This window comes from Bacillus sp. FSL R12-0074 (assembly GCF_038005725.1).
GTDB classification, from domain to species: domain Bacteria; phylum Bacillota; class Bacilli; order Bacillales; family Bacillaceae_G; genus Bacillus_A; species Bacillus_A mycoides.
Map to the genome: position 1 here is coordinate 1 of NZ_JBBOTR010000003.1, position 57,671 is coordinate 57,671.

The 57,671-nt window shown below is 34.3% G+C and carries 56 protein-coding genes and 3 pseudogenes (1 of these 59 running past the window's edge); 16 read left to right on the forward strand and 43 right to left on the reverse strand.

Annotated features, from left to right (window positions below; translation table 11 throughout):
* Both NSS97_RS28970 and NSS97_RS28975 read left to right on the forward strand, forming a co-directional pair.
* Positions 1–205: pseudogene (locus tag NSS97_RS28970) on the forward strand (FtsK/SpoIIIE domain-containing protein); the annotation flags it as partial.
* Entirely contained in the window at positions 144–761 is a 618-nt protein-coding gene (locus NSS97_RS28975; protein ID WP_131929551.1) for a replication-relaxation family protein, read from the forward strand. The pseudogene NSS97_RS28970 and the gene NSS97_RS28975, both read left to right, overlap by 62 nt.
* 85 nt (positions 762–846) lie before the next feature.
* Here NSS97_RS28975 and NSS97_RS28980 read toward each other — a convergent pair whose 3' ends face one another.
* Positions 847–1,074, reverse strand: coding sequence for a helix-turn-helix domain-containing protein (locus tag NSS97_RS28980; RefSeq protein WP_098223528.1), 228 nt, complete (start codon positions 1,072–1,074; stop codon positions 847–849).
* A gap of 465 nt (positions 1,075–1,539) precedes the next feature.
* Here NSS97_RS28980 and NSS97_RS28985 point away from each other — a divergent pair, with 465 nt between their 5' ends.
* From NSS97_RS28985 to NSS97_RS28995, 3 genes are read left to right on the forward strand one after another with little or no spacing between them, the layout of a single operon-like run.
* The gene (locus NSS97_RS28985) at positions 1,540–2,811 is read left to right on the forward strand and encodes a Y-family DNA polymerase (protein WP_131929552.1); all 1,272 of its coding nucleotides are present in this window, start codon (positions 1,540–1,542) and stop codon (positions 2,809–2,811) included.
* Positions 2,812–2,823: 12 nt separating this feature from the next.
* Entirely contained in the window at positions 2,824–3,153 is a 330-nt protein-coding gene (locus NSS97_RS28990; RefSeq protein ID WP_131929553.1) for a YolD-like family protein, read from the forward strand.
* Positions 3,154–3,185: 32 nt separating this feature from the next.
* Entirely contained in the window at positions 3,186–3,587 is a 402-nt protein-coding gene (locus NSS97_RS28995) for a hypothetical protein (protein ID WP_131929557.1), read from the forward strand.
* A 493-nt stretch (positions 3,588–4,080) separates the two neighbouring features.
* On the opposite strand, the gene cas3 is transcribed toward NSS97_RS28995, so the two are convergent.
* From cas3 to NSS97_RS29030, 7 genes are all read right to left on the reverse strand, one after another.
* A complete protein-coding gene (cas3, locus tag NSS97_RS29000; RefSeq protein ID WP_341115039.1) occupies positions 4,081–6,276 on the reverse strand; it encodes a CRISPR-associated helicase Cas3' in 2,196 nt (731 codons plus the stop codon).
* A gap of 31 nt (positions 6,277–6,307) precedes the next feature.
* Positions 6,308–6,979 (reverse strand): type I-B CRISPR-associated protein Cas5b, encoded by a 672-nt coding sequence (gene cas5b, locus NSS97_RS29005; RefSeq protein ID WP_131929562.1) that lies wholly within the window; start codon positions 6,977–6,979, stop codon positions 6,308–6,310.
* Positions 6,969–7,886 carry a type I-B CRISPR-associated protein Cas7/Cst2/DevR gene (gene cas7i, locus NSS97_RS29010; protein WP_131929560.1) on the reverse strand — a complete coding sequence of 306 codons (918 nt, stop codon included), beginning with the start codon at positions 7,884–7,886 and terminating at the stop codon, positions 6,969–6,971. The genes cas5b and cas7i overlap by 11 nt, the downstream gene beginning before the upstream one ends.
* Positions 7,886–9,592 carry a type I-B CRISPR-associated protein Cas8b1/Cst1 gene (gene cas8a1 / locus NSS97_RS29015; protein ID WP_341115042.1) on the reverse strand — a complete coding sequence of 569 codons (1,707 nt, stop codon included), beginning with the start codon at positions 9,590–9,592 and terminating at the stop codon, positions 7,886–7,888. The genes cas7i and cas8a1 overlap by 1 nt, the downstream gene beginning before the upstream one ends.
* Positions 9,589–10,308, reverse strand: coding sequence for a CRISPR-associated endoribonuclease Cas6 (cas6, locus tag NSS97_RS29020; RefSeq protein ID WP_131929513.1), 720 nt, complete (start codon positions 10,306–10,308; stop codon positions 9,589–9,591). The genes cas8a1 and cas6 overlap by 4 nt, the downstream gene beginning before the upstream one ends.
* A gap of 1,167 nt (positions 10,309–11,475) precedes the next feature.
* The gene (locus tag NSS97_RS29025; RefSeq protein WP_341115046.1) at positions 11,476–12,096 is read right to left on the reverse strand and encodes a recombinase family protein; all 621 of its coding nucleotides are present in this window, start codon (positions 12,094–12,096) and stop codon (positions 11,476–11,478) included.
* Between the two features lie 254 nt (positions 12,097–12,350).
* The gene (locus NSS97_RS29030) at positions 12,351–13,067 is read right to left on the reverse strand and encodes a hypothetical protein (protein ID WP_341115047.1); all 717 of its coding nucleotides are present in this window, start codon (positions 13,065–13,067) and stop codon (positions 12,351–12,353) included.
* A gap of 957 nt (positions 13,068–14,024) precedes the next feature.
* Here NSS97_RS29030 and NSS97_RS29035 point away from each other — a divergent pair.
* Positions 14,025–14,795 (forward strand): DUF4393 domain-containing protein, encoded by a 771-nt coding sequence (locus tag NSS97_RS29035; RefSeq protein WP_059038565.1) that lies wholly within the window; start codon positions 14,025–14,027, stop codon positions 14,793–14,795.
* Positions 14,796–14,878: 83 nt separating this feature from the next.
* Here NSS97_RS29035 and NSS97_RS29040 read toward each other — a convergent pair.
* A pseudogene (locus NSS97_RS29040) lies at positions 14,879–15,370 on the reverse strand (tyrosine-type recombinase/integrase); the annotation flags it as partial.
* 1,251 nt (positions 15,371–16,621) lie between these two features.
* Between NSS97_RS29040 and NSS97_RS29050 the strand changes: the two are divergent.
* The 7 genes and pseudogenes from NSS97_RS29050 (at position 16,622) to NSS97_RS29080 (ending at position 22,371) form a co-directional block, all read left to right on the forward strand.
* Positions 16,622–17,068, forward strand: a complete 447-nt coding sequence (locus NSS97_RS29050; protein ID WP_000817662.1) for a MarR family winged helix-turn-helix transcriptional regulator — start codon at positions 16,622–16,624, stop codon at positions 17,066–17,068.
* 32 nt (positions 17,069–17,100) lie between these two features.
* Positions 17,101–18,045: an acetyl-CoA carboxylase carboxyltransferase subunit alpha gene (locus NSS97_RS29055; RefSeq protein ID WP_016091897.1), complete on the forward strand. Its 945-nt coding sequence runs from the start codon at positions 17,101–17,103 to the stop codon at positions 18,043–18,045.
* 123 nt (positions 18,046–18,168) lie between these two features.
* Positions 18,169–18,287: pseudogene (locus NSS97_RS29060) on the forward strand (IS6 family transposase); the annotation flags it as partial.
* Positions 18,288–18,408: 121 nt separating this feature from the next.
* Positions 18,409–19,845 (forward strand): IS4 family transposase, encoded by a 1,437-nt coding sequence (locus NSS97_RS29065; protein ID WP_053446570.1) that lies wholly within the window; start codon positions 18,409–18,411, stop codon positions 19,843–19,845.
* Positions 19,846–20,020: 175 nt separating this feature from the next.
* Positions 20,021–20,671 carry a hypothetical protein gene (locus tag NSS97_RS29070; protein ID WP_131929519.1) on the forward strand — a complete coding sequence of 217 codons (651 nt, stop codon included), beginning with the start codon at positions 20,021–20,023 and terminating at the stop codon, positions 20,669–20,671.
* A gap of 377 nt (positions 20,672–21,048) precedes the next feature.
* Complete coding sequence (nrdI, locus tag NSS97_RS29075; protein ID WP_341115053.1) at positions 21,049–21,411, forward strand: class Ib ribonucleoside-diphosphate reductase assembly flavoprotein NrdI; 363 nt, start codon at positions 21,049–21,051, stop codon at positions 21,409–21,411.
* Positions 21,412–21,993: 582 nt separating this feature from the next.
* Positions 21,994–22,371: a hypothetical protein gene (locus NSS97_RS29080; RefSeq protein ID WP_116349241.1), complete on the forward strand. Its 378-nt coding sequence runs from the start codon at positions 21,994–21,996 to the stop codon at positions 22,369–22,371.
* A 441-nt stretch (positions 22,372–22,812) separates the two neighbouring features.
* Here the strand turns inward: NSS97_RS29080 and NSS97_RS29085 are convergent, their stop codons facing one another.
* Entirely contained in the window at positions 22,813–23,091 is a 279-nt protein-coding gene (locus NSS97_RS29085) for an AbrB/MazE/SpoVT family DNA-binding domain-containing protein (RefSeq protein WP_002090664.1), read from the reverse strand.
* A gap of 409 nt (positions 23,092–23,500) precedes the next feature.
* Here NSS97_RS29085 and NSS97_RS29090 point away from each other — a divergent pair, with 409 nt between their 5' ends.
* The gene (locus NSS97_RS29090) at positions 23,501–24,949 is read left to right on the forward strand and encodes a serine hydrolase domain-containing protein (RefSeq protein WP_078422374.1); all 1,449 of its coding nucleotides are present in this window, start codon (positions 23,501–23,503) and stop codon (positions 24,947–24,949) included.
* Positions 24,950–25,497: 548 nt separating this feature from the next.
* On the opposite strand, the gene NSS97_RS29095 is transcribed toward NSS97_RS29090, so the two are convergent.
* Positions 25,498–25,761, reverse strand: a complete 264-nt coding sequence (locus NSS97_RS29095; RefSeq protein ID WP_131929464.1) for a hypothetical protein — start codon at positions 25,759–25,761, stop codon at positions 25,498–25,500.
* A 26-nt stretch (positions 25,762–25,787) separates the two neighbouring features.
* The gene (locus NSS97_RS29100) at positions 25,788–25,976 is read right to left on the reverse strand and encodes a hypothetical protein (protein WP_000440217.1); all 189 of its coding nucleotides are present in this window, start codon (positions 25,974–25,976) and stop codon (positions 25,788–25,790) included.
* A 115-nt stretch (positions 25,977–26,091) separates the two neighbouring features.
* On the opposite strand from NSS97_RS29100, the gene NSS97_RS29105 reads away from it, so the two are divergent.
* Positions 26,092–26,244, forward strand: a complete 153-nt coding sequence (locus tag NSS97_RS29105) for a hypothetical protein (protein ID WP_000290205.1) — start codon at positions 26,092–26,094, stop codon at positions 26,242–26,244.
* Between the two features lie 213 nt (positions 26,245–26,457).
* Here the strand turns inward: NSS97_RS29105 and NSS97_RS29110 are convergent, their stop codons facing one another.
* The 30 genes from NSS97_RS29110 to NSS97_RS29255 form a co-directional block, all read right to left on the reverse strand.
* Complete coding sequence (locus NSS97_RS29110) at positions 26,458–27,120, reverse strand: restriction endonuclease (protein ID WP_341115056.1); 663 nt, start codon at positions 27,118–27,120, stop codon at positions 26,458–26,460.
* The gene (locus tag NSS97_RS29115) at positions 27,113–28,090 is read right to left on the reverse strand and encodes a DUF3991 domain-containing protein (protein WP_131929465.1); all 978 of its coding nucleotides are present in this window, start codon (positions 28,088–28,090) and stop codon (positions 27,113–27,115) included. The genes NSS97_RS29110 and NSS97_RS29115 overlap by 8 nt, the downstream gene beginning before the upstream one ends.
* 85 nt (positions 28,091–28,175) lie before the next feature.
* Positions 28,176–30,833, reverse strand: coding sequence for a DNA topoisomerase (locus NSS97_RS29120; protein WP_131929467.1), 2,658 nt, complete (start codon positions 30,831–30,833; stop codon positions 28,176–28,178).
* Between the two features lie 15 nt (positions 30,834–30,848).
* Positions 30,849–30,983, reverse strand: coding sequence for a hypothetical protein (locus NSS97_RS29125; RefSeq protein WP_002169635.1), 135 nt, complete (start codon positions 30,981–30,983; stop codon positions 30,849–30,851).
* 145 nt (positions 30,984–31,128) lie between these two features.
* Complete coding sequence (locus NSS97_RS29130) at positions 31,129–33,630, reverse strand: LPD25 domain-containing protein (protein ID WP_131929468.1); 2,502 nt, start codon at positions 33,628–33,630, stop codon at positions 31,129–31,131.
* Positions 33,623–33,898: a hypothetical protein gene (locus NSS97_RS29135; protein WP_131929470.1), complete on the reverse strand. Its 276-nt coding sequence runs from the start codon at positions 33,896–33,898 to the stop codon at positions 33,623–33,625. The genes NSS97_RS29130 and NSS97_RS29135 overlap by 8 nt, the downstream gene beginning before the upstream one ends.
* Before the next feature lie 42 nt (positions 33,899–33,940).
* Entirely contained in the window at positions 33,941–34,372 is a 432-nt protein-coding gene (locus NSS97_RS29140) for a hypothetical protein (RefSeq protein WP_098452876.1), read from the reverse strand.
* Positions 34,373–35,566, reverse strand: a complete 1,194-nt coding sequence (gene mobP2, locus NSS97_RS29145) for a MobP2 family relaxase (RefSeq protein WP_131929471.1) — start codon at positions 35,564–35,566, stop codon at positions 34,373–34,375.
* Positions 35,559–35,819: a hypothetical protein gene (locus tag NSS97_RS29150; protein ID WP_002094785.1), complete on the reverse strand. Its 261-nt coding sequence runs from the start codon at positions 35,817–35,819 to the stop codon at positions 35,559–35,561. Before NSS97_RS29150 ends, mobP2 begins: the two co-directional genes overlap by 8 nt.
* Positions 35,820–36,079: 260 nt before the next feature.
* A complete protein-coding gene (locus NSS97_RS29155; RefSeq protein WP_131929473.1) occupies positions 36,080–36,976 on the reverse strand; it encodes a hypothetical protein in 897 nt (298 codons plus the stop codon).
* 21 nt (positions 36,977–36,997) lie between these two features.
* On the reverse strand, positions 36,998–37,576 hold the full coding sequence (locus NSS97_RS29160) for a MerR family transcriptional regulator (protein WP_131247060.1): 579 nt from the start codon (positions 37,574–37,576) through the stop codon (positions 36,998–37,000).
* A 13-nt stretch (positions 37,577–37,589) separates the two neighbouring features.
* Positions 37,590–37,859 carry a hypothetical protein gene (locus NSS97_RS29165; RefSeq protein ID WP_131929475.1) on the reverse strand — a complete coding sequence of 90 codons (270 nt, stop codon included), beginning with the start codon at positions 37,857–37,859 and terminating at the stop codon, positions 37,590–37,592.
* Positions 37,860–37,888: 29 nt separating this feature from the next.
* Positions 37,889–39,016, reverse strand: a complete 1,128-nt coding sequence (locus NSS97_RS29170) for a bifunctional lytic transglycosylase/C40 family peptidase (RefSeq protein WP_016128051.1) — start codon at positions 39,014–39,016, stop codon at positions 37,889–37,891.
* 4 nt (positions 39,017–39,020) lie between these two features.
* Positions 39,021–40,958 (reverse strand): VirB4 family type IV secretion system protein, encoded by a 1,938-nt coding sequence (locus tag NSS97_RS29175; RefSeq protein WP_341115071.1) that lies wholly within the window; start codon positions 40,956–40,958, stop codon positions 39,021–39,023.
* Positions 40,959–40,973: 15 nt separating this feature from the next.
* Positions 40,974–41,786 (reverse strand): hypothetical protein, encoded by an 813-nt coding sequence (locus NSS97_RS29180; RefSeq protein WP_016128053.1) that lies wholly within the window; start codon positions 41,784–41,786, stop codon positions 40,974–40,976.
* Between the two features lie 14 nt (positions 41,787–41,800).
* On the reverse strand, positions 41,801–42,088 hold the full coding sequence (locus NSS97_RS29185; protein WP_002130425.1) for a DUF5592 family protein: 288 nt from the start codon (positions 42,086–42,088) through the stop codon (positions 41,801–41,803).
* 47 nt (positions 42,089–42,135) lie between these two features.
* Entirely contained in the window at positions 42,136–44,754 is a 2,619-nt protein-coding gene (locus NSS97_RS29190) for a pLS20_p028 family conjugation system transmembrane protein (protein ID WP_341115074.1), read from the reverse strand.
* Positions 44,755–44,777: 23 nt separating this feature from the next.
* Positions 44,778–44,987: a hypothetical protein gene (locus tag NSS97_RS29195; protein ID WP_000338017.1), complete on the reverse strand. Its 210-nt coding sequence runs from the start codon at positions 44,985–44,987 to the stop codon at positions 44,778–44,780.
* Positions 44,988–45,044: 57 nt separating this feature from the next.
* Positions 45,045–47,627, reverse strand: coding sequence for a VirD4-like conjugal transfer protein, CD1115 family (locus NSS97_RS29200; protein ID WP_341115076.1), 2,583 nt, complete (start codon positions 47,625–47,627; stop codon positions 45,045–45,047).
* A gap of 37 nt (positions 47,628–47,664) precedes the next feature.
* Entirely contained in the window at positions 47,665–48,174 is a 510-nt protein-coding gene (locus tag NSS97_RS29205) for an ATP-binding protein (protein ID WP_131929591.1), read from the reverse strand.
* A 117-nt stretch (positions 48,175–48,291) separates the two neighbouring features.
* Positions 48,292–49,395 (reverse strand): hypothetical protein, encoded by a 1,104-nt coding sequence (locus tag NSS97_RS29210; protein WP_341115079.1) that lies wholly within the window; start codon positions 49,393–49,395, stop codon positions 48,292–48,294.
* A gap of 15 nt (positions 49,396–49,410) precedes the next feature.
* Positions 49,411–50,496, reverse strand: a complete 1,086-nt coding sequence (locus NSS97_RS29215; protein ID WP_341115081.1) for a hypothetical protein — start codon at positions 50,494–50,496, stop codon at positions 49,411–49,413.
* Between the two features lie 103 nt (positions 50,497–50,599).
* On the reverse strand, positions 50,600–50,908 hold the full coding sequence (locus NSS97_RS29220) for a hypothetical protein (protein WP_131929631.1): 309 nt from the start codon (positions 50,906–50,908) through the stop codon (positions 50,600–50,602).
* A 31-nt stretch (positions 50,909–50,939) separates the two neighbouring features.
* Positions 50,940–51,164 carry a hypothetical protein gene (locus NSS97_RS29225; protein WP_131929634.1) on the reverse strand — a complete coding sequence of 75 codons (225 nt, stop codon included), beginning with the start codon at positions 51,162–51,164 and terminating at the stop codon, positions 50,940–50,942.
* A 29-nt stretch (positions 51,165–51,193) separates the two neighbouring features.
* Positions 51,194–51,637, reverse strand: a complete 444-nt coding sequence (locus NSS97_RS29230) for a hypothetical protein (protein WP_341115086.1) — start codon at positions 51,635–51,637, stop codon at positions 51,194–51,196.
* A gap of 565 nt (positions 51,638–52,202) precedes the next feature.
* The gene (locus NSS97_RS29235) at positions 52,203–52,451 is read right to left on the reverse strand and encodes a hypothetical protein (protein ID WP_002090828.1); all 249 of its coding nucleotides are present in this window, start codon (positions 52,449–52,451) and stop codon (positions 52,203–52,205) included.
* Between the two features lie 103 nt (positions 52,452–52,554).
* Complete coding sequence (locus NSS97_RS29240; RefSeq protein WP_341115088.1) at positions 52,555–53,130, reverse strand: TraM recognition domain-containing protein; 576 nt, start codon at positions 53,128–53,130, stop codon at positions 52,555–52,557.
* A 40-nt stretch (positions 53,131–53,170) separates the two neighbouring features.
* Complete coding sequence (locus tag NSS97_RS29245) at positions 53,171–53,629, reverse strand: TRAG family protein (RefSeq protein WP_215582590.1); 459 nt, start codon at positions 53,627–53,629, stop codon at positions 53,171–53,173.
* A 172-nt stretch (positions 53,630–53,801) separates the two neighbouring features.
* On the reverse strand, positions 53,802–56,051 hold the full coding sequence (locus NSS97_RS29250; protein WP_131929492.1) for a SpaA isopeptide-forming pilin-related protein: 2,250 nt from the start codon (positions 56,049–56,051) through the stop codon (positions 53,802–53,804).
* 161 nt (positions 56,052–56,212) lie between these two features.
* Entirely contained in the window at positions 56,213–56,422 is a 210-nt protein-coding gene (locus NSS97_RS29255; protein WP_131929494.1) for a helix-turn-helix domain-containing protein, read from the reverse strand.
* 146 nt (positions 56,423–56,568) lie between these two features.
* On the opposite strand from NSS97_RS29255, the gene NSS97_RS29260 reads away from it, so the two are divergent.
* Positions 56,569–56,958 (forward strand): helix-turn-helix domain-containing protein, encoded by a 390-nt coding sequence (locus NSS97_RS29260; RefSeq protein WP_131929496.1) that lies wholly within the window; start codon positions 56,569–56,571, stop codon positions 56,956–56,958.
* Positions 56,959–57,345: 387 nt separating this feature from the next.
* Here the strand turns inward: NSS97_RS29260 and NSS97_RS29265 are convergent, their stop codons facing one another.
* Positions 57,346–57,671 carry the end of an AimR family lysis-lysogeny pheromone receptor gene (locus tag NSS97_RS29265; RefSeq protein WP_131929502.1) on the reverse strand. 805 nt of this gene lie beyond the right edge of the window, so only the last 326 of its 1,131 coding nucleotides appear in the window; the start codon falls outside the window, past its right edge; its stop codon occupies positions 57,346–57,348.

Genomic DNA, 57,671 nt, shown 5'->3' on the forward strand with positions numbered 1-57,671 from the left:
GGATGAATCAGGTCTGGAAGATCTGCCTTCTCTTCCAGGAAGGGCATTATTTAAGACTGATCGTACAGAAGAAATCCAGGTACCTTTTTTAAAGGATAAAGATATGTGGGAGTTACTAAAGCAATACAAGGTGGTGAAGCAAAATGAGGCACCAGAAACTCAAACAGAGAGCGAGACAAATCGAGATTTTATCGAGTTTAAATAAGTTGGAATTTGCGTCCAGGAGGCAATTGCAAGCAATACATGCGCTAGGTAGTATTCGAAATGCAAATCGTATTTTGAAGGATCTACGGCAATATTGCCATGTGACCTCTCATAACCGAGAGTATGTTTACTATCTTAATAAAAAAGGTTGTGCCTTGTTAGGATTAGAGCCGGATGAACGAAAAAAGAAGCATCAACTTGAACATATTCTTTTACGCAACGAGGCTTGGATGTGGTTAGATTTTCCGGATTGGAAGACAGAACAAGTTATAAAATTTAGATATCAAAATGAAGAAAAAATAATTGTACCAGATGCATATTATGTAGTGGATCAGATACCGCATTTTGTTGAGATTGATAGGCTGCAACACATGAAGAATAATGAAGAAAAAATACAGTATTATAGTTTAATTGCAAAGTTATATAAAAAACAAAGGAATATCGTACCAAACATTTTATTTTTTACAATATCAGACTATCGTGAACAGAGGTTAGAGAGTTATGGAATAAAATATAATGTATATGTACGTACATTTCTCTTAAAGGAAGTTTTGTAGTTCATTCTTTGCAACTGAATTACAAAAAATATAGATTTTTGGCAACTAAATTGTTAAAAAGGACTACATAGTTTAGTAGCCCTTATTAAGTCCAGAAATCTGTATGATTGATATTTTTACCTGTTAACTTCCGTAATGTATTAATAAGCTTGTTTTGATTTTTAAATGAAGGATGAAAGGCATTACCTTTACAAAGGCGACTTAATGTACTTTTACTTACACCACTAACTTTTGAAACTTCTTCTTGCGTTAGATCATGGCGATCTAAAAATTTGCCTAGCTTACTCCTGGGCTTTATAACAAACCATTCCAATTTCTTCACCTCTAGATAGGATTTTGTAGTAATAGTTTGTCCAAAAGTCCCATTGTTAAAACAGTTTCACTTTTAAGGAATGTATAGAAATATGTAAGCATAAGATATAGAAACTAATAAATTAAAAATATATGTAATAATTTCGGGGAATCTAGCATTCATAGTAATAGCTACAAGTTGCTGATACACTATCCTAATGGCAACTTGTTGCAAAGGGTATTCCTATAAAATTAAAAGCCTAAAACCATTGATACACAAGGGTTTAGGCTTTTAAAAATTTATAGAGTAATGAAAATAAGTTTAATAAACTAAGAGATAGTATATTGTTCAATGGTCGAATATTGAAGAAATATATATAATTTCACGTACCATAATGATAATAAAAAATATTTTCTAAATGGTTGTATAAACCAAAACAATAGGTTTATAATAAGAACAAACGTTCTGTTTTTGGAGGATGAAACGATGTTTGATTACTCAAAATGCATGAATCGAATGATTTTCTGCATAGACCTTTGTTCATTTTTTGCCAGTTGTGCATGTGTTATGAGAGGCCTAGATCCATTGAAAGTAAAATTAGCTGTCGTTGGGGATGTGAATAGAAATGGATCTATTGTGTTGGCTGCGACTCCTGAACTTAAAAAATTAGGTATTTCCACAGCAACCAGATTATACGAAGTACCAAAAGATCCGAACATTATTATTGTGAATGCAACAATGAGAAGATTTGTTGAAATTTCAAATCAAATCACAGAAATTTATACAAAGTATGTAGCATTAGAGGATCTACACGTTTACTCAATCGACGAATGCTTTTTAGACATGCAACAAACAGCGCACCTTTTCGGACGTGATCCAATTGTAATTGCTAAACGAATTCAAAAAGAGATATATGATACAACTGGTATAACTGCATCCATTGGGATAGCACCTAACTTATTTCTCTCAAAGGTTGCTCTAGATGTGGAAAGTAAACATTCGAATTCCAGGATTGCAATGTGGTCATACGAAGATGTTTCGAAGAAATTATGGAATATTAAACCCCTTAAAAAAGTATGGGGAATTGGAAAGGCTACGGAAGAAGCGTTGCACAACATGGGGCTATTCTCCTTGAAGGATGTTGTTAGAACGCCTAAAGAACATCTAATCAAGCGATTTGGCAAAGTAAAAGGTGAAGAGTTATATCGTTTTTCATACGGTATTGATGAGAGCCGTATTGCTAATAAATACATTCCGAAAAGCACTTCTATTACAAAAGGACAAATATTATTAGAAGACTGTTTTAGCCCCAAAAAATTAAAAATGCTTCTTCTAGAACAAATAGAAGAAACCTGTTTTCGCTTACGATCTATAGATAAATGTTGTCGTACGGTTGAGCTTTCTATAGGCTATAGCAAATACATCGGTGGAGGTTTTAAACGAGCGATTACATTAGATCAGCCAACATGTTTAACAGAAGAGGTGTATGAGGCCTCATTGCAACTATTAAGGAGGTTTCATTCTGGTCATCCGGTGCGACAAATACACATTACATTAAAAAACTTGACCAGGGATGATGCAATTCAAATGTCATTGTTCGAAGATACTTCCCAAAAAGATACTAAAAGGAAATTAGCAAAAACAATGGATAGTATAAGGCATAAACATGGTAAAAATTCAATTATGAGAGGTATTAGCTATATTCCAGGGGCTACACAACGTGATAGAAATAATAAAATTGGTGGACATAAAGAATAAGGAGGAATATACATCATGGACAGAGGTATGATGCGCTGGGTACCGTTCTCAGCAATAAAAGAACAGTTTGAAGGATTAAATGAATTGTATGAAAAACAAAATGAAGTACCGATGCCTATTTTAGATGAGCAACAATTAGATGAGATAAATGAAATCGTTTGTGAGGCAATGGCTGAAAATAAGCAAATAAGCATTTCATACAAAAAACAAAACAAAGCATATTCCGAAGTGGGTTATATTCATTACTACGATATGATTTGTAATGAATTAATAATTAGGAACCAACATGATAAAGTATTATATATAAAAATTAATCATGTAACAGATATCAAATATACATAGCGCTTAAAAAATTATGGGGTGGGGGAATTATGATGAAAAGTCAAAAAGAGCTTATCTATCATTTTAGAGAGTTTTGGGATTTTGAGTATATTTGTTTGGAGAAAAAAGGCTTGGGGTTCCCAGAATTAGAAGAAGTAATGTTGAAATATTACATGCATCAATCTGATGAGAATTTGGAATTTAAAGAGTGTTGGATACATCGTGAATTTGTGGATGGAGAAGAATTAAGAACAGTTCAAATTATATATGAAGATAGTAAAATTAATAGGGTTGTTCGTTTATGGGGATCTAAGAGAAATAAAGATGGAAAAGTTCTTGCAATAACAATGGACTTTTTAAATATAGAAACCAAAGAACTTGAATGTGAAATTGATCTAATGAAAGATAAAAAATTTGAAGGTAGCAACCATAGAAATAGAGCCCTTTTTAATTAGGACTCTATTTCTATGGTTCCATTACAAACTTTTATATCCCACATAGTTCGAATAAAACCCTGAAGTTTGATAAAAAACAAAAGATGTTAATGCTGTTTATATCCCACTACGTTTAAATAAAACGGGAGCATTTAATACAAAGTATCCAAAAGTAATGAAGTTTATATCCCACTACGTTTAAATAAAACCATCTAATATGTTCATAAGCCGGTATATCTCGTCTTAGTTTATATCCCACTACGTTTAAATAAAACTTAATTTTGAACAAACGTACAAAGAAGTAGATGTAGCGTTTATATCCCACTACGTTTAGATAAAACCCTATCTATATACGGATGATACACCTTATGATAGCAACATTTTAACAGGTGTATCAATCAGTATTTTGCAGCGAATCATCGATCATGTTTTTGTCTTCTCTTATAAAGTGCTGAAAGACCTTGTCATATCAAGGTTTTCTACATGTTTTATAAAAACGAGGTTCACTGCAAAATTACGGAAGTACAATTCCTGTTCCTGTTATCTTCTCTTTATCAAAATCGTACTTGCAATTTAAAGTGTGAATGTATTGAAGTCCGGGAATATCAATTTCCTTTATTTCGATTCCATATCGTTGAACCTGTTTTCTAGAAATAGAGGTTGTAAGCTTTTCGATTTGCATTCGTAATACTTTTCGCTGTTTCGAATCTTTTTCCTGTTTAAATGTAGTAAATAGCTCATGATTCTCTACATATATAGACCAGGGAATAACTTGATAATTATCAATATCACGCAGCAACCTTTGTGCTTCTGTATTTCCCATATCGTTTAGTGGAAGTGTATCCAATACCTTTAAAGCTTGGTAGAATTCATCTAAGTATTTTTTGCTTAGATTTTCTGTTTTATATAATGTTTCGACAAGCTCCATTTTTGTTTTCTCACGTAGTTTTTGTCCGTTAAAGGATTCTAATAGTTTTAAGCCGTTATGAACAATATCCTCATCGTAAACGAACCCTATCCCTTGTGCTTCTGTATAAACAAAGACATTAGGTTCTGTACCTTGATAGGCTCTTCCACGATAACAACGACCTAAACGCTGAAATAAGCTATCTAATGTAGAGATTTCAGTAAATAGCAAATCAAAATCAATATCTAATGAAGCTTCTACAAGCTGGGTGGCGACCCAAATCCCACTTTGTTCTTCACGGTTTTTATCATTTGGTGCGAATTTCTTAATTTCCTCTTCTAAAACGGCACGATCCTGTTGAATAAATTGCGTGTGCAACAACCTTACATTTTCATTATTAAACAACCCGTATATACGTTTTGCTTCTTTTACGGTATTAGCTATAATCAATACACGTTTATTTCGTCCAGCTTCACGAATATGCTCTAAATCCTCATCGATCTTTGTTTTGCGTATAGATATGCGGTGACGAATTAAGTCATTATAGAATTCCTCTTTTACAAAATCACTTACCATGATTTTGCCTCGTTTCTCCATTGTTTCCATAAAAACAGTAGGAAGCGTAGCGGTCATAATCATAAATTTCCCGCCTATCTGGTGAATCATTTCCAATGCTTTGAGTAAAACAGCTAAGATTTTCGGAGAATAACCTTGTATTTCATCTAAAACTATCTTAGAGTACGCCATTGTTGCCAGGTATTTCTCATATCCTCGAAATAAGAATGGAAACTTCAAAATTTGATCAATTGTGCTAAATGTTAACTTTTTACTCAATAAACGAGACTGTTCATAGATAAGCTCATTGGTTTCATAATCATTGTTTAATGTCTGTAAAAAATCCACGCTACCACTGTGTAGCAACCCAGCAATTGCTTGTTCCTCTTCATCTACATATCTCATTCCATTTGTTATACGCTCATACAAGGCATTTAAACTTACACGGATTGGGAGTGTAATAAAACCTTTAGCTTCATCAATCCAAAATAAAGAAGCTTCTGTTTTTCCCATACCAGTTTGTGCAACAGCCACAATATTCTTGTTTCGATTCTCATAAGAAAAGAGTTGTAGATTGCGTGGTTTATGGCCATTCTTTTTTAGGAATTCATCGACATAAGTCCCAACTCCTTTGTCCGCATGATATTCCACAAGTTCTCCTGCGGAAGCCGCATGATCTACACGATTTAAAAGTCCCTTTACAAGTACAAGAAGAGGATATTCTTTATCTTTTTTCTTAATTGGTTTCCAACCTATAGTTGTAGTATCAAGATCTTTATTAACAGAACAGCAAAATTCTTGCTCCAAACGGTCTATTTTCCCTTTTAAATCTGGTAAAACTGCATTTAGTATTTGGGCATCAAACATTACGTTTCGTACATGATGATGTGCAATTGCCTCTTTCACAACCCGTTCTGTACTTTTGGAATAATGTAATTCTAAAAATGGAACACAAAGTAAGGAAATAAAGGCATGAGGAACATTAGGATATTTTTTTTCAATTTCTTGCTTTGTTAAAAAGGATAACCCCATATTAAGTTTAATAAATTGTTGAAATCCCTCATAAATCTTTCCCGCATCGTGGTATTGGGCAGCTACTTGTGAAAGTTGCCAAATCTCTTCTGAAAACAGAGATCCATACGAGTGTTTTAGTAAAGATAAATTTTCTAATACCTGTCCTGTGTGTTCTTGTAATGTTTCAAATTCTCCTGTTTGCTGATCCCACTTTGCGTAAATCAGATCTTCCATGTTTCTCCTCCTGAAACAAATCCATGCCTACTCATAAGGCATGGAAAAATACAATATGTCCATCTTCATCTTCCATATACTGAGGTGAATTTAACCCTTCTCCTTTACGGAAGAACTGTGTTTGAACTGTCTCCCAAGTACGAATTTCTTGTTTCACTTGATATACCGTATTCAAACGATATGAAATTCCTTTATAATTCATATAATCAAGGCGATCAACAATGCAATGACGTGGTATATAAATATCATTTTTGAGTGTAATGATTTCTTTTGTTTGTCTTTCGTTCAACGTTACCAATTTCACGCCTTCAATGACCGCTAAATCTTCACGTCGACCAAGGCTTGGTGCTTCATTGATGTTTTCTAATGCTGTTTGTAATTGTTCCAATACACTTTGTTCGGCACGTACATGGAAAATAAGGGAGATTTCTTTCAACATATGAACATGCATGGGCATTGTTGTAACTTCTTTTGACTTGTAAAAATGATGTATTTGCAAATCAAACAGCTTTCCCTCGTGAGTACCTTGGATGCTGATTTCCATTGGAATTAATTCATTTGCACCTAATACATAGTGAAGGAACCCCTTCACCGTACTATACGGTGGAAGAGGATAGGTTTCCTTAGCTTTTTGTGCCATAGGTTTCTTGTAACAGGCAGTTTGTTGGTACAACTTTACTCGTAACACCGTATTAGCCGACATAATAATTCTCCACTTGTTGTAATAGATAATCTAGCATACCTTGAATTGTATGTGTTGAGTCGCTTGAAACAAGATTTCGTAGCTCCCCTTCATTCACGAAAACACCAGATAACAGACCAACATGCGTTTGTTCTTGTACAGTCCGTCCCATACTGCGACGTTCTAAAATTTCTTGTAGCATAATAGAATTTAAACGGTATTCACGTTTTGTCAGAACTAATTGTGTACGCCCTAAGAAATATGGTTGATTAATAGCATACAGACCTCCAATTACAAACAAAGGAGATAAATCTTCTTGTCGCCCGCGGATATTACGATTTAAGGAAAATACAATTTCTAAGAATTCTTTGATACGTCTTGCCTTTTCTTCACGTGGTAATTCAATTTCTCCATCTACACCAATTTTATCTAAATCAATAGTAATGGTATAAGAATATAAACTTGTATGCCGCTCAGATGTTGCGATATTTGGGTTTTCTTTGATACGTGAAGCATGTCCTAAATTTGTTAAAAATTCTAAGTCCCCTCGGTACGGTTCAAGAGAAACAGCATGAGATAATCGAATGCTAGCTGGGCGTTTGTTCCCCATGTCCCCTTTTACTGTCTTCATGTAACCAAATAAATCCATTTCTTCTGACTCTTGAATGGTAGCACTAGGAGAATATTGAACTACGCTTTTGCTTTTTCCTTCCCCTTCTCCTTTGTCACGGCCAACTGTATCTAAGTTCCAACCATAACGCTCGGCTCCTAAACGAACCATATCGTATCGAACAGCTTGCCGTGAAGCAAATGTATGAACATCTCCATTTCCACGATTAAATTTCTTTAATTCGGAGACGTTACCGATTCCTTCACCATAATTTAATGAATCTCCTTGAAACACGATCGTTAATGTTAATCCAGCCATTAGTTTGTTTCCTCCCCTTCTTTTTTATAGGGTTTGTCATTTAATCCGGATAGTAAAGCACTTGCAATACCTTCAAACTCATTACTATGTTCCCTTGTAGCATCCACATACATAGAAGTGTTCTTTTCCACTAATAAAAAGGTGCGGAATAATGTTTCAAAGAATTGTTGACGGTTATTTGTAGTTAAGGCATTTAACAGACGGTAAGTAATGCCTGGAATCTTATTTTCCATTCTACGTTCAGTAAGCCTTCTACGTACTTCGCGTCCATCCATTAGCGCATAATGGATTCTCTTTTGCATAGATTCATATTGTGCTTCTCGTGTTCCGTTAGACATGCCATAACACTCCTTTATTCTATTTAAATGAAACATAGCCAAAGTGGCCGCATACGTATCATAACTGGAATAATTGTTATCTACGTTTTTCCTCAATTGAATAGTGATATCACGAAAAAAATGCTCTCCATTTAATAATTTACGTAGGATTACGTTCCGAAACTGTGGATATTTAATATGATCGATCTCTTTTCCTCCACGCTCTTGAAGGTATTGAATGGCATGTTCTGATAAAAAATTCTGTGTAAGAGTCGTCTTTTTCCCACTATTTTGGAATTCAACTATTAACATATTTTTAGAAATCCAATTTGCTTTATCTTTGGCTTCTTTTAATGTGTTGTATAAAAACACTTCAAAAGGATTGTCTTGCTTTTTATTGGTGACAAATAAATCATTTATTTCCGCTAGTGTATCAAAATCCTCATCAGTTTGAATAAAGGAATAAACTACTGTATCTTTGTCTATATGATCCCTATAGAGCCCAAAAACAGAACAAAACATGATTAATCGATAAAGATTAGATATAGGAAACATTTTTTGATTATTCCATGTGTAATTCGTTGCATTTGCTAAACTGACTGCATTCGGAAGAAATACCGTTTCCGTGTAATCTGTAAGAGCAAATTGCCCCTCGATAACAGGACAATACAGTAATTCATCCTTCTTCAGTTTCGTGATTGTTTGTTTCGCTAACTTTTTAATATCTTCATCATCAGATTGCTGTATCATTTTGTTTAAGTCTTCTATTGCTTCGTTAGTGCTGTTAGAAGAACGAAGAACAGAAAGAACCTCTTGTTCTAGTAAAATAGGTTGAACGAAGTCTCTTGCAAGAAATTCTTCATGCTCTGAACGATTCAGGGTACTGCGTGATCTTTGTAAGAAACTTGTTTGACCATGCAATTCTCCTAAACGAAACCGAATCATATTTAATGTTAGTACTTCATTTACTTGTTCTTGCTTTAACAACTTCAAGTAACCTTTTGTGATTGTCTTTAATTCTTCAATAGTTGATACATCATTTTTGCTGCTAAACAGTTCCTTTAAAGCTCTAGCTTCAATTGGCAAACGCTTATTCAACTTATTTTCTGTACCTTTAATCTCAGTAAAGATAGAGTCTTTAGAACGTTTAAAATTGGATATAGCGGATGTTAGATAATTATTCATCTTATTTTCTTTTTCATTTGCAACAGAAAACATATCAAAAGCATAATTGAAAAACCATTTCGGAAAATCGTGAATCAATATTGGATCAAAATCTATATATGTCTCTTCGTTTTCAAATAAATCTGTTTCAGCATGCTCTAAAATACGATAAAACCCCAAAATACCAGTGTTCGTAGCCCAATCTTCTAAATATAATCGAATCATTGGTACTCCACGGACACGCAGCCGTACCCTTGTGACTTTTTGAAGGATGTACCAATTTGACGAAGGATTTCTAAGTCCTTTTGGTCTCCTTTTAACAAGAATGTACCTTTATAAGCTTCAAAGTGCTGGTGATTAGGGGTATTATCAAATTTTTCTTTTACAACTTGTTTTGTTAAATTCATAGGTATAAATTGCAAAGGTCTTTTCAAGCCTTCTCCATGATAATTAAGTAAATTCATATCACAAATATAATTGAAATTCTCTTCATAACCTTCTTCTGTTGGAGCAAGAGGTTTCCCAGCTCGGTCTTTAATAAAAATAGGGGAAAGGGTGCGGAATACTACCGTATCGCTTTTCACTTTGACTTCCGGTAGTATAGATATGTTCTTCTTCTGTAGTTTGTATCCTTTGTACTGAAATTCTTTAATTTCGTTTAAACCATCTACTAAGTAAGAAATGAATTCAGGATCAGGTGAACTAATAATCCAGTCCAATCCGTTCTGAAGGAGGAATTCATCATTTTTTAAAATATAGTCTTTAAGATAAACAGAAAACGTAAAATTCTTGCTTTTTTTATTCGGTTTATTCTCAAAGATATATAGGTTCTCTGCATATACTGCATTTGATGTTTTTAGAGCTTCTTTGATAAAGCTCACAAACATAAATCGATACGAGAGAGGAATTACTTTACAAGTAAAGCTTACTTTCAATCTCATCATCTTCCTCCTTGATCTTCAATATAAAACCATTATAAGTTATCAGAAAATTAAGGTTCAATAAATACGTAGAAATAAATGGGGAAAATCTTTTTGTGCAAATAACGATTTTTTCTTGATCCCATATAGTAAAGATAAAAATCATATGGTACTTCCGTAATTTTGCAGTGGACCTCTTTTTCATAAAAAACACAGAAAACCTTGATATGACAAGGTCTTTCAGCAAGTTTTAAGAGAAGACAAAAACATGATCGATGATTCGCTGCAAAATGCTGGTTGATACACCTGTTAAAATGTTGCTATCATAAGGTGTATCATCCGTATATAGATAGGGTTTTATCTAAACGTAGTGGGATATAAAGTAGTAAAACCTCCCTAGTTTCTCTGGTAAAACCTACGTTTTATCTAAACGTAGTGGGATATAAAGTAAGTATTGCTAGGCCTGCCAGCTGGAACTGTCCCTGTTTTATCTAAACGTAGTGGGATATAAAGTACCATAAGACTGTGAAAGTGGTTGTTGCGTTCATTTGTTTTATCTGAACTATATGGGATATAAATCCTAGATCTGGATGGTATTTCTTTGCTAGTTTCTTGTTTTATCTAAGCCATGTGGGATATAAAGAAATATGCTCCAATTGGAGCGGCAAACGATCCATAGTTTTATCTGAACTAAGTGGGATATAAACGAAGGTGTGTCACCGTATCTAGATGAAATTATTGAGTTTTATCAAAACGTGGTGGGATATAAATAAATGTGGTTGCAACTCCTCTGGTGTCAGCGTCTTCGTTTTATCTGGACTATATGGGATATAAAGACAAGAAAGACAATGCAGAAAATATTAAAGGTACCTGTTTTATCTGAACTAAGTGGGATATAAAGGATACAATGTAAGGTGTAAAGCCATTGTTCAAGTTGAGTTTCATCTGAACTATGCGGGATTTAAAGGACACGAAGCCAAGTCACTATGACATTAACAATCTAGTTTTATTTGAACGATATGGGATATAAAGAAACCTGCACCAATTAAGATAACTAATTTTTGTAATGTTTTATCTGAACTAAGTGGGATATAAAGAAACAAGAGCAAAAACCACAACAAGAGTAAAACAAAAGGAGCTTGTAGCAATCACTACAAGTTCCTTTTAAGATAATGTTAATAAGACAAATTATCCCATTATTTTTTCTTCATACTGTTTAGCAAGCTTATAAAAAGAAGAACGTTTGATACCATACTTTTTCATGGCTCCTACTGCTGTAATTGAACCGGATTTCCATTCCTTGTAAGCATCCGTGAATTCTTCTGTTATTTCAACAGGTGGACGTCCTAAACGTTTACCCTGTTTCCTGGCAAGAGCAATTCCCTCAGCTTGACGTTGTTTAATATCAATGCGCTCTTTTTCTGCAAAGGCAGATAATATTGTCAGTGTTGCTTTTTGAATTGCGCTCTGAATGACATCATTTGTACTTTCTCCAGTGTAATTGACGTTAATATAGGGTTCCTTTATAAATTGTAAATTTACTCTATGTTTTTCATAGTACCTAAATTCTTCTAATGTATCATTCATATTTCTCCCAAGTCTTGTTAATGAATCAAATACAATGGTATCTCCCGTACGAACAAGACGCTTTAACATTTGATAATTCTCTCGCTCCATATTTTTTCCAGATTGTTTATCAATGAAAATATCTCGATCTTCTATTCCTAAATCTTTCATATTCTGAATTTGTCGTTCTTCGTTTTGATCTTTACTCGAAACTCGGACATATCCAAATTTTTTATGTTTCATAAGCTACACCTCTCTGTTAATTATACCAATAATGTCTGTAAAGGTGTATGTAATAAACAGATGTCTGTAAAATAGAAAATAAGTATTTATAGACGTGATTATTTATTGGTTTCTATGTATCTGTAAAGGTATACTTTTATAGACATATCAAGTGTTCTTTACGTCTTTGAACACGTAGTAATGAAAAATGAACCAAAAGGTGTACCTTTACGACTAAAAAAAGAACCCAATCTGGGTCCTTTTTTATTTGTATATTATCTTTCAATAGGAAAATATTCTTGTAAATTCTTCAAATGTAAAAGTTGATTGTATTTTTCCTCACTTTGTTTTCTCCAATGTTTCCGCTCATTTTCAATAATATTTTTAACCTTCCACCACGGTGTAGAGGGATCTAGTTTGTGATTTACCTGTTTATCTACATCCAGACTAGAAATACGATTAAAATTAAAATATCTGTTGTTATGCCAAATGTGTTCTTTCTGCAATTTAAACATTGGAGCTAATTCAAGGCTATTCATATTTGCAAGAGGTTCATGATATTGAGTAAATAATAGATATTTAACTGCTGGAAAATACTCATAATCAGAATCATGGGTTAGTATTTTGTTATTTGACCGATATTTTTGTTCCTTTATGGATACATAGTATTCAAAATTTGATACATTTTCTATTTTCTCTAAAAAAATATTTTCCGTAATTTCAATAGGTTGATCTCCTATAGAACATTCGTTTTTAAATATATGAAAATGACAATCTCCATGTAAATTAGCACTAATTGCATTAATATTAGTGGGATGAACTAAATCAATTAATATATTACCCTTTCCTTTTCCTTCTTTAATTGTTCGAAATACAAAGATATGTCCACGCAAAAGATCATTCTGATAATCAATCCCCACAAAATCATACCTATAGTTTTGTTCTAATTTCAAAAAGTCATCATATTTTAGTCCCATTGTTAATTCGTACATTTTTCCTCCTATATATCATTTAAAGATAAAATATTGAACAATCACTTTAAATAATTTTATTTTCATATTTAATTTTACAACAGTTTTTTGGAACATCTCAAACCTATAATAATGCATTTTAACTACCGGTAAATAAAAATGTCCAAAAACTTTACTTTTTGGGACTTATAAAGTGTAATTCCAAATATATTTGTCAATCTATATAATACATACCGTATTTTTCTATCAGTCTAATGATTCATTCTATAGTCTAAAAATTTTTATTAATGAAACCTATTAAAATTCAAAAATATAAAAATTTTAGTTAGCAAACTAGCGATAAATACTTTCTTATTGTTTCTATCCTAATTACAATAAGAAAAGAAAAAAGAACTTGTAGGAATCCTACAAGTTCTTTTTAGTTTCAGGTGAATATACGGGACAAACAAACTATCATCATAGAAACTACAGGGGTAATGCTATGACAAGTTTATTATATAACAAATATTAACATCCATAAATTTTAATTTTGAAAATTATGTGAATTAAGAAAACAGAATGGTATATCATTTTCTCTACCTAAAAAATCCATTTAGTTGTTTAGTATAAAAAACTTTAAATTAATATCTACACCATAATAAATTAGTGAAATTATAAGTATAGGTAAATAGAGAAGAATTTGTAGGATTCTTACAGAAAGACATATGCTTATATTCAATATTAATTTATACATACTAGCTATACACATAGTTACGTGCAATTATAAAACATAATGATAGCACCTGTTAACCCTCTCTATTTTCGTTCGTTGTGTTCGTTTGTTTTGTTAGACTTCAACATCGCAACTACACTGGACAGACAAAAGAAAAACCAACCAATAAACAAAGTAGTTAACCATGGATTCTCATAAATCACTTCCATTTTTATCCGCAACCTCTATTTTTTTCGTTATAATGTAATAAAAGGAGATGAATTAATATGGAGATTAATATTATTCCGAAATTTCTTGACGAAGCCGTAACACCATTAGCACAAAGGACAGGTAACACTCTTTCTTCAATTTGGACTATCGCGTTCGGGGGCATAGATATTTATGCAGAAAAAACTCAGTTAAAGCGGGTTCATGCACTAAATCAATTTAAAGAAGAACTAGAACAAGCTGTATCATCTATTCCAGAGAAAAACATAGTTGAACCACCTTTACATATTGTAGGTCCAAGTTTAGAAGCATCTAAGTATTATTTTGAAAATGATGTGTTAAGGAAGATGTTTGCCAATCTTATAGCATCTTCTATTAATGTAAAAACAATTGCAAAAGCTCACCCATCATTTGTAGAGATTATTAAACAACTATCACCATTAGATGCGACAAATTTAAAATTATTTAAAGAAACCGCTAGATATCCAATTGTTCAATATGTTTATCGCGCTACCACAGGAACTGCTCCATGTAAAACAAATGTATTTCTAGAAAATCCAGATTCTATAGATATCAATTTAAACGCAACATCTATGTCAAATTTATCCCGATTAGGTTTAGTTTCAATATCTTATGAAACCGGCTTAAATGATGATGAGCTCTATAAAAAATATCTCGAGCACCCATATCGCGATAGTAAGAAAAAAATGCTAGAACTGATTAATTTAGCAGTTGGAGATGTTCCAATAAAAATTGACGATATTAATATTATCAAAGGAATTGTTGATATTACGCCTCTTGGAGAAAACTTCATAGAAATTTGTGTCTAATCAATTTGTAAATCTCCTTTAACAGGGGATTTTTTTATCACACATTCCCCACACCTCTTACCAATAAATGCAACTAATTAAAATTAGATTCGGAATGTATCAAGTACATTATCTTTTTCTTCTTTATTAATACCGATGTACCTTAATGTAATTTGTGGTGTACTATGATTCAATATTTCTTGTAACATAGCAATATCCTTTGTTTGCTTGTAAAACCAATATCCAAATGTTTTACGCATGGTATGGGTACCTAAAGATTCGACTCCGGCAAAATTCCCGGCTTTTTGTAACTGTCGATAGGCTTGAATTTTACTAATGGGTTTATCACCTTTTCGAGAAGGAAATAACCAGGTACTTTTTAGATTTTTAGCGTATGGAAATACTTCCTCAAAAATAGAAGTAATATTTATGATACGTTCCTTTTTTGTTTTTCCTTCTTTAACTTTAAATTCTTTCCTCTTTTTTCTCTTTAATTTTAAAATCTCATTCATTTCCATTTTAAGTAAGTCACTCACACGTAATCCAGTATTAATCCCAAGTAGGAATAAAATGTAATCACGGTTTGAACAATGACGTTAAAGGGGTTCAGCCGAGATACATGTAATTTTGGGTCATAGGCTGTATTTTATTTCCATTATCTGATTATCGTGTAACAAAAAGGTATTTTAATAATAATGTTTACGGATTATTATTGATACAGTATTTTGTTACAGCTAGTTCAACGGTTAGGATATTTCGTATTTCCAAATACAAAACGTAACAAAAACGAACGTTTATGTTACAAATATCACCGATAAACAACGTTTGGTAAAAAATGTATTACTATGACCTAGTTTTACACGTATCTCGGCTGAACCCCTTAAAGAGACCATTTCATATCTTCGAGCTGTTCTATGCTCCGAATTGGTTGTACATCAATTAAATGTTGCTTTTTATCCATTTAATTTTCAATCCCTTTATTTTCAATGATTTGAATGTATACTTTTTTGTCTGTTTTTTTAATATCAATGAAATTAGATAAAAGTCAATGTTTAAGGGGAAACGAATGTAAACTTTTGGATAAAAGTTTACATTGGAATTTCGAATCATTTATAACTAAATTGGTAATAAATTTCTCAATATAGATATACTTGTTAATTATGGTTATAATATTCAAATTAACAAAAAATAAATTATAATAACAATATGATAGTTATCCTTTTGTTTACTCCTTGTGCTAAAGATAAGATTGTGTTCCCGATCTTATCTTTTTTCTTTGTAGATTTTTGATAGAAAAAAAGAATCCTTATAATAAGGATTCTGCAACAGGAAATAACAAAATATATATATTAAAAAGAATTACTTATATTATAGTTTATATAGTAATAGTATAATATCGAGAAATATTTACATAAGCCCAGTATGTATTACGTAGCAATTGTAGAAATGGCTTGTTTATAGACTAACTGTTGCTTACCATAAAATGTGCCCCAATTGTGTCTAAACGTACAATTTTTTTTTTTGATATGGTGACCCCATGCCCATCAACTTAAGAATTTAGAATTCCCCCAAAAATTATGAGTTTTTTGTTACAAGTTATCACAAAATTTCGTTTTTGGGGTAGTTTTATTTTCTTAGCTTGATTGCGATGAGCGGTACCCCATAAAGGCCCCTGATACATAATTGATGTTCTGCCATTTGTAGAAAACAATCCACTTATACCATTTTAACAAGAAGAAATATCTCGTCCATGTTGTAATATTGGCTTACGTTAAGCTTGTGAAAAAATCATATTCATGTATAATACAATTGATGTATGATACATTAGTTGTAGGAGGGTGACCTTTTTGAAAAGAGAAGATGCCTTAAAACTAAGAACAGATATTAAGAAAATGATTATAATAACTGGGGTTTTTGAATCTCAAAATTTGCCCAATGGACCATTTGAAAAACCTTTACCAACTTCTCAAATGATGGCGTTAGAGGAACTAGAGGTGGAAAAATTAACTGTTTGGCAACTATCCAATAAACTTAGATTAGAGACTTCAACTGTAAGTAGATTGGTAGATAAGTTAGTAAAAAAGGGGCTTATTTATCGTGAAGTAAATGAAAAAAATAGAAGAGAACTTTTTCTGCACCTCACAGAAAAAGGTCACATAACTGTTAATTGCTTAAGAGAGCAATCCATTACATTTTATCAAAGTATTCTCAATAATTTATCAGAATCAGAACAAAAAATAGTTGTGGATGGTTTTGAATTATTTATTGATTCTATTTCTAAGCCTTTTGATTAGAGTGAGGTAAATCATAACATTTGGAGGATAAAATGAGTTTGGATTTTGAACGTCCTATTATTGAATTAAAAGAGAAATTTGATGAATTAAAGAAAATTATGAAAGAAAATAATGTAGATTTATCGTCAGAAATTCATGTATTAGAAAAACGTTTAAATAAAATGCAAGATAAAATTTATTCTAATATTACACCTTTTCAACGAGTTCAAATTGCAAGGCTACGTAACCGGCCCACGACATTGGACTATATACCTTTATTGTTTACAAACTTTCTCGAACTTCATGGTGATCGATTATATGGTGATGATAAAGCAATGATAGGTGGTATTGCAAAATTTAAAGGGATGCCCGTTACGGTTATTGGTCATCAAAGAGGTAGAAATACAAAGGAAAGTATAGAAAGAAATTTTGGAATGGCACATCCAGAAGGTTATAGAAAAGCGCTAAGACTTATGAAACAAGCTGATAAATTTAATCGCCCTATTATTACATTTATTGATACAATAGGCGCCTATCCAGGGAAAGGGTCTGAAGAACGTGGAATTTCTGAAGCGATAGCTCGAAATCTATTTGAAATGGCTACACTTAAAGTGCCAATTGTTTGTATTGTAATTGGAGAGGCATCAAGTGGTGGAGCTCTTGGCATTAGTGTCGGTAACCATATCCATATGTTAGAGTATTCATGGTACTCGGTAATTTCGCCAGAAGGAGCAGCATCTATCCTATGGAAGGACGCTAAGTATGCTCCAGAAGCTGCTGAACATATGAAAATTTCAGCAAAAGATTTAAAACATTTAGGAATTATTGATGAAATCATTCCTGAAATTAAAGGTGGAGCACAAAATGATATAAAATCACAGGCAAAAATGATTGAATCTGTAATCGAATCATCTCTAAAAAAATTGATACTATTATCCTCGGAAGAGCTTATACAACAGCGATATGAAAAGTATAGACAAATAGAGAATTATAAATGAAAGTATTTAAAGTCCGTATTACATTTCGGAGGATTCTCGCAAAAAAATTCTAAATATTTTGTAAGTAACCTCTTAAACTGGGATATGCTGATACTATTACTCTACAAAAGATGTGTGATCGGTATGGAAAAGGAAAATTTGTTCAAATGGAAGCATTATCAGCAAGATATTATTTTGTTAACTGTACGTTGGTACGGTACAACTTAATTTTTCGTGATTTAGTAGAAATGATGAGGAACCAGGATTATCCTACCATTATGCTAGAAATATATATGTTATATTTTCTTTTCCACTACCTTTGCACCAGAACCAAAAAATACGCTATTCTTTCTGTAGAATCATAGGAAAGGATGGCGTTTTTGTATGTATCTATCAATTTCTGACGAATTACAATTATTCGCTGAAGAATTATATGAACATCTTACCCCTTCATTTTTGGAAAATCTCGCTAGAGAGCTAGGTTTTGTAAAACGAAAACGTAAATTTTCAGGGTATGATTTAGCTACTATATGTGTCTGGATTAGTCAACGAGTAGCGAGTGATTCATTAGTCCGATTGTGTAGTCAGCTACATGCATCAACAGGAACTCTTATGAGTCCTGAAGGACTAAATAAGCGCTTTAATAAAAAGGCAGTGTTCTTTTTGAAACATATTTTCTCCACATTATTAAAAAATAAAGTTTGTGGAAAGTCAGCAATTCCAAGTGCTTCACTTACCTATTTTCAGCGAATTCGTATTTTAGATGCAACCATTTTTCACGTACCAAAACACTTGGCCAATGTATATCCTGGATCAGGTGGTTGCGCACAAACAGCGGGTATAAAAATCCAGTTAGAATATGATTTACATAGTGGTCAGTTTTTAAATTTCCAAGTGGAACCAGGGAAAAATAATGATAAAACCTTTGGAACAGAGTGTTTATCAACATTACGCCCTGGTGACCTATGTATTCGGGATTTAGGCTATTATTCACTGGATGATTTAGATCAAATGGATCAACGTGGTGTGTACTATATATCGCGACTCAAATTAAACAATAGGGTATATGTCAAAAATGAATTTCCTGAATACTTTCGAAACGGAACAATAAAAAAACAATCTCAGTACATCAAAGTTGATTTAGAGCACATCATGGATACCTTAAAACCAGGACAGTCCTATGAAATAAAAGAAGCTTATATTGGAAAGGATAAAAAACTATTCACTCGGGTGATTATGTATCGATTAACAGAAAAACAACTTCGTGAGCGTATGAAAAAACAAGTGTACACAGAAAGTAAAAAAGGGATTACATATTCGGAAAAAAGCAAACGATTAGCTGGCATGAACCTATATGTTACCAATACACCTTGGGAGATTGCTCCGATGGAACAAATCCATAATTTTTACTCTCTCCGCTGGCAAATTGAAATCATTTTTAAAACTTGGAAATCCTTATTTCAAATTCATCATTGGCAACATATTAAACAAGAGCGATTAGAATGCCATGTTTATGGAAAACTCATTGCCATTTTTCTATGTTCTTCTACTATGTTTAAGATGCGACAATTAATTTTACAAAAGAAGAAACAAGAATTAAGTGAATATAAAGCAATTGGAATGATTCAAGACCACTTATCGAGTTTGTATCAAGCCATACAACAAAACATCCAAGAAATAACAAAGATCCTAATCAGCCTGTTCCACCTCCTACAGAAGAACGGAAGAAAATCTCATCGATATGAGAAGAAGACTGTTTTTGATATTATGGGTGTTGTTTATGAGTATAATGGGTTGAAAAAACAAAAGAAAGTTGCATAATTTAAAAAAGGAAACCCGTTAGGGTTTATTTGGTATGCATATTATTAAGAGTATGCTTCTATTTTAGGAATGCTTTACCTCCACAAAATGAAAGTACACTTTGTTTTCATTTTTAAGTTGATGGGCATGTATGGTGACCCCATATAGAATAATTGAGCGAGGGAGAGGGATTGATATGCTAAAAGAAATGAAAAAATCCATTATGAAAATATTATTTAAAGAAGAATTATATGAATTACATAATAAATATCAAGCACAAGTAGATGATTTTAAAAGAAGAATAAAAGCAGACGCGAGGTTGGAAATACAAGATTTAGAAAAGATATATAAAATACCGCATAGGATATTTGATTTTTATGAGAATGCTGAAATTATAGGTATTAAAAGAAATAAGGAAAAAGAGGAATTGTTTGTTTTTAAGAAACGAGAAGGGGCATTTGTATATATTAGGATGTGTGGTGAATCTTATTTAGCAATTAATTCTTTTCCAAAGATTAATGCTAAGATTTTAGAAAAAAGCCATACTAGAGGGTATTGTCTGTTTATAGAAGATATACTAATAACAAAAGAAAATGTTGGCAATGGTTCAATTGCAATGGAATATTTAATAAAAGTAGCAAAAGAAATAGGTGTTCCGTGTATAAAGGGGAGTATATCTCCAGTAGATATAGGGCATTTTGACAGATTAGAGCACTTTTATAAAAAATTTGGTTTTAAAGTGAACTTCAATGAAAAACGAACAGGTGGTAACATAATGCTAGAATTGGATAATTCTGATAACAGGGAAATTACTTTATTTAAAATGAAAAGCCCTATAGAGGAATAGGGCTTTTCGGGTCTGTGTACTAGGGGTACCGCCACATGCCCATTATCGTTTAATATCTGTTCTTTTTTGCGTGATGCTGGAGAAATATATTACTCCAGCATTTACTGTTTTATGACAAAAAATATTGTTAACTTTTTTAAAAATAAGGTTAAATTCGTTGACAACTTTTTTGAAAAGCACTTTATTGACATGAGTTTTAGAATGTTGTTTCATAGTCTTTGTATTGAAAAAAATCGACGGTCATGTCGAAAAGTAAAAGTTAAAAAAAGAAAGAATTTATACATATATCTTGTGTCTTATTTTGAAACGTAATACAATATATAGAGAAATCAAGAAACGACATACAGAGAATATAGATCGGAGAGGGAGGGTCGGAAATGTTAGTTGCATATGATTCTATGACAGGAAACGTGAAGCGTTTCATTCACAAATTAAATATGCCGGCCGTTCAAATTGATGAAGCTCTAGTATTAGATGAAGACTTTATTCTTATTACGTATACAACAGGTTTTGGAAATGTACCGGAACGTGTTTTAGACTTTTTAGAACGCAATAATGAAAAATTAAAAGGCGTATCTGCAAGTGGCAATCGTAATTGGGGAGACATGTTTGGTGCAAGTGCTGACAAAATTTCTACTAAATATGAAGTGCCTATTGTATCAAAATTTGAGTTATCAGGAACAAGTAACGATGTAGAATATTTTAGGAAAAAGGTGGTAAGTTTGACTAAAATGATATAAAAAGAGTTATAGTTTACATGAAATTGGGCTATGTATTAACGATCTTAATAAAATAAGTTAATAGAGAAGTTTTTATTTATGGCTTTTCTGCCGCTTTTAATTATCGGTTAAACAGCTACAGAATAAAATAAATCCATAGCCAAATCAATAATCTAAATTGAATAATTCCAACAAAAAATGTTTAGAATATAATCACCGGTCAGACTGACAATATTTTCTTATGTAAAATATAAGTGAGGTAAAAACAAAGGGAAGACTAATACAATATGAAAACAATAAGTGGTCTTTTTCGAAGGTTATCGTATAAAGAATTACATTAATAATAGAATAATCGTTTAATTAAGGAATAATGACAAAATTTCCAACTGAAAATTTACAAAAATATTGAGAATATTTCCGAAATATGGTATATCTATAAAGACAGCGATTTGTACATATGAATAAATTTCCATTCAAAGGCAAAAAAAATAAAGCCGAATGTGCTGGCTTTTTTGTGTTACCAAAATTCACGGATTGCCGTCCGTTTTATATAGATGCAAGTGGTCAAAGTTTAAAAAAATTCATTTAGAAAGGGTTTTGCAAATGATTATTACAAAAATTTCATTGTTTTTTGCATCAATTACCGAATTTGATGTGTTAAAAGCTTTATTCTCTACGCTTCTGGGTTTAACACTTACGAGTATGTATTCAGTTTATAATGCATTGTGTCCAGTATGGAACACTGGGTGTGAGATTACAGCACCAATATTTTGGGGTCAAGCCCGTTTTCAATTGTTTGGTGTAATCGGTATATTGCTAGGTTGGATTGCTTTTTGTTTATATCTCTGTTTTGGTTTGAAAACAACTATTTGTTTTGTAATTAGTTGCTTTCTGTTTTTAATTATTACTTTCGCTTTCCAAATGCTTGCCGGCATTTTTAAGCGAATCTTTAAAAATAAAGATAATGACTTTACTTTGTAATTTAGGCTTGCCGGCCTTTGAGTTTATACCTTCCGCTTGCGGAGGGTATTCTTTTTGAAGTTTGTTAGTTAACTTTGTAAGTCTGCTGACAGCAGACTCTCCTCGTTAGTTAACTCGTGAAGCTTAGCAACCTCGTGAGCTAACTTGTGGAGCTTATCAACTAAGTTAATAATAACAAAGAATTTAAATGAGTTCAAGTAATTAAGAAAAAATAAAGAAGAGACTCTTGAATTCTATTCGTAAATAGTGTAGTAGACATTATCGCCCAATTATAAACACCATATTCATGCTACTTCTAAGTTTTTTATTAATCTGGTGTAGAGAGGCATTTCAAACGAGATCATCAAAGAATATATTGTTGTTTTTTTTGATTTTTATTAAATAATTACGGTACGTGAAATTATTGTGTTAACCATAAAAAAAACCCCTTGAAAGGAGCACTTATTTTACAAGATACTGTTCTACTTCTTTTAGTAATAATTCTGCACCTTCTGGACTTAATGTTATCTTACCATTTGCTAATGCTATGTTACGATTTGACACTTCTCCTGTTAATGCACAAACATGACCAGGTTGATACTTCTGTAAAATGATGTCTTCCCCTTCTACAAAAATCTCTAATGGTGATTTTTCTTTAATCCCAAGCGTATTTCTAAGTTCCTTTGGAATTACTATACGCCCTAATTCATCCACTTTTCTAGTCACTCCGGTTGCTTTCATCCAGCATATTTCCCCATTTCATTATCAATTTGTACCCAAGTTATTCTTTACTATTGTAACAGGCTTTCACCATACATGAGAAACATAATGAACCAAAAAAAGACCATCATGTATAGTGATAATAAAGTTATTGAATTTTGATTAAAAAAGATAAGAGCCTTACTACATTCTATATGCAGCAAGGCTCTTTAAAGTTGTTTCAAATTATATCCATCTGCTTATGTAATGCTTAAAAAATGAATAATAAAGTTGTTTACTTCTTATTAAACTAACGCCCCCGTTAGTTTAAGTGTAACTCTTCACAATTATTTGATATTATATAGATAAATAGAAATATAAATCAGAATTTAGTTTATAGTTATAAAAATAAGTTATTTATACCCTTATAATTCTTCAGAAAGGAGAGTGTATGAAAAAGACTATTGTTTTTGTATTAACGATATTTATATTATTCTCAGGATTCGCAACACAAAGTTATGCGTTGTCAGATTCGAAATCTGTGGCAATACAAGCATTGCTAGATGATGCCTGTCGTACGTCAGGTGTGCCTGGAATGTCACTCTCAATACTTGCTGATGGTGAAGTGTTCTACTTTTCTTCTGGGTATGCAGATCTTGAAAAGGGACTGTCTGCAAGTGAAAATACACTCTATGAGTTGGCCTCGGTGAGTAAAGCTTTTACTGGTATGGGGATTTTGCTATTGGAAGAGCAAGGGCTGCTATCAATGACTGACCCTATCCAAAAATATTTACCTTGGTTTACGTTAAAGTATCAAGGTAAACCTGTTGATATGCAAAACCTTACACTAAATAACTTTCTTCACCATACCAGCGGCCTAACAAATATTAGACATCTTCAAAATATTCCACAAGGTAATACGCCTGATATGTTGCAAAAGACTGTGGAAACGCTGGTAGATGCAGAATTGGCGTTCTCTCCTGGTGAACAATATAACTATGGAACCGTTAATTATGACGTATTGGGTTTGGTTATTGAGATTGTATCACGACAAAGCTATGAAGACTTTATGAAGGAGCAGGTATTTCTACCCTTAGGTCTTCACCAGACGTATGTTTATAAAGAAGATGCTCAAGCCACTGGACAGTTAGCACAGGGTTACCGTTCTTCCTTTTTTATAACAACTCCATTTAACGCTCCGGATTATACTGGGAATAAACCTGCCGGCTATATCATTTCTAATACAAAAGATATGGCGCGTTGGATGGGCATACAGATGGGTATCGTGCAGGACATACCCGAAATATTTCACAGGGCCATCGAAAAATCACATAGGGGTGATATGTCTGTTTCGGCTGTCAATGATATGTATTATGCGGCAGGTTGGTCGGTAAACGCCGAACAAACGTTTATAGAACACACTGGGGGTAATCCAAATTTTAGTACCAAAGTAGCCATACTGCCAAATGAAAGAACAGCCATCTGCTTACTGAGCAACGGCGCAAATACCAATATAAACCTGGTACTACAAGTTAAAAATATATTAAACGGCAATCTAACTCAGTCATATGAGATAAGTGGCACACAGCTTTTGGACATCATTTTGTCGTCTACCACAATTATTCTTTGCCTATTAGCCGTTCTGTTATTTTTCTTAGGATTAAGAAAAAGGAAAACGAATGAGCAGCAGCCAATGACAAAAAAGAGAACAATCGTAACAATTATTTTCCTAATCGCTACGATTGCCCAGTGTATAATGTTTTTTGCCTTCGATTGGTCAACGATACTTATTTGGCAAACATATAGTGTTCTTACAGCTTTAATTTCGTCAACATTATTAACAGCAAGCATTACTTGGTTTGTATATACTCACCGATTAGATGCCTCGGTCCGAAAATAAGTACAATGTTAAGTAAATAAATCTTAATTTATCGATATCCTTAATTTAAAAAACAGAAGACACCTCGGTGTCTTCTGTAATGTCATCGACACTTCTCCTAGTTAAACCCACTTGCTATTTCTTCCACTAACCTGCCTCGTTAGTAGAAGAAGGATTTTTAAACTACTATATTATTTTTTAAATGACTTTATTGTAAATTAAACAACTTTATTATCTCTGTACACATCATAATAAGAAATTCTTTAAACCCTTGCTGAAAGGAAATACGACCTTCTTCCATCCTACACGCCCCTTTTCTCTACAACTTTTTATATGTTAAAATATAGAGGAAAGAAACCTGCCAATTTCTTTCCTCGACGGTCACTCATGACTTTGCTCTTTGTTTGCTTCTGCAAATGAAGAGCTTTTATTTTGCATACTTATACTTGCTTTCTAACATCGCATAGCGCAATAGCTTTAACTTTGTCTCTTTTTTCAATGTTTTCCACTCAGATACACAAATTTTCATTTTTCATTCCTCCAATAATTAAGTTTGTTATTTATATAACTTATAAGTTCCAGTTGTAAATTTTTCTAATTTGTTTATCACTAAATCCTTTATGGATAGCGAAAATTTCTGGAAAATCAGAGATACACAAATCAATAATTGTATTGTCAGTTGTTCTTATATAGTAATATTGAACAGCTCCCTCATAATTCGAATATAAATAGTACTTATGAATCTTATAATCTAATCCATTTTTCTCTAATACCTCATAAAGCTTATTTTTAGTTTCATCCATTACGTCAAAAATGGTTAACTGCTCCACTATTAACAGCTCCTCATTGCGTAAATTTACTAAACTAACTCTAAGAACAAGGTTGTTTCATTATGTTCATTGGTATGCACATTAAACCGTTTTCCCGTAGCTTCTAATGCACTAAAAAGCATTCTTTTATATCCTTGATCCATAAAATCTACACTGATTTGACCATGATTCATAATAAATTGAAGATCAGCCATCATCTTTTTAACTTTCCGTTCCATGTAATAACCTCCTCAATAAAGTTATATAACTTATATAATCATTCTATTACTCATTTTTCTAGTTGTCAATATAAGTTATATAACTTATAATATTTTTTATAGAGGAGGTTTTAATATGGCTGTTAATAAAGATAAGTACACTCAAATTTTAGTTACTTTTACAAAAGAACAAGTAGAACAAATAGAAAATTATTGGCATGAAAATAAGCTGAAGAATCGAAACGAAGCAATTCGTCAGATTGTAGACAAAGGGTTAAGTCGTAAATAATGGCTACCCTTTTTATTTTTCCTAAAAAACCTAAAAACGCATATAAATTCCCTTTCTCCCTTTACATGCGTTTTTACAACAAATACGACTTATTATATTAATAACTCCATCAAAACCCCATACAACTAAATCTGAAGGGTCGTTTTTTAGTTGAATTGATTTTTTTCATGTATTCTTTTAACAAATAAAAAAGAGCCGGATTTTCATCACAGCTCATGTATTAATTGGTTCTGTATGTGTACATGTGGGATATTGTGAACAGCCAAAAAACTTATTTCCTGATTTATTCGAATTACGAACGACTAAATCATGTTTACATGTTGGACATTTCCGTTCTGCAGGTGTTACCCCTTGATACACATCTTCAGCCGAATATTCGGGATTAATTTTATTAATCGATTTCTGAAGTTCTAAACGATCTATAAGTTTTACATGGCATGCCTCCGCTAATTCTTTCGCCTGTCTTGTATACACACTGTTTGTTACAACCCAGCCCTCTTGTGCTTTGTAATAGGCTTGTGCTGCATATATCTCTTGCACGGCACTAATGCCGACTCTATTTTTCATCCCGTAGCGTTTTGCCTGGATTACAATACGATTTTTCCCCTTCAATACCAGATCAGCCCCGAAATCATTTGACTGTTTTGTGACTGTTGGAGAATAACCCAACTCTCGAAAGAGAGCTTTTAGGTATACTTCGAATTGACGTCCGTCCATTTTGTCTATAAAACGAATACCAGACTTAGCCATTCGTTTTAATATTCTTCGCTCCTGGATCTTCCGGTACATGAATTTACAAATACGAAAAAGAACATAAAGGATAAAACCATACATCAAAATTTGTAATATGTTTGGCATTTCTGGTAGATTAGACACTTCGCTCCACCTCTTTAATTGGTTTCATTTTCTTTGGTTGGGCTGTTTCTTTTGCCTGTTGCTCACTCACTTGTTTTTTCCGGACATCGTTCCAATCTTTTTCATTCGTTGGAATATCCTCTTTAAGATCTACAAAGCATTTCATTGTCTGAATGAAGTCTTTCCCAGCCTTATCATTATCAACTGCCATTATGACCTCTTTAATATCGTGCCCTTCTTTTTTCGCATCCATTAAAGATTGAATCACTGTTTTTGACTTCAATCCATGCATAGAAACCAGGCGAGCGTTTTGAATATTATTTTGCTTGATACTCCAATGAGATAACATATCAATCGGATCTTCATAAAAATAAATCTTATCCGGTTTACCCACATCAACTGTAAAACCAGCATTGATTCTTTCGTAATTCGGGACAATTTGCTTAAAGCTTCCTCTTTTATTCTCCATTTTGACTGTACCTTGACGGTTCATACCAATAACTTGCCCTTTTCCTCCTTCTTCCCTCCATTTAAAAACCACATTATTTTTCTTATCCTGGGCGATGAGATCCTTTTTAACCAGCCAATTCACCAAGCGAGGATCTATTTTCCGTTCATGAATTAGATATTCTTTTATCTCTGTTTGCTTATTTACTTCCAGGTGTTTGGGATAACTAAAAGGCTGCTGCTCTTTTTTGCGTTCCTCTTCAGCTTTTGAACGATCAAGCTCTTTGTAATCCCCTTTATTGATGTCTAATACAGCTTGCGGAAATGTCATTTCATAGTACATCATCGCAAAGCTAATCGCTCCATATCCTTTTTCCCCTCGACTATTCCAGGCGTATTGATTCCCTTTAATGATGAGACTGTCATGTTCCGTATGACGATAATAATTTCCTTCTTTCTTAAACGTTTCTCCTTTTGCTTCCAGATATGAAATCAAGTCAACTTTTCTTGCTTTCATCGCATCCTCCGTACTGACATGTGCCATTACGGAATCCCCCCTTTACTCTATAAAATGAAATAAAAAAGAGGACTATTCCGTTTCCTAGTCCTCTTTTACATGCATTCAATTTTTATTTGCCGAATAAGAATTTTAATCGCTTCTCCTGTACGCTGTATGATAAACGCGCATCAAATTTTTTCCCGTTTTTATTCGAGATAAACCCTTTAATCTGATCCGTTACATTTTTTTCTAATAACTTTTTCACATGGTTACTACTTAGATTTTTACCAGAGAATGTACCAAAAATAATGAAGTCACAACCTTTTTTGTATTTCTCACATAAGTAGTTACTTTTCCCTACAAGAACTCTACTCTTACATAATGGACATTTGCCAATTGTACGATCTTCAGTTGTTGGAAAACGGAATTTCAAACTTCCGTCCGCTTCCATATAGATAGCCGCTGTAAATTCTCCCTTTTCTCCTTGAAAGCCGTTTATAAAATCCGTTGTTTTATACTGAATTAGCTTCTTCATCTGATTACCAGGGATTGCTTTCCCTTTCATCTTGGCTGGTAACATAAAATCACATCCATTTTTATGCTCCGTACATCCATAAAATGTTTTACGATGAAGCATATCCCCTTTTTTACATTTTGGACATTTACCAAATGACAGCTCCTCTTGTGTTGGGAACTGAAATTTAACTTTCCCTTCATGTAACACTAGATAAGCGGAAAACTCCTTCTCATTGGACTTAAATCCTTTTAAAAGATCTGTTTTCTTATCCTCAAACAGCTTTTTCGCTTGCGCTTCCGGAATCGCTTTTTCTTTAATTTTTTTCGGTAAGGAGATTTCACATTCCGGATAATTACTGCAACCATAGAAATTGCCTTTATGAAGGATTTTTCCTTTTCTACAAGGACATTTGCACACCTCAATCTGCTGATTCCAGGTATTAATAATACTATCCGACACCTTATCATCCATTGCGCCTAATTGTTCCACCGTATCTTTTACAAACGTATTTGTTTTCTCTACAAATTCCTCATATTTCATTTCGTTCTTTTCGATCATGTAGATCATCCCTTCCATTTCAGCCGTATAAGCTGGATTTTTGATTTCATCTACCGGAAAAGCATCTATAAACGCACGACCAATATTAGTGGTTCGAATCTGACCGCTGGTAACATCAATATAGCTTCGCTCTAACAGTTTTGGAATAAACGTTTCTTCCGTTGCGACTGTCCCAATCCGTTTTCCCTTCATAAGTTCTTTCAAATGTTCATCATCTAATTTACGTCCTGCTGTCTCCATAAAGGTTAAAATGGAGCTTTCGGTATGAAAGGCTGGTTTCTTCGTTCGGGATTCAATCAAGTCATACTGAACGATTCTGAAAGAATCCCCTTCTCGTAAAATAGGTATCTGAAATGCTTCAACTGATCCCTCTTCTATATCCTCTTGAAACACACTTAGAAACCCTTTCTCTTGTAGGATCTTTTCTTTTGTATTGTATGTGTTGCCCTCTTGATCTATAAAATGTACTTCTCTTACCAGGTAGATTGCTGGTTTCATAAAATTCCCGATAAATCGTTTTACAATCAAGTCATATAACTGTTTTTCTAATGGATTTCGGTTGGTCCCGACATATAATTTTGTTGTTGGGATGATGGCAAAATGACTACTGACTAATTCATCGTTAAATGTAGTGTGCTTTTTTGTAATTGAAGACGGGATTACTTGTTGTACGAGATTTGCATAGGAGCTTTTTTCTAATGCTGCCATTACTTCCTTCACTCGTTCCACTTGCTCAGTGGGTAAATGCCTAGATGAAGAGCGAGGGTAAGTAATAAAACCTTCTTCATACAAACTCTGAATATGTTTCTTTGCTGTTTCCGCATTTATCTTCAGTTTGGCGTGAGCATCTTTGTAAATGTCAGTTAAGTTATACAATAATTTTGGTTTCTTTTTTCTCGTACTTTCTTTAAATTCCGTTACGATTGCATCCGTTCCTTTCAAGCTATCTCCAAGCTTTTGTAGTGGCGATGGATCTATCAGTTGTTCTTCTGTTTTCATTACTGGTGATAAACCATTTTCGGTTAGTAGCTTCAAATTGTAATAGGTTTGTTCTTTATAGTTTTGAATTGCAATTTCCCTTTGACGGATTTCATTCAAGATACACATTTGAACACGACCAGAAGCCAATAAGAATTGGTTTTTTGCTAGTTTTGATGTACAGCCTCTCGTAACATTAATTCCTAGAATATAGTCCAGGTATTGCCTTGCTTTAGCCGATTGAGCAAGTGCTTCATAGTCTTTTCCTGGTTCTAATCGGTTCAATGCTCCCTCTAACTCTGCGGCCTCATAGGAAGAGATAAAAAGGCGAGATTCTCGCTTGTTCACACCTGCATATTCAACTATTTCACGATAGATAAGCTCACCTTCCTTATCCGCGTCACAAGCGTTTGCCACATGATCTACATCGGGACGATTTAACAACTTAACCAGTATTTCAATTTGTTCAAGACTATCTGATTTCGCTTTATATTCCGGCTCTAAAATAATTGGCAAGTGATTAAAATTAAATTCTTTGTATCTTTCATCCATTTCCTCCGGATATTTTAGTTCTAATAAATGCCCTCGGCACCAACTAATAATGTAATTTTCATTTTCATAGTAGCCATAATATGGCTTGCTTCCTGGATGCTTTTGTGAGTTTCTAAATCTAGGTGATTTTAATAATTCAACAGCTACTTTCGGCTTTTCTGCAATAAACAATGTTTTCCCCATACGTAATACCTCCTATTAATCTGTAATTTCAGTTTCACGCTTCCATTTCTTATTTCTCCGCTTTTTCATTACTCTGTGACCGAATAATAACAACATGTTCAAAAAGACAGCTACAAGGAACATACAGCCCGCAAACAGCCATACATTCATGGCATTCTCTCCTTTCGTTCTATAAATAAGAAAGAGGGCTTTTCCTTTTACCCTCTTTCATTTTTAAATATAAAAAAATCACTCTCCGCTATCTCAATTGAGTAACAAAAAATGATTTAATCTGGTATTCCTGCTATACAATTTTTCATCGTTCCATCTCCATTGTTTCTTTTTTTCTACCCGATTTCTTTGAAGCCTTCGACTGCTCTACATTACCAGGATCTATTTCCTTGTCTTTTTCTTTATCATTCGTTTGTTTTCCATTCAACGGCTGAAATTTCTTATCCATATCTAATTCACTTGATGTTGTAGACTGATTCACCGTTACTCCTTCTTTTCCAAGCTTCTCATCCACCTGATTTTCTAATTTTACTACGTGTTCCTGGCTTACCAGCTCATTATCAATCGAAACATATTTCGTTGTATAATACCGTTCTTCAGCTTTTACACGAGTGACAATACTATCAATATTATCTGGTGTTTCTTCATATTGTGAACGTCTGTATGCCTCGAATTTTCGGCTTAAATCCTTATCTAACGTAGTTGGTTCCTTTTCTTTTAAAGGCTGAATTTGTTGATCTAGAGAAGTAATAGGTGCATATCCCTCCGTCTTCATTTCTTTATATAATTCCACTTCTTTTTCATTAAATGAGTAATCTTTTTGCGCCTCCGCTTTATCAACTAAGAGTCCATATCGTTCATCTTTTACGATTTCATCTAGACTCATATTTGCATCCTTTTCATGAATGACAAATGATAAATTTCCTCTTCCATCAAAAATAGAACTTTGAACCTTTTCATATAAATCTGGCTTCAAAATGTTATCTAAATAGATATTTTCTCGTTCTCCATTTTTCTCCATTAAAGAAACATATAAATCTTCTGGATTTGTTTTATCTTGGTTCCATACCGATAAATAATTAATATCTTTCGTAACACCATCCATCATGTGGATTCTTGCAACCTCTTCATCTTGCATATCCTTCGCTAACACTTCAATTGTAACTAAATGAGTAGGTGCCTCTTTCAAGCTTTCTAATGTACTTTCCTGTTCTTTTTCTATCGTTATTTCTTTGTTATCCCTATGATTCACTACCTCATCCCGTAACGCTTGTTTCACTTCATCCGATAGATACCTTTTCTCGTTTAATACTTGTTCATATGGCGTTTTGTAGTCCCCATCTCCCATATTCATACGATCCATACTCACAAGCTCCATTCTCCCAAAATCCCTATCTACTTCTTTTGGAATGACAATATGATAACGAGCTTGATCGTAAGGGATGGTTTCACCTCTTTCGCTAGCTTCTTCCCTTGCTTTTTCAATACTTGTAATAACTTCAGCCATTTTTTCATTGGCTTCTCCAAATGGAATCAGTTGATTATTCTTAAAAGTTTCGTTGTCGCTCCATTGAACTAGCATAGTTGGACGATTAATTTCGTCCTGATTTAATGCTGCATACTTTTCTTGATTCGCCTCATTAAATGCATCAATAAATTCTTTATCACTCAATTTTTCTGCGCCTTCTACGGGCTCAAACGCTCGGTTTCTATCCGCTTGTTCCCTTAACTCTGCAACAGAAACAAGCTCTTGTGTCGTGTTACTTAAACTCATAAATTCGACCAATAAAATATTTTTTTCGTCCTGTTTTTCATTTCTATTTGCCACACTTTCCACCTCTTTTTCATTTATTTGTTCTTTTTCCTTTTCTAGTGTGTTTTCAATTGTTTCAATAAATTCAATCGACGTTTCATGTACTTCTTTCAATAGCTTCGTTTTATCTTTCATCTCTTTTCCTTGTGTCCAGCTCGCTAAATACCCTAAAGAATATTCGCTTGTATCAATCCCGAAATAAGAAGAAACGGCATAAGCTGTCATTTCTGCTTGGAACTCTTTTTCTGGTGCTGTGTAGTTCAAATGTGTCTCTGCTGTATGAAGTTTGGCATGCGCCAATTCATGAAGTAAGGTTTTTACATTTTGTAATTCACTGTTCCGTGGATTCAAGGCAACTTCTTTTGTTAGGGTATAGCTCACACCTTTTGAAACACCCAGCTCCGCTTTTGGTGCAATGATTTTCACACCGTTTTTTTCCGCAATGGCTTCCATTCCTTTGTACAAACTCTTGTAATCTGTAACACTTCCTTCCAGCCAACGATTCGGAAAGATACGGGGAAGATCTTCGGCTTTTGCGTTCGTTTGCGACACATCGAACACATGGCCCACAGCAAAATATAAGCGACCAGGTATCACTTCTACGCTTTTAGATTCGATTTGTTTTTTCTCTTCCTCACTTGCTTTAGTTACTGTTTTCCAAGTGCCTTCTTTGTCTTTGAATTTTGCTACAGTTCGGTTTGGAATAAGGATTTTAATTCCTTTCTCACCCTTCTTAACCGGAAATCCTTTTTCTTTCCAAAAAGAAAAGGAACCAACTGCCCTGGCTCCCTCGAATTGACTCTGTATTAATGAAATATTAGATGGTGAATAGTGATAAAACTTTGCCATAAACGTTAAATACTCTTTTAAATCTCCCGGTGTACGAAAATAACCTTCTACGCTTTTTTCCATCTTTTTTGTTAAAGCTTGCACCGCTTCTTTCTTTTCTTCCGGTGATTTTGTTTGATACTTTTTCTTATAACTTTTACTCATGATCTTCTCCTACTCTTTCACTTGCTCTTTGCAATTCCTCCATGTCTTCTTCATTCCATCTTTCAGTTGTATCAAAGAAAAGCTCATGAGTTTTTACATTAACCGGAACTAACATATTTTCTTGATTCATGACATGGACTGCCAGTTCTCTCACTTGTTCTCTTGTAATTTTAATTACTAATTCTTTATCCTTTACGAGTAACACAATTTCATCTTCTCCAATTTCTTTAATGACTCCTAATGCGATATCTTCACGAAATAATAACATCTAAATAACCTCCTGTTTTTTTATAAAAAGAAACAATGTAGCTTACGTTACATTGTTCTTTGATGCCTCATGATCTAAGCGTTTTTGTCTTGCATGACTAATTCGTTCTTCCACAGTTTTCTTTGCCATCTTCACACTTTCCATCTCCTGTTTATCAGTCGTTATAATGCTATCTACGCCCTCTAAAAAGAAATAACCATTTAATAACTCAACTAAAATTTGCGTATTTCTATCCGCACTATTTGCACCGAGACGAATTTTTGTTAATTCACTTTTCAACACATCGTGTAAGTTTTTTGATACCACTTCCGTTACATAATTTAACGACCATTCTGTATTTTTTGCCGCTTCATGCTCCTTGCAAATTCTTCCCATTGCTTCCCCTGTATATCGAATTCCGTGTTCCTCCATATAATCCTTTATATAATCCTCTGTCTCTTGATCCATCGTTACCTGTCTTCTAATTGTACTCATTTAATAACCCCTCTCATTTTGATATGCACTTTCTTTTTGCATACGTTCGTAGTACTTTTGGTTCTTCCAACTTTCATATTCACTTTTAAAAGCACGTTCCACTTTCCTCATAGAATACTGAATAGATACACTCTGTTGAAATTTTTGAAACGGCTTTGATTTTTTCATGTGATGGATTCTCTTTTGTTCTTTATCATATGCCTTCATTTCTTGTAAAAAGGCGTTACCCATTCTTTTATACAGGTCACTGATTTTATTCGTCTTGTAATTTTCATATTGCTTCTTATCATACTTTCCTTCCCCATATGCTTCTTTAAAAACTTGCACTTCTTTATCTAACTTTTGGAGAAACTGATCGTAATCTTTTTTATGATGGTGTTGAATATATCGACTGCTTAATTCATCAATTTCCGGCTTTAATGGTTGAATCGTATTGTAGCTATATTGCCACTGTCTTTTATCACTTGGTAACTGTTTATAGATTTGTAAAAACAACGGTTTCAAATGTTGATTGCGCCAATCAAAAACGGAATTCTCTTTTTTAATTCCCACCATATTGTTTCGAATTAAATCATTAATTTGTTTTTGCTCTTGCTTACGATCTAACAAATTATTTACGACTTTCCCCTTCATCGCATCTAATGTTTTTGGTTTTCTTTTGCCACGTTCTCTCGTTGGAAATGGTTCAACAGTTGCCACATGAATATGAATATTATCTGTATTAAAATGAATGGCTGCCGACCAGATAGAGCTTTTTTCCAACCCCTCTCTTTTCTGCATTTCCTTCATCGCAAGCCGTGTTACATCCATTAACCTTTTTTCATCCAATGTTTTTGTTTTCTCATCATAAATTCCTTGTTTCTCTAACCAGGGATTATGAAAAGAAATGACATCTTGCCACATGATACTTCCATTCTCATGAGCGGTTTTAAACATTTCCTTTAAGGACTTTTTTTCACTTTCTGTTAAACGATTTGCGTGTTCCGTAAATAGTGCCGATGTCTTTTCTGAATTCCCCATATAGTCTTGGTACGTTTCAAACATTTTCGGATTCAGCTTCACTTCACTTTGTGCTTCTTCCCGGTCTACATACTCAATATAGTTCTGAAAAGCGTCCGAACTTGGCAACACAAATTTCGTTTTTAAAACAACACCTGGTGTGACTGAAGACTGAACAGGAACGGCATTACTCATTTTCAACATCCTGCATCATCATTTGAATAAACTCATTCATTTTTTCCATTGCGCTATAACAATCACTCATCATATGGATGTTTTTTTCAATGAGATTTTCTAATTCCATTTCTCTTTTATTTTGTTGCTGAAAAAATGCCAACATTTCAATTTGAGCTTTCAAAAATTTTTGCCTGGATACTCCTTTCCTTTTTGCGATTTCATCTATTTTCTTTAAGGCAACTGGATCTATATCTCTTATTTTTAGATTCACAATTTCCGCTCCTTTCTGTAATTGAGGGTAGAGCACCAAAAATAGTGAGAAGAGCATAAGGGGTTTTTGCCCCCACCGAGGGTGTGGGGCTAGGCGGAGCCTAGCAAAACGATGGGGGCAAGAAAATCCTCTAGGTGAGTACTCACTGATGACACAAATCAAACACCTGAGTACTGAATGAGTATACAAAATTCACCAAACGAGCACTCACTGAGTACCCAAATTGCACTGGTGAGTACTCACTGACGACATGACTTTTTTCAGTTTTTATTAATTTCTTGTGCCTTTTGCTCTAATTTTTTGATCTTATCTCGTGCAATTTTTTGCTCTCCTTTAAACAATTCAATGTTCTTTTCTGATGATTTTATTTTAGATTCTAAGGATGCTATCTTCGATTGAGTTTCCGTTTTTTCCGCTTCTGTTTGGTACTTCATTTCATCTTTCAGTTCTTTCACTTTCTCAAAAACTGTCTTCCCATTTTCTTCTTCAAGCTTGATTGCCTTCCCATAATTTTCGATCTTCGTTTCAATATCTTTTTTGTCTCTTTCTATAAAATCCAACTCATATATTTTTTTATTTTCAGCTAACAATTCATCATTTGCTTTTGTTTTTCTTTGATCGGTAAAAATCGTCTGAACAAGTTTATTTGGACTCTTTGTACTTGTATTTTCATCTTCGTACTCGTTAACATCTTGTGTAAACTTCCGAATATCCATTTGTTCCTTTTCACTGTTTTTATTGTAAATATCTAAAGCTAACGCTCCCCAATTTGGAGATAATTCTTTGACTTCTATCACGTAATTCCCGTTCTCTTCATACAACACTTTGACAGGTAATTGAACACCTGGATTTCCTTTTTCTTGTGCCTTAAACGTAAACCCTGTTTCCTCATATCCCTCTATCCGAAATCGAATTTCAATGAAATTTTTATGTGGATTATACTCCCTTTGCTCTACAATCAATTTTCCCATCCCTGACAACTTGATTACTTTATTCGTTTCCGTATGGAATAGTTTTTCATCGTTCGGCATGTAGATTTTAGATGTCAAGAAAGCAAAAAAACCTAAAAATAGAAAGCTGATAATTGCTAGGTAGATCCACGACTTATTTCTTCTCAAATTGATTCTTTCACTCTTCTTACTGATTGCACCTATCACACACTCACCCCACTTTTTTTGTTATAATACTTTCATATTTAACTCTTCCACACTTGTAACTCGCCAGGTTTCCTTTTCTTTTTTTATGATGATTCGCAACACATTGTTTACTTTTTCTTCTCGGTTTTGCGTTGAATCTGTCGTGACATTTATAAATTCAGCTAACACATTTACCTCCTCTTTATCTGGTTCATTTTCTTGTAAATAAAACTTCATTTCTATTGGTTTCGTTTTATACGTATCTCCTAATTCGTATTTATCAGTTGGATAAAATTGTTGTAAAAGTTCTTCACTCATAATGGATTTTGCTTTTTCTTTTCGCTCACTGTAGCCTTCTTTTTCTCGATGAAATGATAATTGAATAAACGTTTCGGCTGTCGATAAATACGCCCTTCTTTGTTGTTCTTGTGCGGAAGGAAGCACCTTATCAAGTCGTTTTTTTAAGTCTTCATTTTGTTTTGTTAGTAATTCATTTGAAAGTTTTAACTGTTTTTCTTTGCCATCACTCATTGATTTTTTGCTCAAATAGATATTAAAAGCTGTCACACCTACAACTAAAATGACAAACACAATAAACAAAGATTTTCGTTTATCTTTCATATCCATTCCTCCTTTACTTCGTAATATCGTTTAGTTGTTTAGTAGCATTCCAGTAGGATTGTATTCCTGTTTTAGCCGCTTCTTCTGAAGGGAAATTTGCTACCACCCATAAATATGTTTTCCCTTCATAGTCAAATATATTGTGCTCTATAAAGTGTGCTATCTCGTTTGCTTTCAATTCCCGATGTAATAGAAAATTATCACCATCTTTTTCAATCAAATAATTCGATGGTTTTATAACTGCATTTTCAAATCCCTTAATTGGCGCTTCTATTAATTTCATTGTAATTTCCCCTTTACTTTTTCATATTTTTAGAACCTTCTTACATGACCAGAAAAGACTTTTTGCCAATACGGATTATTTAAATCTTCAATGGAAACACCTTTATTTGTTTGGCATCCAATGAATGTGTTTTTATCAATCACAATTCCAACGTGTCCGTCATGCTTGTAGGTATCAAAGAAAATAACATCACCCGGTTTCATATCATTTGCTGATACTTTTGTACCGATTTTATTTAATGTTTCCGTACTTACAGCTCCTATCGGACTGGTATACATCCCTACTTGTTCGAATGCCCAGCGTACAAAACTACTACAATCAAAAATCCCTCTTGCAATGTCATTTGTGTTACGTCCACCACCAAATACATATGTAGAACGCCCTATCCATTGACGACCTACATCGGCAACTTTTGAACCGCTACTTCCTCCACTTCCTGGATTTCCTCCACCACCAGAAACGACAGAACCCGGTTGATAATATTTCAAAACCGCATCGACGTACAGGATATCGCCATAACACGCTTGATACGGCACGGCTTCTGGTCTAAGACAATGATACATACCCGTGTGGGCTACTTTTTTGTATTGCTCCTGTGAGAATTTTATCGCTAATTCCTTTGTATATTTACCACCATTTGAGTTAACAAAATCAAAAAATCCTGTTCCGAAGTTGTACGCTTGGAGGGCTGTTTTGATATGATCCATGTCACCAGGACTCGTTACACCAGCTCTTTCTATCGCATGTTTAAACTCCTGTACGCCAGCCCAAATGCTGTAATCGGGATCAGTAATACAGTTTGGTGATTTACAATATTTCGTATTAAATGCACCCTCTGATGATTGCATCGGATCACTACCTCGGCCTCCGCTTTCCTGCATCATTTGGGCAAGCATTAAAGCAACAAACGGTTCCACGCCAAACTCTTTCGCATGCTTCCGAATCGTAGGTTCCCATTTTAGAACTTCAGGCGAAACATTCATGACTTGCCCTTCACCTGTATACGTAATATCACCTGTGTCTGTTCCACTCTCTCCACCCATTGCCGCAATAAAAATACTCATTACTCCAAGTAGAAGAAAAGAAAAAAGACCCATCACAATTAGTGCTAAAGTGATGAGCCATTTCCTTGGTATAATCTTTAAAACTAGATGCATGGTATTAAGCACCTCCCCCGAATAACATCAATTCTTCGTCCGTTACTTCTACATGGAAGTGAATGTTTTTTACAGCCCCAATACTTAAGATGACATCCCCTGTTGGCAAATGTGGAATCGCTGCAATCTCACTTTCACTTAACTGTCCTGCAAATACTTTTCTTAACATATCTAAACTGTTATTATCTTGTTGCATAATAAATTTGTACTGTGTAAGTTCAAAAAGCTTTTTAATTTCATCAATCATTTCTTGTGAAGATCCTTCCGGTACAAAATCTCGAATTGTATGACTTGCATATAAAAGACCTGCAAAATATTTTCGGTCTTCTCGGCTAAATTTTATTAAAAATTGTAAAGCGTGAGCACTTTCTTTTCGTGTGTTAATTATATGATGTGCTTCGTCAATAATAATGAAATATCGAATGACATCTTCAAAAGCAATTTGCTTTTTGTTAAAGGCTCTTAATTGAGGCGCACCATTTGATATCATTTCATCCCATAGGAGATTTAACACATTAAAGATTTGCGCTTGAAACACTTCTGCTTTAGAACTGGATATATTCCGTAAGGAAAAAGATACAACTTGTTCTTTCTTGAAATCTTCAATTGTAGAATGCCCATCGAATAATTGTGCATACACTTCTACTAGATTCATAAGATTTAATTCAATTAATTCTAAACGATGGATTCTACTGTCTCCTAAATTTTCATGGTGCTTTTTACTTACTACATCTTGATATAACTCTTTACGAACAAAATTTAAAAAATCAGAGAAAATAGGATATTCTTTTGGTTTTCTTGTTGTAATTTCATTTGTTGCTCCCTTTTTATCATTCCATAATTCCATACGAATATATAATTTTCGAAGCAAATTTTCATACTCTTTAATTTCATCATCTTTTGCTTCTGGTGCAATAAAGCGATAAAAAGTTGTCATTTTAGATAAATGCTGAATGAAACTAACTTCCTCACTTTCTGCTGTCTTATATACTTGAAGTGGGTTAATTTGACCTTGTGATCCATCTAATGCAATTGTTTTTCCATTCAAGTCACGTACTGTTTCCTCGAATTCACCTACAATATCAAAAATACGGATAAAATGTCCTTTACTTGCATAATCCACGGCTTTCTTTTTGAGTAAGGTTGATTTTCCAGCACCAGGCTTTCCAACCATTACACCGTTATAACTCTTTCTTTGTTTGTCTTTATGAAAAATATCAAAAATAACATTTCCTTTTGTTTTCGTTGTTCCATAATACGTACCGTATGGATCGTGCAAATAAGAATAGTGAAATGGACATCCACCAGCCAAACTGACTGCCGGAATTTCTTTCCCTTTTCTTCGGTTCACATAGTTTTTTTGTGTATCAAAACTCGTTACGAGTGCATCCCATTCATATTCTTGTTCATTTAAAAAGACAGCTCCGCGAAAGTTATAGGATTCTAATGTTTCCATGATTTCTTTCACTTGTTTTTCTAACTCATCTAATGTTCTAGCGGAAACATAGATACGGATGTGAATACGCTTCATGACTTCACCTTGTTTTAAGTCCGTATAAAGAGCTTCCAGCTCTAAGAATTCATTTTTCGCATCAATCCGATCTATATTATCTTTCGCTGTATCATGACGAACACTTTGTTCACTCATGGATTTATTAATGGATTCAACAACCTCTTTTCGGTCATCACTCATTACATCTAGTGTTGTAATCACATTGGGCATATTCATAATTTGCTCTAGCCAAAAATCATTTACCTCTGTTGGATAGTCAAACACATGAATACAATTACCCACTCCATCACCTGTTTGCACATAACTTTCTTTAAAACTTACACCCCCTTGTGGTTGGACTCTAGCTACTAAATAAGGATTGTAACCTTTTTTCTTTTTTAGTTCTTTTTGTTTTTCCTTTTTGGATTTTTTACTTTTGAACGCAAACATGTTGTTTCCCCCTCACTACCATATATTTTTCGTTCCCAATTTTGCATTTTGATTAAACAATTTAAACATAAGCTCTAGCTTTTTCTCTTCATCCACCTCTAATAGTTCGGTAGAGCGTTTGATATATCGCTTTGCTGCATCCACACGTTCTTTTACGATTAATTCCGTTTCTCCATAAATAAATAAGAAGGCTTCCCGATTTGTTCTTCCCCATTCTAAAAACTGAAGTTCTTTTAACTTCTGATTTAAAATTCGTTCATACAAAGGACTGGTACACTCTTTAATTTTCTTCTCTATATATCGTTGCTGTTCAGTAGTTTGACATGGGAAGTTTAAAAAAACGAGTTTAATGGACTGTTTGTAGGCTTGATAAAAATACGCATGTGAGAAAATAACAAATGCTTGTTCATCGCTATTCTTAGAGAACATATCGTCACCTTCAACTTGAAGAATTTCTAAAAACTCCTCATTTTTCAGCTCAAATATGCCATCCTCCGTCATATCTACGATTTGCATAATTTCCGCAATACTTTTCTTTACCTTTGGTGGTGCTTCTTTCTTTTTTCTAGATAAAAAACCTAAAAGTTTTGGATTTTTCTTTTTCGAAACATCTTTCTTTGGCTTTTCTTTCTTCTGTTTTTTTACGTTTCTTTCTACCTTTGTTTTTTCTTCTTCTTTCTTTTTGTTGGGTATCACCTTAACAATTTCTTTTGGTTCAGAAAGTGATTCTTTTACATTTTTTTCGTTAAATCGAAATGCTTTTTTCTTCGGTCTTTCTAGTTGTTTTGGCTCTTGTTTCTCTACATCTTTTTCGCTGAATAACGCCATATGTGATCCCTCCCTTATTGATCGTTATCAATGGCACAATATGCGCCTTTTCTTCTTAGCAATGTAATAATCAACACTTCATACATTCGTTTTTGAGGATTCGTACTTGGTCGCCAAATCATGATAATTGCAATAGCTGCCATGAAAATAACAAATGGTAATTGAAAGGAATCATGTACGAAGTTCCTAAGAATCATCGTTACAACTAATAAACCAATTAATAAAAAGAAATCTATTAAATAAAGCACTTTATTAATCCGTAATTCTGTACTGATTTCCTTCGGAATCCGATAGCTTCTCATCGGGATTCCCTCCTTTTCAACAATAAAAAATAAGCGTACGATTACGCTTATTTTTTATCTGTATTATTTTTGCTCACAATATCTCTCCAACTTTTACCTGTATTTTGACCCATTTGATAAAAACGCTTTGTATTCTGTACCGTTTCAGAAGTATTAATTCGTTCTTGCACTCCTCTTACTTTTTGTTTCATGGATGATGTAGTATTTTTAACTTTATCCGTTGTATATTGTCCTAATGTCCGTGTTTCCTGACTTCTACTTGCTGCCACTTCTTTATCACTTTCATAAGGAATAATCGGGCTGCTTCCGCTTGGCACTGATCTTGATGTTTCCACTGGTGCCGGACTACTTCCGCTTGGTACTGGTCTTGATGTTTCCATTGGTGCCGGGCTACTTCCGCTTGATACTGGTCTTGATGTTTCCACTGGTGCCGGGCTACTTCCACCTGGTACTGGTCTTGATGTTTCCATTGGTGCCGGGCTACTTCCACTTGGTACTGGTCTTGATGTTTCCATTGGTGCCGGGCTACTTCCGCTTGATACTGGTCTTGATGTTTCCATTGGTGCCGGGCTACTTCCGCTTGATACTGGTCTTGATGTTTCCATTGGTGCCGGGCTACTTCCACCTGGTGCTGGTCTTGATGTTTCCATTGGTGCCGGGCTACTTCCACCTGGTGCTGGTCTTGATGTTTCCATTGGTGCCGGGCTTCCTCCACTTGATACTGGTCTTGATGTTTGATTTCCTTCACTTACTCCTTGTCTTACTGTTCCTGGTGTTTGACTTCCTTCACTTGCTCCTTGTCTTACTCCTCCTGGTGTTTGACTTCCTTCACTTGCTCCTTGCCTTACCGCTCCGGCTGTTGGATTTCCTTCACTTGTTCCTTGTCTTACTGTTCCCGGTGTTTGACTTCCTTCACTTGCTCCTTGTCTTACTCCTCCTGGTGTTTGGCTTCCTTCACTCGCTCCTTGTCTCACTGTTCCTGGCGTTTGGCTTCCTTCACTTGCTCCCTGCCTTACTCCTCCTGGTGTTTGGCTTCCTTCACTTGCTCCCTGTCTTACTCCTCCTGCTGCTTGATTTCCTTCACTTGCTCCACTTACTTTTCCAGCCTCCTTCATTTCATCTTGAAGACTTGTTTTTCCTGATTCTTGCCCACTTGCTACCTCTGGTTTTTCATTCCCTTCTTTTTTCATATCTTCTTGAATAGATGGATTACCACCATTCTTTTTATCTTCTTCCTTATTTAAGTTACCTTTTTCCTTTTCTTTATTTGCTAAATCATTACCATTTGCTTTCTTCTGATCCGCCTTTTTTATTTGATCTTGCAAGGACTCTTTCTTTTCCGACTCATTCCCTTTTTTCAAACCACTTATGATACCAGCCATGCCACCTGTTGCCATCACTGCCGCACTTGCTGTTGTAGCTGCTGCACTCGCTGTTTTTGCTGCTACAACACCAGTTCCTTGTGCTGCGCCTTTCGCTCCTTTTCCAATCATATTCCCTAGACCCTTCATTGGCTTGGAATTTGCAAGACCGCCAATTCCTTTACCAAGTGCGAAACCACCTGCTAACATGCCCCAACTGCTCTTTAATCCAATATCTATCCCAAATAACCTTTCTACGACTGACGGGCCATCTAGAACTGCCATACTAAATGCCGCTAATGCAATCAGATACGGTACACCATTTAATTTGTCATGAAGAAACGCTGTTCCCATTATATATAGCTTCAAAGATAGGAATATCATAATCGTTGCTATAAATATATTGAGGATATTGGATAATACGGCTTTTAACTTTTGACCATTCGCAACATCGGCTGGTGCTAATATGTTCGCTAACAAGTAGTTAAATGCCAATTCATAAAATAACCTAGCTAATTTAATACTCACCAATAACAACGTTGCACCTGTTATCAGTAAGGTAAAGAATATATTCCAAAAATTCCAATGCCAGCGATAATACTTTTCTGGGAAGAAATCAAACCAACCATCTTTCAATTCTGCTAAAGATGCGACTCCCATCCCATCCATTACTCTTTTATTTTTTAATATTTTCTGTCCCTCATCTGATAACTTTTTATCCTTTGCAAACTCAAAATCTTTATCTATTTTTTCAGTAATATCTATCTGTCTAATGTTTTTTTCTGGAATATGATTCTTCAGACTCATGTCTTCTTTCTTTTTCCATTTATTTTCATCTATTACTGCTATATCTGTTATGTTCTTCTTAATAATTTCATCACTCAAAGAGCCTTTTTGTTCTGATTTTACAACTGCTATGGCATCATCGGTGAACTTATCAACCTTTGTCATACCAGTACTTAATAAACAAAGTACACTCAGTGTTACAAAAATATTGATGATAATTTGAGAACGGTTCATTTGTTTGTTCATAATGAACATGTAGCCAATATATAAAAATGATATGGCTAAAAGAACGACAAACAATGGATATAACATATCAACAAAATTTTGTATTTCCGGTGAATTAAAGAATCCTTTAATCCCCAGAATGGCATCTGTCACACCTTCTAAAGCATCTACAACTAAAGATAAGCCTACAATTAGGAACCATCCTAACCAACGCAATACATAATTCACGATGTCTCCTACTTGAAGATAATCCGAGAACGCTTCTATAGTTTTTAAAACCTCTTCATCTTTCACCATTTATCCTCCTCTCTTGCTTACTACTGCCCTAATACTTCCTTTGCTGTCCAATTCACCCTTTCATTCAGTCTGTCAATACGAATAATCAATTTCCCTTTTTGTTCCCGATCTACTGAAAGGAAAAGAACCGCATCTTCTAGACCAAGAATGACCTCATTTTCTTCTGTTACAAACGGCGAGTAACTATCTAAAATCAATTGCATTTTATCCGTTATTGTCGGTACGCACATTCCCTCTTCCTCCTTTAGTTTGGATTCAAAAAAGCACTCAATCATTTGAGTGCTTTTCTAACTCGTCACTTGTTCTTTTTCTTCTAAATCACGTAAGATTCGATTAATCTTGTTTTCGACTGCTTGGTAAACACTTTTGTCGATGTGGTCATTGTGAGCTAACATTTGAAATTCACTGTAAAACTCGCCCATTTCTTGATTTTCAACTTCATCTATTGATTTGCCTAACTGTGCTAAAAAGAACTTATCAACCAGTTTCAAAACCGCTAAATCAGATTCGAAAAATTCATTAACCGTTTTTTCTTTCCAATTTTCAATGGAGAGGGAATTAAACGGGCTATCTTCCTGCTGAAACGCCTCTTCCGGAATCTCTTCATCAATTCCCATCATTGTTGGTTCTTCTACTGGCTGCGTTGTCTCTATTTGGGAAGAAGCTTCTTGTTCTTGTACTTGTTCTGGTTCTGATGTTTTTTTCTCAATTTGTTCTGCCTTTCTTTCTCCTAGGAAATCTACAATGAGTTTTTTAGGATCTACATCATCATGTAGGGAGTCTATATCTATATCTAAAATAGATTTATCTGTATCGAACTCTCCCCCTAGGTATTCCCATCTATATTTTAAGGCTGTTTCTTCCGTATTATAAATTGGTCGTGGTCTGATACGTGTTCGATTATTATCTTGACGTTTTATTACACGAATAACAGTAGTTTCTCCTTCTTTAAGACTCATAAGTTCATTTGGTGTTAAAAGTGGTCGTTGATCTAGACTTTCGGTTTTGTTTTTATCTGTAGAGAGACCTTTTCCACTTCGGGAAAGTGTGTTAATTGTCTTGTTCCCAAGCTTCTTCGATACTCTTTCGGCTGTCTGTTGGTCGTTTGTTAATATATAAATGGTATTCCCACAGTTGCCATCAATGGTATCTGCATCATCTCCATATTTGTTTTTTAGTTGTGAATATGCTTGAATGATGAGATTAAAACGGATATTTCTTCCCAAACAAACCGTTGCTAACGTTGCCATTCCTTCTATACTCGGCATGTTGCCAAACTCATCCAAAATAAATACTACTTCACGATGACACCCATTACCACGAGCAAGGGATGCACCCTTGGCTAATATGAAGTAGAGCTGTCTTACGAAAATAGAAGCAATGACATGATTTGAAGAATCATAGTCAGGTGTAATCATAAAAATTGCAACTGGTTTATCAAAATAATCCACTGTCGTTATCTGTATATCTTCATTTTCTTCTACTACTTTAAATTCTGTATGACCCGTCTTTTCATCTATTTTCGTAATAGAAATAGATGTTTTCTTTTTATCAGTTCCCTTTTCACTCAATTGGATTGTATCCCCGACTTTTACTACTTGCTTAAAATCCAATGAAAAACGTCCTGTAATATCTGCTTTGATAGACTCCATTGATCCATCCGGAAAGACAATTTCTACTCGTTTTCTAGATGTTACTTTTCCTTTTATCGTTTTTCCAAACCCTACACATTTTAAATCCACACTGTTTTTCGAAGTCATTTTTGCAATTTCATCGAACGTAAAGATAGAGAGTCCGTTCATTGTTTGGGTGAAAATTCCGCCTCGTGTCGTTCCTTTCGAGAAGTTTGAGGTTGCATATTGCATTTTCGCAACACTATCTGCTGGCAACCCTTCAAAGTATAAATCTAATGCATTTTGTGGATCTGCTTTTGGATCTACGATTACCTCTTTTGATCCAAGTTCTGATAACATATTTGCTACTGCATACATTGTAATCTTTTCTTCTGTTCCTTCCGCAATACATTTATCTGTAACGGCTAATATCATGGCATTGCACAAGCTCATAGCACATTGTTGCCAAAAAGGATCTTTGACAGTTGGGTTGTAATACAAGGTGTGAGAAAGTGTTTTACATAGTGATTGAGCTGTTGAATAATCTCCATCTTTATAGGCATCTTTGACCAGTTGTAATAAGTTATAACTCATAGAATCAAGTGGGTTTAACAAATTTAACACTTCAATGTGATACCCTCGTTTTTCCAAAGTTTCTTTGGATGCGCTAAAAATTTCCCCCTTTGGATCATTGATTATTAATGAAGGCTTATGTTCCGCTCTAGAATAGACATCAATCGTTGGAAATACAAAGGTTTCCCCTTTACCAGAGCGAGTTGTACCAATGATTAAATTGTTTACGGGGCTATCATCAATGAATACTTTTTCACCTAGTCGAGAGATAACAACACCACCGCCACCTTTAAATGGTTCCTCTCGATCTGGTACGGCTCGATATTGCTTTTTCAGCTCTTCAACTGTTGTAAAGCGACTAGATCCTTTCTCATAATTATTTAAATTTTTAAAGGAAGATTTCAGTTTGTATACTGTTCTTACTATTGTTCCAATCACTACAAGGAAAACAACCAAGTAATAAATGGGGTGCTCTGCAATCGGCATTCGAAAAAGAAATCCTATATCCATATGAAATGGCTTGGGATGTAATAAGTCACTAAATGTTGTTTCTATCAGCTCTAAAGATAAATTGAGTAAAAAATTAGCGATTAAAAACATTCCAACAAACAAAAAAGTACTCAACGGAATGAGTACTTTTTTTTCAGCTAACTTATATTTAATTGATACCTGTTCATTATACATATCAAAGAATCACCTCTGTTCAATCTAACCACACTTATTACTTCTTAAAGCCAAAACCCGAATCATAATGATATTTTTCATACTCTGTTATCTTATCAAAACCATTCGTTACATTTAAACATATAACATACCGAAACTTCTTAGCAATTTGGGTATCTGATGGCATTTCTTGAAAACTTGCTATTACTTTTATATTGGCATCCTTCATTTGTTGAAGAAAACATATAAAGTCTTCCTGACATAAACAACTTGTTTCATCAACAATCACATATTCAAATTGTTTAGCTAAATCTATCACATCTTTTGTAATCTTGAACCGTCGGTATCCATCACTAATTTCGTAGTCTAAATATTGTAAAGTCACATGACCACCTGTTTGTTTCTCTAATTCCTCGTACTCTTTCAATGGATCTAACACTAAAACTTTTTGCAAGCTTAAAGCTATTCTCTTCAATTCCCTCGTTTTTCCTGTCCCCACTCTACCTACCACCATTAAACTATTATCTAGATTTGAAATTTGTACTGCATTTGTACTATTAACAAACATTTATATGACTCCTTTCAGCGAAAAATTAGATTACATGTATTTTCAAATTAAAAAGGCACTCTTTTTATGAGTACCTTTTTGGCAATACCAGTTGATTTTTTCATTATTTACTCACTACTATTTTTCATTTTGTTTCAGAACTGGATTCTCTGAATTTGTTGGTTTCTCTGGATCCGTTGGTGGATCTACTGGCGGTTTTGGTTTCTCTGGATCCGTTGGCGGGTCTACTGGCGGTTTCGGCTTTTCTGGATCCGTTGGCGGATCTACTGGCGGTTTTGGCTTCTCTGGATCCGTTGGTGGATCTACTGGCGGTTTCGGTTTCTCTGGATCCGTCGGTGGATCTACTGGCGGTTTTGGCTTCTCTGGATCCGTTGGTGGATCTACTGGCGGTTTCGGTTTCTCTGGATCCGTTGGTGGATCTACTGGCGGTTTCGGTTTCTCTGGATCCGTTGGTGGATCTACTGGCGGATCTACCGGCGGTTTTGGTTTCTCTGGATCCGTTGGTGGATCTACTGGCGGATCTACCGGTGGTTTCGGCTTTTCTGGATCCGTTGGTGGATCTACTGGCGGTTTTGGCTTTTCTGGATCCGTTGGTGGATCTACTGGCGGTTTTGGTTTCTCTAGATCTGTTGGTTCCTCTGGTTCTGTTAGTTTCGGTTTTTCTGTCCCTGTATTTTCCGTATTACCATTCTCACCTTCCGGTGTAACTGGTGGAAGAATATCTCCTATACTCGCTACTGAAGAATCAATATTTTGATCGCCAAAAGCAAAATGATCTCCGTTCAGGGTTACTTGTGGTTTATTATCTGTAATAGCTGCAATCACATTATCTTTTGTCGTATCTTGAAGTGATTTATCTGTTGTTTCTTTATCAAAGAGTGCTAGAACACGAGAAGTGGTTTCATCTCCATTTTGAAGATTACTTACAATGGATTTTTCTTTGAAATTAATTTTTGATTTATCAATCTCATCTAGTACATAAGCAACTTCATTATCTTTACTTTGAATTGCGTTCTCTGTAATTGCTTCGAAATCTTGTTTGTTCAGATTTTCTTTCTTTTCCTCCGGCTTATTCTTATCTACTTTTTTTGTAATAGCTGGTTTACTTTTTGATGATTCCTTGCTTCCAAACCAACTGCACCCTGTCGTACTCAATATCAATGAACCACCAAGAAAAACAATTCCCATTTTTTTGTACAGATTCTCATAATTTAATGGCATGTTATTTTTTCCCCCTTAGATGTCCTTTAGATCTTTATCAATTTTTTCAATCTTAGTTTTCTTTTCCTCTTCACTTATCGTAGATTGTTGAACATCTCGTTTTTCTAATTCTTTGACCTCCTTCATCAAGTTTTTATTTCCTTGTGTTTTGGCAAAAGAATAACACTCTTCATATTTTTTTAGATTTACAAAAGCTTCAACGATGAGCTTTTCACGTCTACCATCCATATTGACTTTCCCTTTAAGCTTGATTACCTCCTCATATTTCTTATTAAGCGCTGCCTTTTCAAAGTCGATTACATCATTTTTGACATCAATTTCATTGATTTTATTCATGTTGTCTATCCCGATAAAATAAGCAACCACACTTTCTGCAAATTTCGGCTCATATTGTAATGCCTTATTTGCCCTTCCATTTAATAAATAAGTAAATAAAACTGCCTTCTGACTATCTTTATCTAATTCAGTGTAATTGACCTTATCAAAGTATTTAACGGCTTCTCCATACTGTTGAATGGCTGCCTGTTGTAATCCTTTTACTACATATTGTTCAGAACCAGCATTTACACTCGAAACCGGCTTGGAAGAGAATAGTTTAAAGGCAAATATGGCACCAGCTCCAATTAACACCACACTTCCTATGACACTCGCAATCATCTTGAATCCTTTTCTATTTTCCTTTCCAGGCTTTACTTGTGTTTTCACTTCATCCGATGGACTATAGGAGGGTTCCTCCTTTCTTTCTGGTAATTCTTCTTGATATTCATATTCTTCATGAAAAGGAGAATCATTGATTTCCCTTTCTAACGTTTCTAACAGCTCCTTCTTTTGTTCCTCTTGTTCCGGATCTAATTGCATCACATTCATTTTTTTAGAAATATGGTCAAAAATATGATCCGCATATCTCGAACCCAGTGATAATGTACCGTTATAGATTTCATTAGAATGACCATCTAACAAATCAAAATCAATATGTTCTTGGCGCCCTGCTTCTCTATAAACACGCTCTAATCGTTTGGTTAAGGTATAGGCTTCATGAAACAAATATTGCTTACCCGACTGAATTTCTGTTCCATTATTACTCTTAAAAATGACAAACATGGCTTCTCCTTTCTCACATTTACTTTAAATCCCATGAAAAAAGGCAACAAAAAAAGCCATACCCTTTGCATAGCTTCCTCATTGCCCTATTCATATTTATTCACTACTTCATCCAAAGAAATGGAAATAAGATTTGACCAAATTTAACATTACTATTTACACTCTCTGCTAAGTATTGGCATCCCATTACGATAACGAGTCCGGCTGCCCCACCAACAAACCACCAAATACATTTATGTCTCCCTCGTTCACCACCCCAAATTAATAGATAAGCGCCCCAGCAAAATACAATAGCTGTACTCACCATTGCTCCTCTTTGCATCCAAGTAATAAATGAATTACCCGTATTAATTAGACCATCCATCGCATCACCTAACACTAACATTTGAGCTACTGTTTCCATCATAGACATATACATTCACTCCCTTTTCATTTTTAGATGCTCACACGTTACTAAGCTGACTTGACTCATTCGGCTTGCTGTCTTCTTTTACTTCTGTTGATATTGCCTTATAAGCTTGCAAAGCTTTCATTACTAGATCTTGATTTTCTTCAATGTATTTCTGATGATGTAAATGAAGCCAATGGTTATAATCCTGACCATTGGCTCTTAATAGGTTTGCTACCATTTCTTTTTCCTTTTTTAATTCCTTCTGTGTAATCGCCACTGTATCACCACCTTTCAATGATTATGTGATTACTTCTGATATTGCTCTTTGCAATTTTTAACAAAATAGGTAACTTCTTTTTCTAGTTCGGATTCTTTAAACGTGGAAAAATCAATATCTTTTTTCAATTTTCCTTTTTCATAATAAGCAAGGGCATCTCTTCTTTGTGATAATCCCCAATCATAAGGATTACTTGAAGGTGGAACCTCCTCGCTTTCTTCATCTAACTCTTGTATCTGAACTTTTTCTTGCTGCGCTACTTTTTTTACAATATGAAGCCAATTTTCTCTTTTCTTCTTAGTGGAATTTAGCATAACAAATCCTGTGCCATCCTCACTCATGAACTTCTTCATTTCTAACGGACTAAGTTCCATTACTTCCCCTTTTCCCGAACTAAAGACAAATGTTGAACCAATACCAATTGCAATTAACAGTCCAACTACAGCGGAAATGATCCACCCTTTACGACTCATATTTGTTCCTCCCTATGCTATATTTTTATAAGCGATTTTGAAGTGTGATGAGACACATTTAAACTTCAACATCTGTCTTTATTTTATAACATTTATAGGAAAATGGGATAGAAAATGGAAATATCATTTATGGCTGGAATGACGAACCCTGTATTGGCATGCGTATAGATACTAACCCCGACCTAGCTTCTATATGCCCAACACCGCACTACGTATTTTGGCGTGAACGTAGAACCTTATGTATCTACTGTTTGTGATGTTCGTCGCTTCTTCAGAATGTCAACATGGGATATTCCTCACGATTACTGACACAAACAGATCTTTGATACAATGCATTTCTAATGGTCACAGATAGGAGTTTTACGTACCCACTCTTCTAACGATAATCGTATACCTAACCCCTCTAGTGACCGTTTCAAGGGAGGCACGCATATATATTGAAAGCCGTATATCATCCTTCTACATCATTACTTTAAGGAAGAAAGAAATACGCAATATATATCTAAATTGTCAAAGAGCAACTTACTTTGTGCTATGTTCTCAGCACACTTCAAAATCGCTTTTTTTATTTACACTTTTGTTTTACGGCTACTAGTTCCGCTTGTTTATGTTTCCTTTTTGCGATCAAGTTTTGATGTTCGTCTCTGACAGAACGCACTTGATAATAAATTTGAGCTACATTTTCAATGCTTCCTGTGTTATTTTCAATTGCGATGGTGCCTTTCAGTTCGTATGTTTTTCCATCAAAAGTTTTGACACTATGAGCTTGTGATGCGGCAATATCATAGAATGTGAGCCTTTGTTCTTTTCCCATATGAACGCCTCCTATTTTTGATAAAGAAGGGAGAAAAGCGCTTCTCCCTTGTATAGTTTTCTAGCCATCTAGATAGGATGAAATAGTGAACGAGTGCTTCATATCATGCTAGGATTGTTGTGTTATACGAGGTTATGATGCGTTGTGCTGCCTCTTTTCCGTATATGTGCTGTAATGCGGATTGAGATTCAACTACGATTGAATGATGAATGTGGTATGTTGCGCTTTCTTTTAAAAACTGCTCCATATGAGGGATCGGGTACAAATCATATTGATGAAATACCAGGTGAATCGGTCTTATATTCTTGCATTCTGTTAGATATTGAAGAAAATCCGATAACGCTTCTCCTCTATCTTGATACGTACTTGCTTGTGTTTCTACACTGATATACACAACTGCTTTTTCCTCTATATCCATTTGAAGCGTTTCATAACCAGCTAATAAATCATGTTTGAATATGAGATACCCTTGCTCTTGTTTCTCTTTGTATGTGTCTTCAAAAAAGATACCTTTCGGATCAAAAATGAAAATAAAATCATCGTTTGTTTCTTTTACACCCTCTATGACCGATTTATAAGCCCCAAATCGAGCTTTTATCACACCTGCAATCTTTTCCTTTTCATCCATCTCTTTCAACGCTCTAATCACCTTTGTATACTTCTTAGCTACGCCTAACATGTATTGAACTCCTTCCTATTTCATTTCCCTCTTATAACTACTACTGAAACCAAAAATACTCTTTTGGTTCCCCTTGCTTTTCACGTTGATGTTTTTCAAGAATGTATAACAAAGTGATAGTTATCGCATCCCTTGTTTCTTTTGAATAAAGACCTAGCTCATGGAAGATATGATAAGCTGGATGCTCATTTTCAAGCGAATTTACTACTTCTACCAAGTTCGCTTCACTTTCATATATTTTTTCAGTGAACTCAATAACTTTTTTCACATCTAGGTAATATAGGTTTTTATGTCGTTGATCCAGATACAAAATACTTCCTGCCAATAATTTTGTAGCGGATTCTATCCAATAATCATGTTGCTTTAATGGTTTCATTACAGTTTGAGCGATTGAAATTGCTTGCATCAATCCTTCAGGCAACCAAGCACTCTTGCGATGCATAACGTCTTCCCCAAGTTTCCCTAATTTTTTCGTTTTACCGACGTAGATTTCTGACATCTCATTTCATCTCCCTCTCGGTTTCTTATATCTTGCTCCCTATCCAAAAAACAACTGTCCAAATGGGAATTACGAGTATACATGCATTACGAAATCCAATAGCAAAACCAAGCGGATTTTCATCTATTTTACTAAAATGAGATTGGTATTTTGTCATATACTATTAGTCCTTTCACGATTGAGCTTTTTTTCGATTTCTTACTGCAAATACAGCTCCAATTAAGCCAAGTGCGACACATACAAGACCAATCCATTTTATGTATGGATTTTCGACTTTACCGCCTGTTGTCGGAAGATAAGTTTCGATTTTCTTTGGTGTTTGTTCTAGTTGTGGTTTCATAATAATCTGTTGTGGCTTCTCTAGTTGTGGAATGACAGGTTTTTCGGTTACTTTTGGTTGTTCCGGCACCTGTGGTTGTGGTGTCTCTGGTTTTTGTGGTTGTTCTGGTTGTGGTGTCTCTGGTGTAGGTGGTGTCGGTTTCTTCTGATCCTTCACCGTATGCTTAATGATTTGACCATCCTCTTTAATTTCAAAAGAGAATATTTCTTCATTTAGTAAATATCCTTCTGGTGCAAATGTTTCTTTATATGTGTACTTTCCATATGGAAGCTTAAATTTCGCAATGCCGTTTTGATCCGTTTTTCCTTTTACAACTTCTTCACCTTTTTCGTTAAAGATGGTAAATTCAGCATTTGGAAGCTTATTGTTGCCATCCGCAATATCTACCTTGCTAATCTCCAATTCTCCTGTGATGTGCTTATTTTTCGCTGTTAGCATGATTGTCTTTCCTTGTTCCGAGATACTAAAAGAAATAGGCTCTTTTGTTAACACATAGCCAGTTGGCGCTTGCTTCTCAACAAATGAGTATGCCCCAAATGGTAAGTCTTTTACTTCAACCAAGCCGTTTTTATCACTTTTGTGTTCGCTAATTTTCTTTCCTTTACTATCTTGAAGAATGAACACCGCACCTTCTAATTTTTTATCTGGATTCTCTCCATCTACTTTTAGAAGTTGCACGTTTCCTTTTACTTCTTTATTTTCAACCGTAAATGTCAGTGTTTTTCCTTGTTCTTTGATCTCGAATGGATATTTTGTTTGATTAAGAAGATATCCTTCTACCCCTTTTGTCTCAACAAAATAATACTTTCCATATGGAAGATCCTTCACTTGTGCAATCCCTTGCTCGTTTGTAGTTGTTTTTGTGATTTCTTTTCCCTCTGCTGTATACACTGTGAACTCTACTTTTGGAAGAGTTTTTCCGCTATCACTTAATTTCTTAATCTCAATGTTTCCTTTTACTTTTACGTTTTGTACTGTAATCGTAGCAACCTCGCCTGTTTTCACTTCAATCTGTTGTGGCTGCCCATTCAATACATAACCAGTAGGCGATTTTATCTCTTTAAGAGTATAAGTTCCGATTTCTAAACCAGAAAGACTTGCTGAACCTTGCTCATTCGTAGTCATTGTGCCTACTTTTTGATTTACACTGTTCATGACTTCAAATACTGCACCTTGTAGCAATTCTTTTTGTTCTCCCTCTTTTACAACTTTCAATCCACCAAGGGATTTCCAGTTTACTTGTAGATCGGCACTCACTTTTTCCTCATTTTTTTCTAAAAGGACTGTTGCATCTTGGACTTTATCAGTTCCTTGATATGCTACTGCCTGCAAATTAGAAAGATTAGATGTTACTTTTAAGGAAAAGTTACCTGTTTGAGAGGATTTCGGTATCAAAATACGGAATTGTTCTCCTAAATTGAATTGTTGTTTTGCTTCACCTTTTGTTGAAACAACTTTCGTTCCATTCGGTGCATTAGCTAGTTGAACTGTAAAGACACCGTTCTTAGCGTTACTTTCAATTTGATACACTGTCGTTTCAAAGTACTCACCGTTTAGCTTTGCTTCTTGATTGTCTGTTGGTGTTACATTCATGTACAGGTTTTGTGTTTCTTGGCTTTTATTCGCACCACCAATAATAGCTTTTACAGCTTTCGCAACATTTCCATTACGATGCTGAACTTCGTTAATGTCAATTTGACCCAACGCTGCCCAAACACTTAGCTGTGTCGCGTAATGCGCTTCTTTCCAGTTAGAAACACCTAATTCTTCTGGACTCTTTTGTGGATATCCATTTAGAAGAACCCGATACACAACATCATCTGTGCGCCCCATTTCCGGAAGATCATTACCGTTAGGACTTAATTTCCCATACGTTAAGCAATACGCAATTTGCCCATTCGTATTCTTCAGCAACTCTGTCCGTAGGTTTTTCCCATACATGGGACTAAAACTCCAATCCATTTCGTACTTCTCACGATTGATGACTTCAGCACTTGCCTTAGTAAGTGGAAATACAAAACTTAAGACAATTAGAAGCATACTCATAGCAATGAGTAACGTTTGATACGATCGTTTCAACATACTAACAGCTCCCTCAAATGATATGCAGTTTTCAAAGATCTATAAAAACTAAATTTTCAGATTTATCAACTTAAAAAAACTAATTATGTTATCCCTTTTCTGTATTGTTCATTTACAATATAGATGTATAATTATTGTTTAATGAGTAAATGAAATTTGTTTCATTCTAGTCTTGCTCGATAGTAAGTAGCAAAAAACAGTTTTTCAATTGGTTCATTGAAAATATTCGCAAGAACTTTTGCCCTATTTTCAATAACTCCTTTTGTACCAGTTTCAATGTGATACAGAGTTTTTATGGGTATTTCAGAAGCATGCGACAGCTCTTGAATTGTTAACCCTTTTGATTCTCTCATATTGCGTATAACAGTCAATTCCTCACCCCCTTAATCACATTCTATTCTCCTTAAAGTAGAATGTCAATCCTTTTAGGATACTTTTTTATCCCAAAGGTGAATTTCTTTCACCTTTGGGGCTGATTAATATCCCGAAAGTGAAAAAATAGATTGGAGTGAAATAGATGATACAGAATTATTTCGGGGAAAATGTAAGAATTCTAAGAACACTTAAAGGATTAAGTATGAAGGAGTTTGGTGATGTTTTAGGAGTCGCCAATAGTACTATTTCCAACTGGGAAAATAACAGGAAAGAGCCAAGTTTTGAAATGCTCCAAAAGATTTCCATTTATTTCAATGTAAGTACTGATCGACTCCTAAATCATAAAATTGGTGATGAAGCTCTTACAACTGAAGATCGAAAATTAATTGTAGAACGTTTAGCGCAAGATTTGTATGAAAGTTATAAAAGTATTCCTGATAAAGATAAACCCTTATTAGAAAATGAGTTAATTGAGTATGCAAAATACTTAACACATAGAATTGAGACTAAAAATAAATTAAAACATAGCTGAAAAACATTATTCTTCCTGGAAATTTCCAATTAACAGTAATAATTCACGATAAGTTTCTAAAATTTGATTATCCTGGTCAATCATTTCATTAAACCATTCTTGATTAAGATTCATTTTATAATCCTCCCGTATTTTACGTGAATTTTATGTGTTAGTGGCACGAAATTTTCACACTTTTTAATAATGAACCACCATTATAAAGTACGAAAGACGCTACTTTTTAGTAGCGTCTTTCTTGCTTAAACGGCTTAACCACCACCGGGGTCGACCATCCTTTGCATAACATATTTATTTGTATCTTGCGCTTTTGCATGTTGTGAATCTGGTGTTTCTAATTGAAAAAACGATGTCAATAGCATTACGGTATATAACGTAACCGCTAAAAATTTATTCACTTGACTTCACCTCTTCTTTTAATAACTCTTTCTTGACGTATTGCGAATAAAAAATATTACCTGTTAGTTCAAAAGATTCTAAAGATTCCTTTAATCCTATTATATCATTATTCACTTTCGAAAACGAATACTGTTGGAAAGCCGTGAATTTTTTACCATCTTTTCTCAGATCTTCAAATAGTTCAATTCCTTTTTTCCAATCACCATGCATACATTCAAAAAAAGCCTTTTCAGATGAATGAATAATGTCAAATCTTATTTCATCTAAATTAATACCATTTTCTATATACAAATGCGCTAGTGTAGTATGAAACGCTA

Excerpts from the sequence above, each read along its gene's own strand:
- NSS97_RS29130 (WP_131929468.1), bottom strand. The coding sequence starts at position 33,630 with ATGAGTAAAAGTTATAAGAAAAAGTATCAAACAAAATCACCGGAAGAA.
- NSS97_RS29170 (WP_016128051.1), bottom strand. The coding sequence starts at position 39,016 with ATGCATCTAGTTTTAAAGATTATACCAAGGAAATGGCTCATCACTTTA.
- NSS97_RS29090 (WP_078422374.1), top strand. The coding sequence starts at position 23,501 with ATGAAAAAGACTATTGTTTTTGTATTAACGATATTTATATTATTCTCA.
- NSS97_RS29250 (WP_131929492.1), bottom strand. The coding sequence starts at position 56,051 with ATGTTGAAACGATCGTATCAAACGTTACTCATTGCTATGAGTATGCTT.
- NSS97_RS29235 (WP_002090828.1), bottom strand. The coding sequence starts at position 52,451 with ATGGGAAAAGAACAAAGGCTCACATTCTATGATATTGCCGCATCACAA.
- NSS97_RS29085 (WP_002090664.1), bottom strand. The coding sequence starts at position 23,091 with ATGAAAGCAACCGGAGTGACTAGAAAAGTGGATGAATTAGGGCGTATA.
- cas6 (WP_131929513.1), bottom strand. The coding sequence starts at position 10,308 with ATGAGATTGAAAGTAAGCTTTACTTGTAAAGTAATTCCTCTCTCGTAT.
- NSS97_RS29065 (WP_053446570.1), top strand. The coding sequence starts at position 18,409 with ATGTATCTATCAATTTCTGACGAATTACAATTATTCGCTGAAGAATTA.
- cas3 (WP_341115039.1), bottom strand. The coding sequence starts at position 6,276 with ATGGAAGATCTGATTTACGCAAAGTGGGATCAGCAAACAGGAGAATTT.
- NSS97_RS29215 (WP_341115081.1), bottom strand. The coding sequence starts at position 50,496 with ATGTTTGTCATTTTTAAGAGTAATAATGGAACAGAAATTCAGTCGGGT.
- NSS97_RS29125 (WP_002169635.1), bottom strand. The coding sequence starts at position 30,983 with ATGAATGTATGGCTGTTTGCGGGCTGTATGTTCCTTGTAGCTGTCTTT.
- NSS97_RS28985 (WP_131929552.1), top strand. The coding sequence starts at position 1,540 with ATGTTTGATTACTCAAAATGCATGAATCGAATGATTTTCTGCATAGAC.
- NSS97_RS29175 (WP_341115071.1), bottom strand. The coding sequence starts at position 40,958 with ATGTTTGCGTTCAAAAGTAAAAAATCCAAAAAGGAAAAACAAAAAGAA.
- NSS97_RS29070 (WP_131929519.1), top strand. The coding sequence starts at position 20,021 with ATGCTAAAAGAAATGAAAAAATCCATTATGAAAATATTATTTAAAGAA.
- NSS97_RS29180 (WP_016128053.1), bottom strand. The coding sequence starts at position 41,786 with ATGGCGTTATTCAGCGAAAAAGATGTAGAGAAACAAGAGCCAAAACAA.
- nrdI (WP_341115053.1), top strand. The coding sequence starts at position 21,049 with ATGTTAGTTGCATATGATTCTATGACAGGAAACGTGAAGCGTTTCATT.
- NSS97_RS29210 (WP_341115079.1), bottom strand. The coding sequence starts at position 49,395 with ATGCCATTAAATTATGAGAATCTGTACAAAAAAATGGGAATTGTTTTT.
- NSS97_RS29160 (WP_131247060.1), bottom strand. The coding sequence starts at position 37,576 with ATGAAAGATAAACGAAAATCTTTGTTTATTGTGTTTGTCATTTTAGTT.
- NSS97_RS29025 (WP_341115046.1), bottom strand. The coding sequence starts at position 12,096 with ATGAAACATAAAAAATTTGGATATGTCCGAGTTTCGAGTAAAGATCAA.
- NSS97_RS29185 (WP_002130425.1), bottom strand. The coding sequence starts at position 42,088 with ATGAGAAGCTATCGGATTCCGAAGGAAATCAGTACAGAATTACGGATT.
- mobP2 (WP_131929471.1), bottom strand. The coding sequence starts at position 35,566 with ATGAGTAATGCCGTTCCTGTTCAGTCTTCAGTCACACCAGGTGTTGTT.
- NSS97_RS29245 (WP_215582590.1), bottom strand. The coding sequence starts at position 53,629 with ATGTCAGAAATCTACGTCGGTAAAACGAAAAAATTAGGGAAACTTGGG.
- NSS97_RS29260 (WP_131929496.1), top strand. The coding sequence starts at position 56,569 with ATGATACAGAATTATTTCGGGGAAAATGTAAGAATTCTAAGAACACTT.
- NSS97_RS29055 (WP_016091897.1), top strand. The coding sequence starts at position 17,101 with ATGAGTTTGGATTTTGAACGTCCTATTATTGAATTAAAAGAGAAATTT.
- NSS97_RS29240 (WP_341115088.1), bottom strand. The coding sequence starts at position 53,130 with ATGTTAGGCGTAGCTAAGAAGTATACAAAGGTGATTAGAGCGTTGAAA.
- cas8a1 (WP_341115042.1), bottom strand. The coding sequence starts at position 9,592 with ATGATTCGATTATATTTAGAAGATTGGGCTACGAACACTGGTATTTTG.
- NSS97_RS29230 (WP_341115086.1), bottom strand. The coding sequence starts at position 51,637 with ATGAGTCGTAAAGGGTGGATCATTTCCGCTGTAGTTGGACTGTTAATT.
- NSS97_RS29200 (WP_341115076.1), bottom strand. The coding sequence starts at position 47,627 with ATGTATAATGAACAGGTATCAATTAAATATAAGTTAGCTGAAAAAAAA.
- cas5b (WP_131929562.1), bottom strand. The coding sequence starts at position 6,979 with ATGTCGGCTAATACGGTGTTACGAGTAAAGTTGTACCAACAAACTGCC.
- NSS97_RS29080 (WP_116349241.1), top strand. The coding sequence starts at position 21,994 with ATGATTATTACAAAAATTTCATTGTTTTTTGCATCAATTACCGAATTT.
- NSS97_RS28995 (WP_131929557.1), top strand. The coding sequence starts at position 3,186 with ATGAAAAGTCAAAAAGAGCTTATCTATCATTTTAGAGAGTTTTGGGAT.
- NSS97_RS29115 (WP_131929465.1), bottom strand. The coding sequence starts at position 28,090 with ATGGCACATGTCAGTACGGAGGATGCGATGAAAGCAAGAAAAGTTGAC.
- NSS97_RS29165 (WP_131929475.1), bottom strand. The coding sequence starts at position 37,859 with ATGAAATTAATAGAAGCGCCAATTAAGGGATTTGAAAATGCAGTTATA.
- NSS97_RS29135 (WP_131929470.1), bottom strand. The coding sequence starts at position 33,898 with ATGTTATTATTTCGTGAAGATATCGCATTAGGAGTCATTAAAGAAATT.
- cas7i (WP_131929560.1), bottom strand. The coding sequence starts at position 7,886 with ATGGCTGGATTAACATTAACGATCGTGTTTCAAGGAGATTCATTAAAT.
- NSS97_RS29195 (WP_000338017.1), bottom strand. The coding sequence starts at position 44,987 with ATGTGCGTACCGACAATAACGGATAAAATGCAATTGATTTTAGATAGT.
- NSS97_RS29120 (WP_131929467.1), bottom strand. The coding sequence starts at position 30,833 with ATGGGGAAAACATTGTTTATTGCAGAAAAGCCGAAAGTAGCTGTTGAA.
- NSS97_RS29140 (WP_098452876.1), bottom strand. The coding sequence starts at position 34,372 with ATGAGTACAATTAGAAGACAGGTAACGATGGATCAAGAGACAGAGGAT.
- NSS97_RS29030 (WP_341115047.1), bottom strand. The coding sequence starts at position 13,067 with ATGTACGAATTAACAATGGGACTAAAATATGATGACTTTTTGAAATTA.
- NSS97_RS29100 (WP_000440217.1), bottom strand. The coding sequence starts at position 25,976 with ATGGAACGGAAAGTTAAAAAGATGATGGCTGATCTTCAATTTATTATG.
- NSS97_RS28975 (WP_131929551.1), top strand. The coding sequence starts at position 144 with ATGAGGCACCAGAAACTCAAACAGAGAGCGAGACAAATCGAGATTTTA.
- NSS97_RS29035 (WP_059038565.1), top strand. The coding sequence starts at position 14,025 with ATGGAGATTAATATTATTCCGAAATTTCTTGACGAAGCCGTAACACCA.
- NSS97_RS29220 (WP_131929631.1), bottom strand. The coding sequence starts at position 50,908 with ATGTCTATGATGGAAACAGTAGCTCAAATGTTAGTGTTAGGTGATGCG.
- NSS97_RS29105 (WP_000290205.1), top strand. The coding sequence starts at position 26,092 with ATGGCTGTTAATAAAGATAAGTACACTCAAATTTTAGTTACTTTTACA.
- NSS97_RS29205 (WP_131929591.1), bottom strand. The coding sequence starts at position 48,174 with ATGTTTGTTAATAGTACAAATGCAGTACAAATTTCAAATCTAGATAAT.